The sequence below is a fragment of the Mucilaginibacter terrigena genome, from assembly GCF_004168255.1.
In the GTDB taxonomy this organism is placed as follows: domain Bacteria; phylum Bacteroidota; class Bacteroidia; order Sphingobacteriales; family Sphingobacteriaceae; genus Mucilaginibacter; species Mucilaginibacter terrigena.
The window spans coordinates 288358-346028 of sequence record NZ_SEWG01000002.1 but is presented as its reverse complement, the minus strand read 5'-3'; the positions used below and the strand labels follow the sequence as shown (position 1 = coordinate 346028).

At 42.0% G+C, this 57671-nt stretch carries 59 protein-coding genes and 1 other RNA gene (2 of these 60 only partly in view); 29 read left to right on the top strand and 31 right to left on the bottom strand.

Features of this window, described 5'->3' with window-relative positions; all coding sequences use genetic code 11:
* Positions 1-749 carry the 5' portion of a Kelch repeat-containing protein gene (locus tag EWM62_RS05410; protein WP_129875638.1) on the bottom strand. 1810 nt of this gene lie to the left of the window's left edge, so only the first 749 of its 2559 coding nucleotides appear in the window; the start codon lies at positions 747-749; its stop codon lies off the left edge, out of view.
* A 197-nt stretch (positions 750-946) separates the two neighbouring features.
* Between EWM62_RS05410 and EWM62_RS05405 the strand changes: the two genes are divergently transcribed.
* The gene (locus EWM62_RS05405) at positions 947-1579 is read left to right on the top strand and encodes an HAD family hydrolase (RefSeq protein WP_129875637.1); all 633 of its coding nucleotides are present in this window, start codon (positions 947-949) and stop codon (positions 1577-1579) included.
* Between the two features lie 18 nt (positions 1580-1597).
* Positions 1598-2074, top strand: coding sequence for a DinB family protein (locus EWM62_RS05400; RefSeq protein WP_129875636.1), 477 nt, complete (start codon positions 1598-1600; stop codon positions 2072-2074).
* On the opposite strand, the gene EWM62_RS05395 is transcribed toward EWM62_RS05400, so the two are convergent.
* On the bottom strand, positions 2075-3247 hold the full coding sequence (locus tag EWM62_RS05395) for a proline dehydrogenase family protein (protein ID WP_129875635.1): 1173 nt from the start codon (positions 3245-3247) through the stop codon (positions 2075-2077). It abuts the gene before it with no gap.
* Between the two features lie 142 nt (positions 3248-3389).
* On the opposite strand from EWM62_RS05395, the gene EWM62_RS05390 reads away from it, so the two are divergent.
* Positions 3390-3596, top strand: coding sequence for an RNA-binding S4 domain-containing protein (locus tag EWM62_RS05390; RefSeq protein WP_129875634.1), 207 nt, complete (start codon positions 3390-3392; stop codon positions 3594-3596).
* 1 nt (position 3597) lies between these two features.
* On the top strand, positions 3598-4656 hold the full coding sequence (gene aroB, locus EWM62_RS05385) for a 3-dehydroquinate synthase (RefSeq protein ID WP_129875633.1): 1059 nt from the start codon (positions 3598-3600) through the stop codon (positions 4654-4656).
* A gap of 21 nt (positions 4657-4677) precedes the next feature.
* Here the strand turns inward: aroB and EWM62_RS05380 are convergent, their stop codons facing one another.
* Complete coding sequence (locus EWM62_RS05380) at positions 4678-4881, bottom strand: hypothetical protein (RefSeq protein ID WP_129875632.1); 204 nt, start codon at positions 4879-4881, stop codon at positions 4678-4680.
* Positions 4882-5330: 449 nt separating this feature from the next.
* On the opposite strand from EWM62_RS05380, the gene EWM62_RS05375 reads away from it, so the two are divergent.
* The 6 genes from EWM62_RS05375 (at position 5331) to EWM62_RS05350 (ending at position 12260) form a co-directional block, all read left to right on the top strand.
* A complete protein-coding gene (locus EWM62_RS05375; protein ID WP_129875631.1) occupies positions 5331-6260 on the top strand; it encodes a prephenate dehydratase in 930 nt (309 codons plus the stop codon).
* A gap of 131 nt (positions 6261-6391) precedes the next feature.
* Positions 6392-7519, top strand: a complete 1128-nt coding sequence (locus tag EWM62_RS05370) for a chorismate mutase (RefSeq protein ID WP_129875630.1) — start codon at positions 6392-6394, stop codon at positions 7517-7519.
* A 105-nt stretch (positions 7520-7624) separates the two neighbouring features.
* Positions 7625-8923: a 3-phosphoshikimate 1-carboxyvinyltransferase gene (gene aroA, locus EWM62_RS05365; protein ID WP_129875629.1), complete on the top strand. Its 1299-nt coding sequence runs from the start codon at positions 7625-7627 to the stop codon at positions 8921-8923.
* A 176-nt stretch (positions 8924-9099) separates the two neighbouring features.
* The gene (gene aroC / locus EWM62_RS05360; RefSeq protein WP_129875628.1) at positions 9100-10197 is read left to right on the top strand and encodes a chorismate synthase; all 1098 of its coding nucleotides are present in this window, start codon (positions 9100-9102) and stop codon (positions 10195-10197) included.
* A 170-nt stretch (positions 10198-10367) separates the two neighbouring features.
* Complete coding sequence (locus tag EWM62_RS05355; RefSeq protein ID WP_129875627.1) at positions 10368-11621, top strand: MFS transporter; 1254 nt, start codon at positions 10368-10370, stop codon at positions 11619-11621.
* 9 nt (positions 11622-11630) lie between these two features.
* A complete protein-coding gene (locus tag EWM62_RS05350; RefSeq protein WP_129875626.1) occupies positions 11631-12260 on the top strand; it encodes an HAD family hydrolase in 630 nt (209 codons plus the stop codon).
* 13 nt (positions 12261-12273) lie between these two features.
* Here the strand turns inward: EWM62_RS05350 and EWM62_RS19235 are convergent, their stop codons facing one another.
* The 3 genes from EWM62_RS19235 to EWM62_RS05340 are packed head-to-tail and all read right to left on the bottom strand — an operon-like array spanning position 12274 to position 13513.
* Positions 12274-12594: a hypothetical protein gene (locus tag EWM62_RS19235; protein ID WP_162499784.1), complete on the bottom strand. Its 321-nt coding sequence runs from the start codon at positions 12592-12594 to the stop codon at positions 12274-12276.
* Complete coding sequence (locus tag EWM62_RS05345; RefSeq protein ID WP_129875625.1) at positions 12594-12938, bottom strand: DUF6864 domain-containing function; 345 nt, start codon at positions 12936-12938, stop codon at positions 12594-12596. The genes EWM62_RS19235 and EWM62_RS05345 overlap by 1 nt, the downstream gene beginning before the upstream one ends.
* 56 nt (positions 12939-12994) lie before the next feature.
* Positions 12995-13513, bottom strand: a complete 519-nt coding sequence (locus EWM62_RS05340; protein WP_129875624.1) for a DinB family protein — start codon at positions 13511-13513, stop codon at positions 12995-12997.
* A 117-nt stretch (positions 13514-13630) separates the two neighbouring features.
* Between EWM62_RS05340 and EWM62_RS05335 the strand changes: the two genes are divergently transcribed.
* A complete protein-coding gene (locus tag EWM62_RS05335) occupies positions 13631-15187 on the top strand; it encodes a L,D-transpeptidase scaffold domain-containing protein (protein ID WP_129875623.1) in 1557 nt (518 codons plus the stop codon).
* 157 nt (positions 15188-15344) lie between these two features.
* Here the strand turns inward: EWM62_RS05335 and EWM62_RS05330 are convergent, their stop codons facing one another.
* Both EWM62_RS05330 and EWM62_RS05325 read right to left on the bottom strand, forming a co-directional pair.
* Positions 15345-16136, bottom strand: coding sequence for a murein L,D-transpeptidase catalytic domain family protein (locus EWM62_RS05330; RefSeq protein WP_129875622.1), 792 nt, complete (start codon positions 16134-16136; stop codon positions 15345-15347).
* Positions 16137-16335: 199 nt separating this feature from the next.
* Positions 16336-16914 (bottom strand): nitroreductase family protein, encoded by a 579-nt coding sequence (locus EWM62_RS05325; RefSeq protein WP_129875621.1) that lies wholly within the window; start codon positions 16912-16914, stop codon positions 16336-16338.
* 132 nt (positions 16915-17046) lie between these two features.
* Here EWM62_RS05325 and EWM62_RS05320 point away from each other — a divergent pair, with 132 nt between their 5' ends.
* Positions 17047-18267 carry a dicarboxylate/amino acid:cation symporter gene (locus EWM62_RS05320; RefSeq protein ID WP_129875620.1) on the top strand — a complete coding sequence of 407 codons (1221 nt, stop codon included), beginning with the start codon at positions 17047-17049 and terminating at the stop codon, positions 18265-18267.
* On the opposite strand, the gene EWM62_RS05315 is transcribed toward EWM62_RS05320, so the two are convergent.
* On the bottom strand, positions 18264-18641 hold the full coding sequence (locus EWM62_RS05315; RefSeq protein ID WP_129875619.1) for a putative quinol monooxygenase: 378 nt from the start codon (positions 18639-18641) through the stop codon (positions 18264-18266). The two genes, EWM62_RS05320 and EWM62_RS05315, sit on opposite strands and share 4 nt — an antisense overlap.
* Positions 18642-18723: 82 nt before the next feature.
* Positions 18724-21156 (bottom strand): alpha-ketoacid dehydrogenase subunit alpha/beta, encoded by a 2433-nt coding sequence (locus tag EWM62_RS05310; RefSeq protein WP_129875618.1) that lies wholly within the window; start codon positions 21154-21156, stop codon positions 18724-18726.
* A gap of 137 nt (positions 21157-21293) precedes the next feature.
* On the opposite strand from EWM62_RS05310, the gene EWM62_RS05305 reads away from it, so the two are divergent.
* The 7 genes from EWM62_RS05305 to EWM62_RS05275 all read left to right on the top strand — a co-directional run bounded on the left by EWM62_RS05305 (position 21294) and on the right by EWM62_RS05275 (position 27367).
* A complete protein-coding gene (locus tag EWM62_RS05305; protein ID WP_129875617.1) occupies positions 21294-21695 on the top strand; it encodes a DUF1573 domain-containing protein in 402 nt (133 codons plus the stop codon).
* A 126-nt stretch (positions 21696-21821) separates the two neighbouring features.
* The gene (locus EWM62_RS05300) at positions 21822-23027 is read left to right on the top strand and encodes a pyridoxal phosphate-dependent aminotransferase (protein ID WP_129875616.1); all 1206 of its coding nucleotides are present in this window, start codon (positions 21822-21824) and stop codon (positions 23025-23027) included.
* Between the two features lie 149 nt (positions 23028-23176).
* Positions 23177-23546: a transfer-messenger RNA gene (ssrA, locus tag EWM62_RS05295) on the top strand.
* A gap of 246 nt (positions 23547-23792) precedes the next feature.
* The gene (locus EWM62_RS05290) at positions 23793-25049 is read left to right on the top strand and encodes a site-specific integrase (protein WP_129875615.1); all 1257 of its coding nucleotides are present in this window, start codon (positions 23793-23795) and stop codon (positions 25047-25049) included.
* 392 nt (positions 25050-25441) lie between these two features.
* On the top strand, positions 25442-25732 hold the full coding sequence (locus tag EWM62_RS05285) for a helix-turn-helix domain-containing protein (protein ID WP_129875614.1): 291 nt from the start codon (positions 25442-25444) through the stop codon (positions 25730-25732).
* A gap of 103 nt (positions 25733-25835) precedes the next feature.
* Entirely contained in the window at positions 25836-26171 is a 336-nt protein-coding gene (locus tag EWM62_RS05280; protein WP_162499783.1) for a plasmid mobilization protein, read from the top strand.
* The gene (locus EWM62_RS05275) at positions 26168-27367 is read left to right on the top strand and encodes a relaxase/mobilization nuclease domain-containing protein (protein ID WP_129875612.1); all 1200 of its coding nucleotides are present in this window, start codon (positions 26168-26170) and stop codon (positions 27365-27367) included. Before EWM62_RS05280 ends, EWM62_RS05275 begins: the two co-directional genes overlap by 4 nt.
* 161 nt (positions 27368-27528) lie before the next feature.
* On the opposite strand, the gene EWM62_RS05270 is transcribed toward EWM62_RS05275, so the two are convergent.
* The 5 genes from EWM62_RS05270 to dndC are packed head-to-tail and all read right to left on the bottom strand — an operon-like array spanning position 27529 to position 34347.
* Positions 27529-28932 (bottom strand): DGQHR domain-containing protein, encoded by a 1404-nt coding sequence (locus tag EWM62_RS05270; RefSeq protein WP_129875611.1) that lies wholly within the window; start codon positions 28930-28932, stop codon positions 27529-27531.
* The gene (locus EWM62_RS05265) at positions 28913-29392 is read right to left on the bottom strand and encodes a hypothetical protein (RefSeq protein WP_129875610.1); all 480 of its coding nucleotides are present in this window, start codon (positions 29390-29392) and stop codon (positions 28913-28915) included. The genes EWM62_RS05270 and EWM62_RS05265 overlap by 20 nt, the downstream gene beginning before the upstream one ends.
* A gap of 2 nt (positions 29393-29394) precedes the next feature.
* Entirely contained in the window at positions 29395-30951 is a 1557-nt protein-coding gene (locus EWM62_RS05260) for a DndE family protein (protein ID WP_129875609.1), read from the bottom strand.
* The gene (gene dndD, locus EWM62_RS05255; protein ID WP_129875608.1) at positions 30941-33034 is read right to left on the bottom strand and encodes a DNA sulfur modification protein DndD; all 2094 of its coding nucleotides are present in this window, start codon (positions 33032-33034) and stop codon (positions 30941-30943) included. Before dndD ends, EWM62_RS05260 begins: the two co-directional genes overlap by 11 nt.
* Complete coding sequence (gene dndC / locus EWM62_RS05250; protein ID WP_129875607.1) at positions 33034-34347, bottom strand: DNA phosphorothioation system sulfurtransferase DndC; 1314 nt, start codon at positions 34345-34347, stop codon at positions 33034-33036. Before dndC ends, dndD begins: the two co-directional genes overlap by 1 nt.
* Positions 34348-35549: 1202 nt before the next feature.
* On the opposite strand from dndC, the gene EWM62_RS05245 reads away from it, so the two are divergent.
* Positions 35550-36908: an ATP-binding protein gene (locus EWM62_RS05245; RefSeq protein WP_129875606.1), complete on the top strand. Its 1359-nt coding sequence runs from the start codon at positions 35550-35552 to the stop codon at positions 36906-36908.
* Between the two features lie 117 nt (positions 36909-37025).
* On the opposite strand, the gene EWM62_RS05240 is transcribed toward EWM62_RS05245, so the two are convergent.
* The 4 genes from EWM62_RS05240 to EWM62_RS05225 are packed head-to-tail and all read right to left on the bottom strand — an operon-like array spanning position 37026 to position 39585.
* Positions 37026-37367 (bottom strand): hypothetical protein, encoded by a 342-nt coding sequence (locus EWM62_RS05240; protein ID WP_129875605.1) that lies wholly within the window; start codon positions 37365-37367, stop codon positions 37026-37028.
* Positions 37368-37401: 34 nt separating this feature from the next.
* On the bottom strand, positions 37402-37836 hold the full coding sequence (locus EWM62_RS05235; RefSeq protein ID WP_129875604.1) for a hypothetical protein: 435 nt from the start codon (positions 37834-37836) through the stop codon (positions 37402-37404).
* Positions 37836-38381: a DUF4365 domain-containing protein gene (locus tag EWM62_RS05230; protein ID WP_129875603.1), complete on the bottom strand. Its 546-nt coding sequence runs from the start codon at positions 38379-38381 to the stop codon at positions 37836-37838. The genes EWM62_RS05235 and EWM62_RS05230 overlap by 1 nt, the downstream gene beginning before the upstream one ends.
* Complete coding sequence (locus EWM62_RS05225) at positions 38332-39585, bottom strand: phospholipase D family protein (protein ID WP_129875602.1); 1254 nt, start codon at positions 39583-39585, stop codon at positions 38332-38334. The genes EWM62_RS05230 and EWM62_RS05225 overlap by 50 nt, the downstream gene beginning before the upstream one ends.
* Before the next feature lie 448 nt (positions 39586-40033).
* Between EWM62_RS05225 and EWM62_RS05220 the strand changes: the two genes are divergently transcribed.
* From EWM62_RS05220 to EWM62_RS05210, 3 genes are read left to right on the top strand one after another with little or no spacing between them, the layout of a single operon-like run.
* On the top strand, positions 40034-41020 hold the full coding sequence (locus EWM62_RS05220) for an SPFH domain-containing protein (RefSeq protein WP_129875979.1): 987 nt from the start codon (positions 40034-40036) through the stop codon (positions 41018-41020).
* A gap of 9 nt (positions 41021-41029) precedes the next feature.
* Complete coding sequence (locus EWM62_RS05215; RefSeq protein ID WP_129875601.1) at positions 41030-41488, top strand: tetratricopeptide repeat protein; 459 nt, start codon at positions 41030-41032, stop codon at positions 41486-41488.
* A 3-nt stretch (positions 41489-41491) separates the two neighbouring features.
* Positions 41492-42004 carry a hypothetical protein gene (locus tag EWM62_RS05210; RefSeq protein ID WP_129875600.1) on the top strand — a complete coding sequence of 171 codons (513 nt, stop codon included), beginning with the start codon at positions 41492-41494 and terminating at the stop codon, positions 42002-42004.
* 103 nt (positions 42005-42107) lie between these two features.
* Here the strand turns inward: EWM62_RS05210 and EWM62_RS05205 are convergent, their stop codons facing one another.
* Positions 42108-42371, bottom strand: a complete 264-nt coding sequence (locus EWM62_RS05205; RefSeq protein ID WP_129875599.1) for a hypothetical protein — start codon at positions 42369-42371, stop codon at positions 42108-42110.
* Between the two features lie 4 nt (positions 42372-42375).
* Here EWM62_RS05205 and EWM62_RS05200 point away from each other — a divergent pair, with 4 nt between their 5' ends.
* Positions 42376-42744 carry a hypothetical protein gene (locus EWM62_RS05200; protein ID WP_129875598.1) on the top strand — a complete coding sequence of 123 codons (369 nt, stop codon included), beginning with the start codon at positions 42376-42378 and terminating at the stop codon, positions 42742-42744.
* A 133-nt stretch (positions 42745-42877) separates the two neighbouring features.
* Here EWM62_RS05200 and EWM62_RS05195 read toward each other — a convergent pair whose 3' ends face one another.
* Both EWM62_RS05195 and EWM62_RS05190 read right to left on the bottom strand, forming a co-directional pair.
* Positions 42878-43462, bottom strand: a complete 585-nt coding sequence (locus EWM62_RS05195; protein WP_162499782.1) for a fasciclin domain-containing protein — start codon at positions 43460-43462, stop codon at positions 42878-42880.
* A gap of 218 nt (positions 43463-43680) precedes the next feature.
* Positions 43681-44034, bottom strand: coding sequence for a winged helix-turn-helix transcriptional regulator (locus EWM62_RS05190; RefSeq protein WP_129875596.1), 354 nt, complete (start codon positions 44032-44034; stop codon positions 43681-43683).
* 83 nt (positions 44035-44117) lie between these two features.
* Here EWM62_RS05190 and EWM62_RS05185 point away from each other — a divergent pair, with 83 nt between their 5' ends.
* The gene (locus EWM62_RS05185; RefSeq protein ID WP_129875595.1) at positions 44118-45002 is read left to right on the top strand and encodes an NAD(P)H-binding protein; all 885 of its coding nucleotides are present in this window, start codon (positions 44118-44120) and stop codon (positions 45000-45002) included.
* Positions 45003-45064: 62 nt separating this feature from the next.
* On the opposite strand, the gene msrB is transcribed toward EWM62_RS05185, so the two are convergent.
* The gene (gene msrB / locus EWM62_RS05180) at positions 45065-45580 is read right to left on the bottom strand and encodes a peptide-methionine (R)-S-oxide reductase MsrB (RefSeq protein ID WP_129875594.1); all 516 of its coding nucleotides are present in this window, start codon (positions 45578-45580) and stop codon (positions 45065-45067) included.
* A gap of 3 nt (positions 45581-45583) precedes the next feature.
* Positions 45584-46216: a peptide-methionine (S)-S-oxide reductase MsrA gene (gene msrA / locus EWM62_RS05175; protein ID WP_129875593.1), complete on the bottom strand. Its 633-nt coding sequence runs from the start codon at positions 46214-46216 to the stop codon at positions 45584-45586.
* Positions 46217-46471: 255 nt separating this feature from the next.
* On the opposite strand from msrA, the gene EWM62_RS05170 reads away from it, so the two are divergent.
* From EWM62_RS05170 to EWM62_RS05160, 3 genes are all read left to right on the top strand, one after another.
* Positions 46472-46663: a cold-shock protein gene (locus EWM62_RS05170; protein WP_129875592.1), complete on the top strand. Its 192-nt coding sequence runs from the start codon at positions 46472-46474 to the stop codon at positions 46661-46663.
* 149 nt (positions 46664-46812) lie between these two features.
* Positions 46813-47670: a sigma-70 family RNA polymerase sigma factor gene (locus tag EWM62_RS05165; protein ID WP_129875591.1), complete on the top strand. Its 858-nt coding sequence runs from the start codon at positions 46813-46815 to the stop codon at positions 47668-47670.
* Between the two features lie 267 nt (positions 47671-47937).
* A complete protein-coding gene (locus tag EWM62_RS05160; RefSeq protein WP_129875590.1) occupies positions 47938-49239 on the top strand; it encodes an NAD(P)/FAD-dependent oxidoreductase in 1302 nt (433 codons plus the stop codon).
* 7 nt (positions 49240-49246) lie between these two features.
* Here EWM62_RS05160 and EWM62_RS05155 read toward each other — a convergent pair whose 3' ends face one another.
* The 5 genes from EWM62_RS05155 to EWM62_RS05135 form a co-directional block, all read right to left on the bottom strand.
* Positions 49247-49627, bottom strand: a complete 381-nt coding sequence (locus EWM62_RS05155) for a hypothetical protein (RefSeq protein ID WP_203234992.1) — start codon at positions 49625-49627, stop codon at positions 49247-49249.
* Between the two features lie 61 nt (positions 49628-49688).
* The gene (locus EWM62_RS05150; protein ID WP_129875588.1) at positions 49689-51224 is read right to left on the bottom strand and encodes an FAD-dependent oxidoreductase; all 1536 of its coding nucleotides are present in this window, start codon (positions 51222-51224) and stop codon (positions 49689-49691) included.
* Between the two features lie 7 nt (positions 51225-51231).
* Positions 51232-51618 (bottom strand): hypothetical protein, encoded by a 387-nt coding sequence (locus tag EWM62_RS05145; RefSeq protein ID WP_129875587.1) that lies wholly within the window; start codon positions 51616-51618, stop codon positions 51232-51234.
* A gap of 1 nt (position 51619) precedes the next feature.
* Positions 51620-52543, bottom strand: coding sequence for a ChbG/HpnK family deacetylase (locus EWM62_RS05140; protein ID WP_129875586.1), 924 nt, complete (start codon positions 52541-52543; stop codon positions 51620-51622).
* Between the two features lie 15 nt (positions 52544-52558).
* A complete protein-coding gene (locus EWM62_RS05135) occupies positions 52559-53716 on the bottom strand; it encodes an acyltransferase family protein (RefSeq protein ID WP_129875585.1) in 1158 nt (385 codons plus the stop codon).
* A gap of 314 nt (positions 53717-54030) precedes the next feature.
* Between EWM62_RS05135 and EWM62_RS05130 the strand changes: the two genes are divergently transcribed.
* A complete protein-coding gene (locus EWM62_RS05130) occupies positions 54031-55863 on the top strand; it encodes a tetratricopeptide repeat-containing sensor histidine kinase (RefSeq protein ID WP_162499781.1) in 1833 nt (610 codons plus the stop codon).
* Here EWM62_RS05130 and uxaC read toward each other — a convergent pair.
* Both uxaC and EWM62_RS05120 read right to left on the bottom strand, forming a co-directional pair.
* Positions 55853-57259: a glucuronate isomerase gene (gene uxaC, locus EWM62_RS05125; RefSeq protein WP_129875583.1), complete on the bottom strand. Its 1407-nt coding sequence runs from the start codon at positions 57257-57259 to the stop codon at positions 55853-55855. The two genes, EWM62_RS05130 and uxaC, sit on opposite strands and share 11 nt — an antisense overlap.
* A 92-nt stretch (positions 57260-57351) precedes the next feature.
* Positions 57352-57671 carry the final stretch of a glycoside hydrolase family 130 protein gene (locus EWM62_RS05120; protein WP_129875582.1) on the bottom strand. The gene runs 730 nt beyond the window's last position, so 320 of the gene's 1050 nt are visible here — the last part of the coding sequence; its start codon lies off the right edge, out of view; the stop codon is at positions 57352-57354.

The window sequence follows — 57671 nt, the reverse complement described above, 5'->3', positions numbered from 1 at the left end:
TCAAAGTTAAGGCCCGCTACATCGGTAAACGTTCGTTGAAATTTGGGGGTCCAAAAATACGATTCGTTTATAAGCCAGGCGGGGTGGTCTACAAATCCGGTAGCATCTCCATCATCCGTATGCACATTCTTTCCGTTCCATTCATTTAGCGGGAAATAATAGTTTTTGCTTCCGTCGTTAATGGTAAGTTCTTTAATGGCCATATTAGGCACATCAGAGTAGTGCTTGTTTTTCCCAAAAGTTATTTCGGGGGTCATTTCGCCGTCAAACCCAAAACCCTTGGCCTTGTACCATTTCCCGTTCACCAAAAAGCTTACGGTGCTGGCTTTTAAGTTAATATATGCCCTTACCCGTATCCAGTTTCGCTTTTTTAACTGCGCCAGATTAAGTGGGATCTCAATTTTGTTGCTTTTGCTATCGATATTAAAGTTTAGCGTTGGCGAACCATTATGATTATAGATATACGTGAGGCTATACGAATTGGCCTTTTTATCAGTAATGTTAAATACATAGCCCAAATGGTCGTTATCCCACAGCGAGAGGTCGAACGTAATTGATAAGTTATCATGAAACGTGGGCTTTTCTTCCGCAAAAACAACGTAAGATGTGCGCTTGCTTAACAGGCTATCGTTCGAATTGAACTGCAGGCCCTGGCCGTTGCCTTGCATTGCAGGTAATAAAATAATTATCGTATATATAATTTTATACACCGTTTTTGGCAGCAATAAAATTCTTTTATATACTTTCATTTAACAGGCTGATGATAGTAAGGTAGTATAAACAACGTAGCAAAATTATAGTTTTCGGCGCTAAAAAGTGGTTTTATTTTAATGAGTAAGACAATAATAACACTACCGATCACAGAAAACTGAGGCATAATAATATTTATGCAATTTGTGTGTTTTACTTAAGCCGGTAAACCTATATTTATCATTTTAATTTAAGAATGAAAAATATAAAAAATATCATATTCGATTATGGCAATGTAATATTCAGCATCGATTTCAGGCGGGCACAACAGGCTTTTAAAGAGCTGGGCATCAGCAACGCCGATGAGTTTTTTGGCCACCGGCAGCAGGATGAAATATTTGACAGGTTTGACCGCGGCGAAGTTACAGCCGACGAGTTCAGGGCTTACGTCAAAAGCAAAATTAACAATCCCGCCGTAACCGATCAGCAAATTACGGATGCATGGAACAGCCTTTTATTGGGCATTGCCCCCGGCAACCACGAACTATTGCTGAAGTTTAAAAAGAAATACCGCACCTTTTTATTGAGCAACATCAACGATATCCATTACACCTACATTATGCATTATTTAAAAACCGATTTTGGGTTTGATGATAACGAGCATTTGTTCGAGAAGACGTATTACTCGCACCTGGTGGGCAAGCGTAAACCTCAGATTGATTTTTTTAAACAGGTACTGAGCGAGAATAATTTAAAACCCGAAGAAACATTGTTTATAGATGATAGCCCCCAGCATTTAGAGGCTGCCAAAACCCTGGGTATACAAACCTTTTTAATGACAGCGCCGGATACCCTTGCCGCATTTGCCGAAAGGGAACATTTGGTTTAATTATTGCCGCAACATAATATGTACAAAACCCTGCTTCATCAATATCAGTTAGTTTTATCATCCCGCGAAGCGTTATTTAACTATTGCGAAACGATAAAAATCGGGCACCTGCTTACTCCGCTCCCATCTTTTAATAACGAAAGTATTATCTCGCAGATGATGCATGTAGCTAATTGTTACCTGTTTTGGCTGGCTAAAAGTGTAATGAAACAGCACCGGCCTTATTTTAAGCACGAAGACCACCGCGACCTGGCTACAGTACGTAAAGCTTATAAACAGGTAGATCTGATAATGAACGACTTTTTGCAAAGCTTTAAAGAATCGCTGGAGCAGCAGATGTTTATTACCCGCCCGGATGGAAGCACTCTTACCCGATCACCCTTTGAAATATTTACCCACGCAATTACGCATGAATTTCACCATAAAGGGCAGGTGGTAAATATGAGCAGGCAATTGGGCTACACCCCTGTAGATACAGACGTGATAAGAGAATAATTAAGCGTTCCTTCTCTTCTTCTCCTTTACGATCAAGCTTAACTCGCGGCTCATTTGCCCGGCAATGGCTGTGTTCTCCTGCGCACGGCGGAACAGGTAGGGCAGTACCGCTTTTATGGGCCCATAAGGCACATATTTAGCTACATTATAGTTAGCATTAGCCAGGTTAAAGCTCAGGTTATCGCTCATGCCAAGCAGTTGCGAAAAAAACACATGCGGGTTTTTATGGTCTATCTGTTTTTCGTTGAGCAGGTCGGCAAGCAGTCGGCAACTCTCCTCGTTATGGGTGCCGGCAACAAAAGCAATGCTGGCCACATTATCCGCACAATAAATAAGGGCGTCGTTATAGTCGCGGTCGGTAGATGCCTTATCAGGCTGTATCGGCGATGGGTAGGCTTTTTCTTCGGCACGCTTGCGCTCTTTTTCCATATAAGCGCCGCGTACTATTTTGGCGCCTAAGATAAACCCTTCGCTTTCAGCAATGGTATGGTCGCCCACTAAAGATGCCAGCTTATCGTGGCGGTATAATTGGTAGGTGTTATAAACAATAGCCTTTTCCTTGTTAAAAAAGCGCATCATGTTCAATGCCAGGTTATCAATGGTTTCCTGTATCCAGCTTTCCTCGGCGTCGATCATTACAGGCACACCTTCCGAGTGTGCCATTTCGCAAATGGCCAGCACCCTGTCCTGCACGGTTTGCCATTCTATCTGCTCGTCAACGCTAAGCTTAATGCCTTCATCCAATCGCTCCAGCAAGCCAAAACGGCCCACACCGGTTACTTTAAAAACGGTAAGCGGTATGTTTTTACTTTTTGATGCTGTGATGATGGTGCGGATGATCTCGTCGCGGGTGCTGTCAAAAACTTTCTCGTCATCCTCCCCTTCTATCGAGTAATCCAATATCGTACCCACCTTGCCATCCGCCAGGTTTTTGATGGTTGTGCTGCATTCTTTAATGGTTTCGCCGCCACAAAAGTGCTTAAATATGGTAGCCTTTATCAGCCCTTTAATGGGCAGGCCTATCTTAACGGCAAAGTTGGTTATCGGTGGGCCTATCTTCACTAAAAAATTCACGTTGATAACTTTAAACAGCCAGTAGGCGCGGTTAAGGTCAGTATTGGTTGAATGGCGGAAGGCGATCTCGGTATTCTCGAAGGATAATTTATCGGTCATATATAGCTGTTCATGGTTCATAGTTCATGGATCATAGCCATTTTCACGCACTACCATGAACTATGATCTATTAACTATAAACTCGGTGCAAAATTATAAAATGATAACTCATTATTCCACGAATAGTTTATTTTTGCCACACATGATAGAATTTAAGGTAGAGGGCGACTATATCCCAATGATACAATTACTTAAAGCAACAGGTTTGGTAGCAACAGGCGGCGAAGCGCAGATTGTTGTGGAGCACGGCGAAGTAATATACAATGGCGAGGTAGACTACCGCAAACGGCTTAAAGTAAAACAAGGCGACATTGTTGAATTCAGGGGCCAACAGATCAAGGCAGTATAACATGCAAACCATCCAAAGCGACAGCTATCCTATATTTTTTGATAACAGCATAACCCAACTGGTAAGCTTTGTAAAACAGGGGAATTACTCAAGGGTTTTTATCCTTACAGATGAAAATACCGGCGAGCATTGCCTGCCTATTGTAAAGGGACAACTGGATGTTTTAGATAACTTTGATATTATTGAAGTAAACGCAGGCGAAGAAAGCAAGACCATTGATTTTTGCATCGGCATTTGGAAAATGCTGATAGATTTTGGCGCCGACCGCAAAGCCCTGATGATAAACCTGGGTGGCGGCGTAATTACCGATATGGGCGGCTTTGTGGCCTCAACCTATAAACGGGGGATAGATTTTGTACAGGTACCTACTACCCTGCTCTCGCAGGTTGATGCATCGGTTGGCGGTAAAACCGGTGTAGATGTGGATGGTATAAAAAATATCATCGGCACATTTACGCAGCCTAAAGCGGTGTTCATGCATGGCGATTTCCTGAAAACCCTGCCGGCCCGCCAGATACTATCGGGCCTGGCCGAAATGCTAAAACATGGACTTATTGTTGATACCGCTTACTGGGACAAACTAAAAACCAGCGACCTGAGCCTACCTTCTATTGAGCTTGTTCACCGCTCGGTTGAGATCAAGAACGAGGTGGTAACTGAAGATCCGCATGAAAAAGGCATCCGCAAGGCGTTGAACTTTGGGCATACCATTGGCCATGCGGTTGAAACTTATTCGCTGATGAATGATGAAGATTCGCTCTCACACGGCGAAGCCATCGCCATCGGCATGATCTGTGAGGCCTGGCTCTCAAACAAAAAGATCGGATTGCCTGACAGCGAACTTGCAGAAATATCACAAGTATTAAATGGTTTGTATCCCCATTATAAAATAAAAGAGAGCACCTTCCCTACTTTACTTGAGCACATGCTTAAGGATAAGAAGAACCAGAACGGTAAAATAAACTGCACTTTATTAAAGCACATTGGCCAATACAGCATCGATAACAACTGCACCGATGATGAACTTTGCGATAGTTTGAGGTATTACGCCGGGTTGTAAAATTCTTATTAGTTTAAATAATCAGTTATTAGCTTTAACCCGCTTGATCAGCATATACATAGCTATTACCAAGCCTATAGGCACAAATATCACTAAAGCGGTGATCAGCTGTTGGTTTTCCCTAAACGGCATATTACTAACAAGGGCAAATACAATTATCACCGATATTATATAGGTGACAAATAACACACCTTTTGTGGTGGTTTCTGTCTTAATGAACAACATGGCGATTAGCATTAAAACTGATCCGATAGCGGGTATTAATAATACATATATTACTTCCTCCCCGTGGGCAAAAGTAAATAATGGCTAAGCCATTAACACGGCAAGTAAAGATGGTTTCAGATTTTTCATCAATCTAATATAATTATTAATTTGAACAGGCGATTATATCAGCCTGTCATTAACTGATGAATAACCAAACCTTATGTTTTACCCAATAAAATTCTGTTCGTCTTAAATATTTTACAAAAAATAAAATTATCTATTGATAAAATGATTTTTACTTGTACATTTACGCCAACAACGAAAAAATGAAATTACAAGCTACATATTTTTATGGTTACTACTTTTACTTTACCAGTAAGAGCCGGGACTGATATGTACTAACAAAACATACAAAACACTGAAAAGTCCCGGCCCTAAAAGCCGGGATTTTTTGCTTTATAACATTTATGAAAACCGAGAAACCAAGAGTTGCTATACAGGGGATCCGCGCCTCCTTCCACGAAGAGGCCGCATTTAAATTTTTTGGCGAAAAAATTGAAACTATAGAGTGCAACTCTTTTAAGCAAACGTTTGAGGCTTTGCAAAACGATGAGGCCGATTACGTGGTAATGGCCATAGAAAACAGCATAGCAGGCAGCATATTGCCCAACTACTCGCTGATGATGAGCTACAGTTTCCCGGTGGTGGGCGAGGTTTACGTGCCTATCCAGCTTCACCTGATGGCTTTGCCCGGTGTAAAGTTCGAGCAAATAAAATATGTTACCTCGCACCCCATCGCCATCCGCCAGTGTATCGATTTTTTTGACGAATACCCGCACCTTAAAATTGTAGAAAGCACCGATACCGCAGCCTGTGCCAAACGCATCCGCGATGAGCAGCTAACCGATACCGTTGCCATTGCCAATACCCTTGCCGCGCAGCTTTACGGACTGGATGTTTTGGAGCGCCGCATCGAATCGAATAAACTGAATTTCACCCGGTTTTTGATCCTTACCACGCATGAAAATGCCAGGAAAAAAGGAACGCCAAATAAAGCGTCGCTTTGTTTCCAGGTAAGCAACCAGGTGGGCGCATTGGCCAAGGTACTCAACATCTTCGCGCAGGAAGAGGTTAACATGAGCAAAATTCAGAGCATGCCTGTTTTAGGCAAGCGTAATGAATATAATTTTTACGTAGACATAGAGTGGAATGAAAGCAAACAATATGATAACGCTATACGGCAAATACTGAAGTACACCCACAACTTTAACATACTGGGCGAGTATCAACGCTATCAAAATGACTCTCCCAAACCCTTAAAAGCCGAAAAAACGAAGCGATATATCAACATGAAGAAAGCCGGAAGTCCGCAGTCGGCAAGTACGAAGAAAGAGTAGAAGTCGAAAGTCGGGAAAGCCCGAAAGTCGAAAAGAAATAGAAACACAATATTAACATAACAAATAAGTAAAATTTTAAAAGCATCTTCCGGACTTTCGGGCATACCGACTTCCGGACAACAAAAAAAGATATGAAACATAATTTAGACATACAGCCCCTTAATTCCTGGATCAATAAATCCGGTAAAGAACCTCTTGTAATTGCCGGCCCATGCAGCGCCGAAACCGAGGACCAGTTAGTGGCCACCGCCCACCTGTTAGCAAAAACAGGCAAAATAAGCGCTCTGCGTGCAGGTATCTGGAAACCACGTACCCGCCCCGGCGAGTTTGAAGGTATAGGCAGTATTGGTTTAGAGTGGTTAAAACGCGCTAAAGAAGAAACCGGCTTACCAACCGCTGTTGAAGTAGCTACCGCCAAACACGTAGAAGAAGCTTTAAAAGCCGGTGTGGATATCCTTTGGGTTGGTGCACGCAGCACAGTTAACCCATTCACCGTACAGGAAATTGCCGATGCTTTGCGCGGTGTTGATGTACCGGTAATGGTTAAAAACCCTGTTAACCCCGATCTTTCGTTATGGGTTGGTGCCTTAGAGCGTATCAACAATGCAGGTATCACCAAGCTTGCTGCTATTCACCGCGGGTTCTCGTCATACGAAAAATCGGCTTTCCGTAACGAACCGATGTGGGATATCGCTATCGCTTTAAAAACGCTTGCGCCTAACCTGCCTATCATCAACGACCCAAGCCACATTACCGGCAACCGCGATTTGATAGGTTACATCTCGCAAAAAGCGTTAGACCTTGATATGCAGGGCCTGATGATAGAATCGCATATTGACCCAACTGTTGCCTGGACGGATGCCGCTCAACAGGTTACCCCTGCTGCCTTAGCCGAAATTATTGAGCACCTTGCTTTACGTAAACCGGAAGTGCGCGGTGCCGAACTGAACGATAAACTGAGCGAACTGCGTAACCAGATAGATAAAATTGACGACCTGGTGATCCAGAAAATGGCCGAGCGCATGAAAATTGTAGAGAAGATTGGTAACTACAAAAAAGATAACAACATAACCATTTTACAGGTAAACCGCTGGGACGAGATCTTACAGAAACGTACCGGTTACGCCAAAGCTTTAAAGCTAAGTACCGAATTTACCGAGAAATTGCTGGAACTGATGCACAGCGAATCTATCCGTAAACAAACCGAGATCATGAACAGCGAAGCAGGCCAGGCAACAGAAAAATTAACACACGCGTAAAAAGCCTCTCCCCAACCCCTCTCTGAAGGAGAGGGGCTATGAGAAACTTTATTTCTGAAAGTCTCCCCCTATCGGGGGAGATTTAGAGGGGGCTTAACTATTATTATGGCAAAACATAACATCATACTTACCAAACAAGGCAAAACGGTACATGGTACGGTACAGCTCACCGGTTCAAAAAGTGAGTGTAACCGTGCGCTGATTATCGAAGCGCTGAGCGATGGTAAAGTAATAGTCGAAAATATTTCTGATGCTGCAGATGCGGTGACTTTGGCAAGAATTTTAAGAGAGAGCCAGCTTTATGGAGCGGAGAGCGACCAAGGCGTTTATGAAAATCCGCACCTCGCCACCCACACCCCGCACCTCATTAACATTGGCCCCGCAGGAACAGCTATGCGTTTTTTAACGGCATATTATGCCATAGGTAACCAGGAAGTGATTTTAACAGGCAGTGAGCGGATGAAGCAAAGGCCGATAGGGATATTGGTTGATGCGTTGCGCGGTTTGGGTGCCCATATCAGTTACGAAGAAAACGAGGGGTATCCCCCTATTAAACTTAAAGGCAGTTTTGAGCAGCAAACTCGTAAGATCAGTATTAAAGGTAATATCAGCAGTCAGTACATTACTGCGCTGTTACTCATAGCCGCCAAACTGCCTTTAGGTTTAGAGATACATATCGAGGGCGATCTTACTTCGCGCCCGTATGTGGAAATGACCCTGGCCATGCTTAGGCAGGCAGGCATCCAGCATAGCTGGGCAGATAATGTTATCGCTATTGAAAAACAGGATTATGCCGAAACATCTTTGCATGTAGAGCCGGATTGGAGCGCGGCATCATATTGGTACGCCATTGCCGCTTTAAGCGACGAGGCGGAGCTTTTCCTGCCGGGATTAACTTCATACAGCCTGCAGGGCGATAGCGTGATCACCGAGCTGATGGCCAACTTTGGTATCACATCGCAGTTTAAGGATGGCGGCGTATTTTTAACTAAAGAGCCGAAGCCCATCTTCCGTAAGATCTTTGATTTGAAGGAATGTCCCGACCTGGCCCAAACCATTATTGTGGTGTGCGCGGCTTTAGACCACGAGGCAAGCTTTACCGGGCTGGAAACTTTAAAAATTAAAGAAACCGACCGTATATTAGCCCTGCAAACCGAGCTGGCAAAAATTGGTGTTAAGCTGATTGAAAAAGGGCAGGTTTATAAACTGGATTGCAGCGAAAAGCAAATCCCGCAGCGTATGTTTGTAAACACGTACGACGATCACCGTATGGCAATGGCCTTCGCGCCGCTGGCCACGCTGATCCCCGAACTCGAAATTGAAGATGCCGACGTAGTAGAAAAATCGTACCCGGCATTTTGGACAGATCTGGTAAAGGTTGGGTTTGAAGTGAAAAAAGCTTAAAGTTAAATAAACCAATATGTCATTGCGAGCGTAGCGTGGCAATCTCAAAGGACAGGCGGATATGCTGAGATTGCCACGTCGCTGTCGCTCCTCGCAATAACATATATAAACAAACCGTAATTGCGAACTATAAAAGAATCAGTGTAAATCATCTAATCGGTGAAATCAATATAAAAATGGCAGGTAATTCATTCGGTCAATTATTCAGAATAACAACATTTGGCGAATCGCATGGCGAGGCTATTGGCGTAATTATCGACGGCTGCCCTGCCGGGCTTGATGTTGACCTGAATTATATTCAGGGCGAACTGGATAAACGCAAACCGGGGCAATCAAAAATTACGACGCAGCGTAAGGAAAGCGATATCGTAAAAATACTATCCGGTATGTTTGAGGGTAAAACCACCGGCACCCCTATCGCCATGATCATCCCTAACGAAGATCAGCGCTCAAAAGATTACGGGCACAACGTGGATGTTTTTCGCCCCTCGCATGCAGATTATACCTACGCTACCAAATACGGCATCCGCGATCATCGTGGCGGCGGCCGTTCGTCGGCGCGCGAAACTGCAGCGCGTGTAGCTGCAGGCGCTTTAGCCAAGCTGTTATTAAAGACACAAGGCATAGAAATATTCGCGCATGTGAGTAGCGTAGGAAAAATAAATTCTCCTGAAATTGATATCAATCTCAGTCATATTAACGCTTTAATTAATCATAGGGAATTGAATATAGTACGGTGTGCTGATCTTGATACCGCCGATAAAATGATAGAATTTATCGACAGCATCCGCAAGCAAGGCGATACCGTTGGCGGCAAGGTTAGTTGCCATATCATTGGCGCACCTGTTGGCCTGGGCGATCCGGTTTTCGATAAACTTCACGCCGATTTGGGCAAAGCCATGCTGAGCATTAACGCTGTGCACGGTTTTGAATTTGGTTCGGGCTTTAGCGGCAGCGAAATGCGCGGATCAGAGCATAATGATATTTTCATCAAAAACGCCGACGGCAGTGTTGGTACACGCACCAATTTTTCGGGTGGGATACAGGGCGGCATCAGTAACGGGATGCCTATCGAGTTTAAGGTTGCCTTTAAACCGGTTGCCACCATCATGCATAACCAGCAAACTATTGATGGCGAAGGTAACGTCGCCGAGATCACCGGTAAAGGCCGTCACGACCCCTGTGTAGTGCCACGCGCTGTACCTATTGTGGAAGCTATGGCCGCGCTGGTATTAGCCGATCATTGGCTGAGGAACCGGAATTCAAAATTGTAAATGTACAGGTTTCAAATGTGCGGATGTGTAGATAATTAAAAATCAACATAGCCATACATTTATTGATTTTTTGCACATCTGTATCATTACCTAACATCTGTGCGTCTCTTAATTTGCACATCTGCATATTTGCACATGTGCTCATCTAAAAAATCTGCACATCACTAACAATGCCTAACATTATCCACTTATATAAAAAAGCTTACAGCGGATTATCGCCAAACAGCTGGTATTTAAGCGCGGCGATGTTTGTTAATCGCAGTGGTACCATGGTGGTGCCTTTCCTCAGCATTTATTGTATCAATCAGCTTGGCTTTAATGTGGTGCAGGCGGGGTATATTATGGCCCTGTTTGGTATTGGCGCAATATTAGGTGCATTTATAGGCGGCAAGCTAACAGATAAGATAGGCTTTTACGATCTGCAATTTGTCACACTTTTGAGTGGGGGCATACTGTTTATTATATTGGGCTATCAACGTACTTTTTTATCATTAGCCATTGGCACGTTTGTATTAAGTTTTTGCAGCGAAGCTTTTCGCCCGGCTAACTCAACGGCCATAGCACATTACAGTTCGCCCGAAAATAAGACCCGCTCATACTCGCTAAACCGGTTGGCAGTAAACCTGGGCTGGGCATTTGGCGGCGGTTTAGGTGGCTATCTGGCATCTATCAATTACCATTTACTTTTTTGGGTTGATGGCTGCACCAATATCCTCGCCGCGCTGCTGTTGCTTAAGCTGATGCCACGGGGCGCCATTAAAAAATCGGAGGTAAAACCGGTAGCAAGCGGCCCGGTTTCATCGGCGTATAAGGATACTACTTACCTGTGGTTCATTTTCCTGTCTACCATATTCGGTTTATGCTTTTTCCAGTTCTTTATCATGGAGCCGGTATTTTATAAGATCAGCTGGCATTTAGATGAACGCCTGATAGGTGCGTTGCTGGCGCTTAATGGCATTTTGATAGTAATTGTCGAAATGGTGCTTATCAATTACCTGGAAGGTAAGCGGCATGCCCTTATTTTTATTGTATGGGGAGTTTTGATAACGGGCCTGGGCTTTGTACTGCTTAATATCTTACCCGCAGGCCTGGCAACTGCTACCCTTGTGGTGGTGCTGGTAACTTTGGGCGAGATCATGAGCATGCCGTTCATGAACTCCTTTTGGATAACCCGTACCAATAATTACAACCGCGGCGAATACGCTGCGCTTTACACCATGTCGTGGTCGGCGGCACAGGTATTTGCGCCGGCTTTGGGCAGCCAGGTAATCAACTATGGCGGCTTTGATTCGTTATGGTGGCTACTTGGCATATTATCGCTCCTTACCGCCGGTGGGTATTATTTACTTTATAAAAGCAACAATAATATTATTGAAATTGTTGATGCCGAAGACATTGCGGCTTTGCCCCAACAATTACCATAAATTGCATCCATGAAACGTGTTTTAATACTTGATCTTGATAATACCATCTACCCCGTTAGTTCTATTGCCCACCACCTGTTTGGTAAGCTGTTTAAGCTGATTGATGAGAACCTGGGCGAAGAAGACAGGCAGGCCGCCAATAGGGCTAAAGAAGAGCTTACACGCCGCCCTTACCAGCATGTGGCCGATGAGTTTGGCTTTAGCGCCCAACTAAAAGAGCAAGGGATGGCAATGTTGCGTAACATCCGGTTTGAAGAACCGATGTTCCCTTACCCTGAATATAGCCTGCTTCGCCAGATCCCTATTGATAAATTTTTGGTGACCACAGGCTTTACCAAACTGCAAATGAGTAAGGTAGAGATGCTGAACATCACCGCGGATTTTAAACAGGTATATGTAGTAGACCCTGAGCAAAGCACCCAAACCAAGAAAGATATTTTCCAAAAAATAATGAAGGAGAATGGGTACGCGGTAAACGATGTTTTGGTTATTGGCGACGATCCACAATCGGAGATCAAGGCGGCGATTGAGCTGGACATCGATACCTTCCTTTTTGACCCGATGGATAAGTACACCAATGCCGGTGTCACCTACCATGCCCGCGATTACAGGGATGTAGCGGAAATAGTGATGAAATAGAAAATTGGACTATTTATTTTTTCCTTTGATACCAAAAAGATAACCAACTGTCAACGTTATTATTGGCACCATTATCGCCCAAAAATCTTTTATTGAAATGCCAAGTTTGTCGTTTGGTGTATTTAATGCGCAAAAAGTATAGATCATCCCTAAAAAAAAAAGCAGCAGAAGCAATTAATGCGGCCACATTATTAGGAATGCTTGTAGCACTCCCCCAAAACTGACCGAGCCATCCTCTTTCAGCCTTTGCTTTCGCTAAATCTGTTTCATGATCTAAAGCCTTTACAGCCAAATCATCTCGTTGTAAAATGTTTGGGTCAATATTTAGTGCCATTATTGTTCCTTGTAAAAAGTGTATTCAACTTTTTTATTTACTTGTTCATTAAATAATCTGGTAACCCATATTGATAAATAGATATCAGAGCCATTAAAGGTTCCTAATTTTAGTGGTTCAGAGAAACCAGAACCATATAAGTTGTTGAAATTTTTGAAAGTCCAAAGTCCAGAATTATTGTCTATTTTTTTAAAATCATGCGTTGATTCCTTAGCATTACTATCATCTATAAATTTCAGAGTTAATTTTAACTCGAAGCCCAAATCAAATGTTAAAGTATTATTGCCTTGAGTGAAAAGTATCCCACTTTCCATCAATTCTAATGTACCGGTTGTGATTTTCATATATTAAATATGTTCCTAATTTACACTTATAAATCTAATTAACAGAAACCGTTAACTTAAAACAACTCTTTCAACACCCCCACCGTTACTATCAATTGCCCCAAATGGCGCATAGTATGTTCGGCGCTATGCGTGTAAAGCCCGATAATTGTGGATGGCAATTGCGCCCGGCCAACACCTCTAAAGTCGGTAAGGTTTGCCTCGCTGGCTGTACCCAATTGCTGGATGGCTTCGTTAACCTCGTAGTTAAAATTTTCAACTAATTCGGTAACGGTGTATATTTTATTGGTCGGTTTGCCCTCGGTTGCCAGATAGTTTAACTGCTCTTCGCTCAATGCCTCGCCGCGGGCATAAGTAAATAAGCGGTTAAGCACACCTGTTAAATGCTGCAGGTGAAAGCCCGGCGATGCCATCCCTGCCACTTTATTCCACAACAATTCATTCGGGAAATCTGCCATTAATTCATTCAATTCTTCGCGCGCCTGTAATAATGCATGCGCAACCGGTTGTAACAGAGGGTGTAGTTGCGGCAACGGCCCGCGCAGCCAAACTTCCGGGAGGTTTGTATTCGCCATAAACCAAATATAATGTAAACGCCGTGGCTCAGCATCAGCCCAAAGTAAATCTGTAAATAAATGTTGGCACAGCTTTGTGGTATAGCTATTGCATAACAGCAAATAAACAATCATAAAATGATAAATTCTACTATAAAAAAGTCGGCCCTGCAGGTGTTAGTTATGCTGATTTGTGTACTTAGCCTAACCTTTCAAAGCTGTAAAAAAAGCCGCTCTGACCTGGGTAAGGTACTGTACGAAAAAACAAAGAACAAAGTATTTAAAGATGCCACGCCCGAAGGCCTTGCCGAGGTGTTTAAACAGGTACTTGCCGATAACAAAAGCAAGATGGATAACCCTAACCTGATTACCAGCTTTTACGAGAAAAATGATTACGACCCCGTTTTTGTAATGGACCATATATTTAATGGCGATGCGGACCTTACCGCGAATTATTTTGAAAAAGCCGGACAGCACGGCCTTGACCCAAAAATGTTTAAGGCCGACCAGATAAAACAACTGGTTGCCAAATTTAAAGACAAAAAGGGTATTAAAACTTTAGACGAAGCGTATCATGATATTGCTGACCTGGAGATATTAACCGCCAATTCGCTTATCAATTATTCCAGCGCTTTGCAGTTTGGGATGGTAAGCCCGCGTAAAATATATGCCCGTTATTTTACCGCCACCAAACGCCCCGACAGCACATCGATGATGCAGGCGTTAACCGCCACCAACCTGAAGACTTACCTGGATAGCATCCAGCCTAAAGACCCACAATATCTGATGCTGCAAAAAGCATTGATAGCCGGCGGTACCGCACAGGGCATGACCAAGGAAGAAACTACCCGCTATTTGGTAGTAAACATGGAACGTTTAAGATGGAAGAACAAGCCGAGCCAGCCAAAATATGTTATCGTTAACATTCCCGATTACCGTTTGGATGTAATGGATAACGGCCAATCTATCCTGAACATGAAGGTAGTTGTGGGAGAAGGCCGCAATACAGACAATACCAACACTTTAGTTGATTACGACGAAAGCGATAAAAAAGACCGCCCCTTTAGCCGCGAAACACCGCAATTGAACAGCCTGATCCACAGCGTACAGGTTAACCCGGTTTGGAACATTCCGCAGAGTATAGCCAGTAAAGAGATAATGGTTGAAGCTGCGCAGGACCCTTATTACCTGTCTAACAAAGGCATCGACGTATACGAAAACGGCAAAAAGGTAGAAGACCCCGAAACGATTAACTGGAGCAGCGCGCCAAAAGATAAGTATGAGTTTAAACAGCGCCCGAGTGATGATAATTCTTTGGGCAAAATAAAGTTCTTGTTTAATAATAACAGCAGTGTTTACCTGCACGATACGCCTGCTAAAAGTGGCTTTACACAAACTATGCGTGCCCTGAGCCATGGCTGTGTTCGCCTTGGCGACCCGCAGGCTTTAGCTAAAGTGGTATTTGGCGAAGGTGCTACTTACAATAAAATTGCAAAAGCTATGAGCGAGGATAACCCCGAGCCTACAACCATTGCCGTTCCTGATAAAATGCCGGTTTATATAACTTATGTAACCTGCTGGGCAGATAGCAATGGCACCCTGCAGTACCGCCCGGATGTTTATGGGCTGGATATTGTATTGTACGGACATCTGCAAAAGTTCCTGGCCAACAATGACCAGATAGCAGCTTTGTAGAGATTGAAATGCTACGCTTTAGAGATTAGAGAGTGGTGATTAGAGATTAGTGTTAATCGATGAAACCGGATCATGATCAATAAAACCCCAACACAATAATAAAGCCCGTCTGCATTGCTGCAGACGGGCTTCTTATTTATAATTTGTTAGCTTGGTTTTAAAGTTTTGCCATTGTAGCAGCGCCTGTAGTATCAGGAGCAATAAAGTTGGCAGGTGCTGTTTCATCTAATAGTTTAGATGTGTAGTTGCTATCGTTACCGTTGATGTACATTACAGAGCCACCTTTGATGGTATTGATAACCTGATCAGATACTTCGGGCGATACGGCCGGGCAACCAAAGCTGCGGCCCAAACGGCCTATCTGGTTAATGGTATTCTGGCATACATAATCGGCAGCATGTACAACAATACCTCGTGCACGCGCAGCGCTATTAATGCCTGCATCCAAACCATCCAGTTTTAACGAGCGGCCGTGTTTACCAAAATAAACCTCGCTTGCCAAATAAAAACCTAAGCTGCTTTGGTGCGACTCGTTATTATTTGAGAAACGGCTGGCCATATCATCGCCACTACCCTGCCCGTGGGCAACCCATGTATTTAACACCAACGATTTATTCAATACGTCAATTATCCACATACGTTTTTCACGGCTCGATTTTGTAAAATCGATAACGGTGATAATATTGCTGTTATTAGATAGCTTATTGGCAAGCTTAAGGTTTAAATAACCTGTAACCGCTTTTTGCAATACCGCTACATCCATACCTGTTTGCGCCAGGTTTGCAGTGTTGTATATATCAGAAACGTATTGTGCAAAAAGTTCTTTAGCACCTAACGTTTTTGTATCCGTAATTTTGTTTGTTTTGATCGCGCTTGTCGGTTTCCAACTGATAACCGTAATAGAAAATAACAATAAAGCGCCAATGATCCACCAAATGTGTTTCCTCATAATAATTGGGTTTAATCTGTTAAATTAATTGGTAACAAATCTGCTAATGATGTATTATTAGTTGAAATTGTTAAGACAAATATACGTAAAAAACCTAAAATTATTGTCACAGCAGTCTAATCATCCACTTCAAAGAAAAATTATTGCTAAAAAGTTAATGCCAGCTCAATAAAAGAAAGTAAAAATAAACCTGTAATTATTACTTATTCCAGGTGATCTTTTCTTCTATCGGGGTTTTTCTTTTGCCTTCGGGCTGGTTATCGGTGTAGCCCATAAACAATACTCCAAGCACGCTATCTTCGGCCCCTAAACCAAAATGTTCGGCATAAGCAGGTTTTAACACCATACCACCGGTGCTCCAAAAGGCACCTATGTTTAATGCCGTTGCACCCAATAAAAGGTTTTGCACCGCGCATGCAGTAGCTATCACTTCCTCAAACTGCGGGATCTTTGGCAGATCGCCACGTTTTTGATAAGCGATTATAACATGCGATGCGGCATTAGCCTGGTTTTGAAAGTTGGTGTAAGCAGTAGGATTAAAGCTTTCGCCGGGGTTGGCAGCTTTGTACAATTCGGCATGTTGTTCACAATAAATTTTAGGGTCTTCAAATACAATAAAACGCCATGGCTCGGTATTACCGTGGTTCGGTGCCCAGTCGGCCAGTTCTAATATAGATGCGATGTGGCCGTTCGGGATCTTGTTACCGTTCATGGTCGACGGTTTGATGGTGCGGCGGGCCTTAATGTTATTTGCGATTGCTGAAAATGTAGTATCCATAGTTGTAAAAGTATATAGCCTGATTTAGACATGCGCAAAAATAGAGAAATAAGTTACATGATAGGATAATTTAAGGAGGATAATATTTACCTTTCAAAGCGTTTAATTTACAGCAATACAGCAGGCAAATAAATGAGTAACTGGATAAAAAATTATAGCGGGATGATATGGCTGATAGCCGGTATTATTGCAGGTAGCGTGGCTGGTATTGTACTTGGTGAACGGGCCGAAGTACTAAAACCTATTGGCGATATATTCCTGAACCTGCTGTTTGTAGCCGTGATACCTTTGGTATTTTTTGCCATTTCCTCGGCCATTGCCAATTTAGAGGGTTCGCAAAAATTAGGGCGCATTATGGGTGTTATGTCGGCAGTGTTTTTGGGTACGCTCATTATGGCGGCGCTGCTTAGTATTATTGCTTTATGGCTGTTTCCCATTGGGAAAACATCGTTTGCGGCGGCTGGCGCTGTGCCCGCTGTAACAGGCAAAAACCTATCCGGCGACCAGATAACTCAGCTTTTTACCACCAGCGAATTTTTCAACCTGCTATCGCGTAAGAATATGCTGGCCATGATCATATTTGCCCTGCTGGTTGGTTTTGGCGCGCGCAGCGCGGCAGAAAAAGGCAAACCGTTTGTACAGTTTTTAAACGCAGGCAACGAGGTTTTTAAGCAGGTATTCGGTATTATTATGAAAGCCGGCCCAATTGGTTTAGGCGCTTATTTTGCTTACCAGGTGGCCGTGTTTGGCCCATCGTTATTTGGTACTTATGCCCATGTACTGGGCATTGGTTATGGTGTAAGCTTATTTTACTACGCTGTGTTTTACAGCCTATATGCCTTTATTGCGGGTGGTGTAAAAGGCATTAAAAGGTATTGGGAAAATAACATTATCCCATCGGCTACGGCGGTGGGTACCTGCAGCAGTATTGCCACCATACCTGCCAATTTAGTTGCTGCCAAAAAAATGGGAATCACAGATGCGATATCCGGGATAACTATCCCACTGTTGGGTACTCTGCATAAAGATGGCTCCAGCATTTCTTCCATCCTGAAAATGTCGGTGGTGTTTGCCATGTTCGGGCGGGGCTTTGACAGCGCCGGGGTGATCGTCCTGGCGCTGGGTATGACGGTATTGGTAAGCATTGTTGAAGGCGGCATCCCCAACGGGGGTTACATAGGCGAACTGCTGTTTATTTCGGCTTACGGTTTTCCACCCGAGGCCCTTCCGCCTGCAATTATCATCGGCACATTAATTGACCCGATAGCCACACTTTTGAATGCCACAGGCGATACAGCGGCCGCGATGGTAATTAATAGATTTGCGGGGGAGAAGCAGGTACAGCATACTTAATTAGGTTTTACAGCTTTTCCAATAAGATCAACATCAACCAACTCCAGCGATTTAACCATGTTTTGTACTGTATCTTTGTATTTTTTAAAGTGCGGGGTTTCTATGTGTGCTTTATAGGCGTCTACATCAGCATATATTTCCAGGATAGTGATATGCGACGCATCCTTTTTATCGGCCACGGCATAGTAGGTCAGCACGCCCGGTTCAAGCGCGACAGCTGTTGTCATTTGCAGTTTAAGTGCCGCGTTATATTGTTCCAATTGCGCTGTGTCTACCTGAATTTTTGCAAGCCTTACCATTTGTTCCTTTTGTTGTGCCATAACGCTTGCTGAACACGAAATTATTATAGCTATACTTAATAGTAGTTTTTTCATTTATGAAGATAGTGAATTAGATAGTTTAAAAACAAAAAAGGCCCGATGAATATCAGGCCTTTAAATGCTTGGCTTTCACCCCTTAATATATCGCCGGATACTTACCCGGGTTAGCCTCGTTCATCATTTTGTAAACGGCTTCTATAACATCATCATTTGATGGCTTGCTGAAGTAGTCGCCATCTGAACCGTATGGCGGCCTGTGTTCGGCGGCGCAGAGGGTTTTGGGTTGCGAATCCAGCGAGTAATAGCCGTTCTGCGCTTCTATTACCTTTTGCAGGATATAGGCGGAACCACCGCCCGGCAGGTCCTCGTCAATTACCAATAGCTTATTGGTTTTTTGCAGGGATGTACCGCACAGGTTATCGGTATCAAACGGATATAAGGTTTGCGGGTCTATCACTTCGATATTGATGCCCATCTTCTCCAGTTCTTCGGCTGCTTCCATTACAATGCGCAGGGTTGAGCCATAGGTAACTACGGTAACATCGGTGCCTTGTTTTATAATTTCGGCCTTGCCCAATGGCACGGTAAATTCGCCAACGTTGGCAGGTAACCTTTCTTTTAAACGGTATCCGTTAAGGCATTCAATAACCAGCGCGGGTTCGTCACCACGCAGCAGGGTGTTATACATACCTGCAGCCTGTGTCATATCGCGCGGAACGCAGATGTGCATACCACGCATAGCGCTCAATATTAACCCAAGCGGCGAACCTGAATGCCAGATGCCCTCTAAACGATGGCCGCGGGTACGTACTATAAGCGGCGCGCGCTGTCCTCCACGGGTACGGTAGCTTAAGCTTGCCAGGTCATCGCTCAAAACGGTGATGGAGTACAGCAGGTAATCAAGATATTGGATCTCGGCTATTGGCTTTAGGCCACGCATGGCCAAGCCCATACCCTGCCCTATTATGGTCGCTTCGCGGATGCCGGTATCGGTAATGCGCAGATCTGTGTATTTGTTTTGCAACCCGGCAAATCCCTGGTTTACATCGCCAATAGAACCAACATCTTCGCCGAAAGCCACAATAGCTTTATCGCGCTCAAAGTTAGCGTCGAAGCAGGCGTTTAGCACCTCGCGGCCGTCCATCAAACGGGCATCGCTATCGTACTGCGGTGCCACAACCGGCACATACAACGGCGACTTTGGCGTATCTGTAAACAGTTTTGAATTAAAGCGCTCTACATTTTTCTCTGTTTCGCCACTTAGCCAGCTAATAAGAGTTTGCCTTGCATCGTTGTTTTCTTTAACAGTTAAGCGCAAAACTTTACGCACGCAGGCAATGGTATCCCTGCGGCCCGGATCGATACAGGTTTGCAGCGAGGACATCAGGCCAAGCAACTCATCGCGATGGGTGGATGATTGCGCTATTCGATCTATCAGTTCAACAGACTGCGCCATTTCTGCTTTTATCTCGTCCTCCAGTTCGCCCCATGCTTCGCGCTGGCAATTACGTACATGCTTCTTAGCTTCTGCCTCTAAAGCATCAACTTCTTCGGCAGAAATAATGGCCGACTGGATCATCCATTTGCGCATTTGCAAAAGGCAATCGTGCTCCTCTTCCCAGCTTAGCCTGTCTTTTGATTTATACCGCTCGTGGCTGCCCGATGTAGAGTGGCCCTGCGGCTGTGTCATCTCGATAACGTGGATCAAAACCGGCACATGTTCTTCGCGGCAAACTTTTATGGCGCGCTCGTAAGTTTCGCAAAGGGCAACATAATCCCATCCGCGTACTTTAAATATCTCGTATCCGTTGGCGTTACTATCGCGCTGGAAACCTTTTAATATCTCTGATATATCTTCTTTTGTAGTTTGTAACCTTGCAGGCACAGATATCGCATATGCATCATCCCAAATAGAGATAGCCATAGGCACTTGCAGAACCCCGGCCGCGTTAAATGCCTCAAAAAACAACCCTTCGGATGTGGAGCCATTGCCTATGGTGCCAAAGGCAACCTCGTTACCGTTAACCGAAAACTGTTTAAGGTATTCCAGCTCTTTATTTTGGCGATATAATTTTGATGCATATGCCAAACCCAGTAAACGGGGCATATGGCCGCCTGTGGTTGATATATCGGCGGCACAGTTCATGGTTTCGGCCTGGTTTGTCCAGCTGCCGTCTGCATTTACATAACGTGTTGCGTAGTGGCAGTTCATTTGCCGGCCGGCCGATGCGGGGTCCTTTTCAATATCAGGGTTGGCATATAGCTGGGCAAAAAACTCCTTAAGGTTGCTCATGCCGGTGGCAAACATAAAAGTTTGGTCGCGGTAGTAACCTGCACGCCAGTCGCCCTTACGGAAAACCTTGGCCATAGCAAGCTGGGCAACCTCTTTACCGTCGCCAAAAATACCAAACTTAGCCTTGCCGGTTAAAACCTCGCGCCTGCCAATAATACTGGCCTGGCGGCTCTCGAAGCCAACACGGTAATCATCAATTACAATTTTTCTAAAATCGTCAAAACTGAGTTCGGCAGTGTTTGTACTATTGCCTGTGTGTATTCCAGTTTCGGGCATATAAAATTTTGTTTAGGCGGTAAAATTAGGAAATTCTATTCTGTTATTTGTATTGGTTAGTGTAAAACATATAGTTTTTACAATAGTTTTGTATTTAGGTTAAACCTTTTATATTTGTAATAATCAAACATGCAACCATGAAAAAACTACTATTAATATGCGCAGTTGTTTTAGGCTTCGCCTTTAACGCATCTGCCCAAACCGACACACAAGCCGAATTTAAATTTAACGAGGAAAAACACGATTTTGGTAAAATTCCACAAGGCACCCCTGTTACTACTGTGTTTGAATTTACCAACGTTGGCAAATCGCCGTTAATATTAACCGAGGTTAAGCCAACCTGCGGCTGTACAGTTGCAGATTATACCAAAACGCCTGTAGCGCCAAATGGTAAAGGATCTATCAAGATAACTTACAACGCGGCGGCAGCTTCGGCATTTAATAAAACCATTGTAGTAACATCAAACGCTAAAACACCTACCAAGTATTTAAATATTGTAGGCGAGGTTGTTGCGAAGCCCGCGGTAAGCAGCAGGTAAAAAACCCTTATGCAAATAAAAATTTAAGGCATCCTTAACGGATGCCTTTTTTTATGCCCTTAAATATTATTATGTATGCATAGATTTTACAAAAGGTGTATTACATCTTTTTACTAATTTTGCAGTATGCCAAAAATTTCGCAAAAAGGGCAGCGCATGCCCGCATCGCCTATACGTAAATTAACGCCGTTTGCTGATAAAGCCAAGCTTGAAGGTAAAAAAGTGTACCATCTTAACATTGGCCAGCCGGATATTGAAACACCTGAAGGAATGCTTAATGCCATTAAAAATATCGACTTTAAGGTATGGGCCTATACTCCTTCTGAGGGCACGTTGAGCTATCGTAAAAAGCTTACCGAATACTACAATAAGCTGGGTTATAACATTACGCCCGAAAATATAATTGTTACCACGGGCGGTTCTGAAGCCATCACAATTGGTATGATGGCCTGCCTTGACCCGGGCGATGAGGTGATCATCCCCGAGCCTTTTTATGCTAACTATAACGGCTTTGCCAACCAAAGCGATGTGGTGGTAAAACCTATCCTGTCTTATATTGACAATGGTTTCGCCCTGCCCCCTATCAGCGAATTTGAGAAACTGATAACCGATAAAACAAAAGCTATCATCATTTGCAACCCTAATAACCCTACAGGTTATTTGTATTCGCAAGAAGAACTGGATGCCTTGAAAGAACTTGCTTTAAAGTATGACCTGTATTTATTTAGCGACGAGGCATACCGCGAGTTTTGTTATGATGGCCGCCAGTTTATATCGCCCATGCACCTGAGTGGTTTGGACGAGAATGTAATTGTGATGGATACTGTGAGCAAGCGTTACAGCGCATGCGGGGCACGCCTGGGGTGCCTGATAACCAAGAACAAAGCAGTATTAGCAGCCGGGTTAAAATTTGCACAGGCAAGGCTTTCGGCCGGCATGGTAGAGCAAATTGCCGGCGAAGCCGCTGTTGACACACCTGATGAATATTTCGCTGCAGTAAATAAAGAATATACCAAACGCCGCGATACCCTGGTAACCGCCCTTAATAAAATTGAAGGTGTGTACTGCCCAAACCCGGGCGGCGCATTTTACGTAGTAGCTAAGTTCCCGATTGATAACGCCGATAAGTTTTGCCAGTGGATGCTGGAAAGCTTTAGCTACGAAAACCAAACTGTAATGATGGCTCCTGCTACAGGCTTTTACAGCACACCGGGCGCCGGATCAAACGAAGTGAGAATGGCATACGTGCTTAACAACGATGATCTTAATAAGGCTATGCTTTGTTTGGCAGAAGCGTTAAAAGTATATCCGGGACGCGCGGCTGACATTTAATAGTTTGCAGTTGGTAGTATTCTTTTTGCAGTCAGAAAACAATAGTTTGACATTTTGCAAATGTTTAAACAGCCCACTGTAAACTTATTTGAGTATATTTGTAGTTGAAATATCTGCAAACTGGCAACTAACAACTGCTAACCAAAAATGGGGTCGACCGGAATTGACAGGATGGAGATAACTAAGTAAGCATGTAGCGCGTTGTGTGAATTAGCGCTTAAATCTGAACGCTCAAACTTACAAATGGCGAAAATAACTACGCCTTAGCTGCCTAATTTAGAATTAGCATAGCTTTTGTCCCGCCGGTTTTCCTTCTCATTGGATCGGCAATTGGGGCATCGAAAAATGAGAATAGCCTGCTTAAGGTGTGGTAAGCAAGCGAAACAAAGCACCTAAGGATTAAGGTACAGGTAAGCGGTTAACCTTCCATAGTCCCTACAATTAAATAACAGCTAAACATGTAGAAAGCTTTACTTATACCATGTTTGGACGAGGGTTCGAATCCCTCCGGCTCCACTCTTACAGGTCTAAAGAAGATCAAAACGCTATAAAACCCGGTTTTATAGCGTTTTTTTATGAATTCGAACTCAAAAGATGTCAAAATAGCTCAACGTTCTGGAGACCTATTCGGAGACCTCAACAAGTTTCTTACCTTAGGTCTCTGGAAACGATGGAAGATACTGTATTTCAATTTGTTATCCAAAATCAACTCATTGAAATCTGCTGTGTAAAGGACTAATTTTTTAACCCTTTAGAGACCTGAAAATGACAAAATCTTTTGCCCTTTTGTTTCAGATGAAACGAACCAAGGCGTTACCCAATGGCAACGCCCCTATTTATCTACGGATAACTATTGACAGTGAGCGAGTTGAGATCGCAACTAAGCGAAATGCCCCTCCTGATAAATGGAATACTATCGCCCAAAAAGTGATGGGTAACACTGATGAAGCCAAATCCGTCAACAACCATTTAAAAACGGTTGAACAAAAAGCCTACGAGGTTTACCGGGAAATGATCGAACGGAATATCCCCATTACAGCGCAAACCTTTAAAGACCGCATGAATGGCATTGAAGAGGAAGTTGTCTGCCGGATGTTGATCCCAATCTTTGAAGATCATAACAGGCAGGTTGAAGCGCTGATTGGGAAAGAATATGCACCCGCTACTGCCATTCGCTATCAGACCACAATTAAACACGTAAAAAACTTCTTAAAGTGGAAGTATAAAGTCTCTGATATCAATATTCAAGATTTGGATCATGAGTTTGTGACATCGCTTGAATTTTATCTTAGAACGGTAAGGCATTGCAATAACAACTCAGCCGTTAAGTACATTAAGAACCTAAAAAAGATTATTCATATCTGCGTGGCTAATAATTGGCTTGTACGTAGCCCTTTTATTAATTATAAAACTAAGATCAAGGAGGTAATCAGAGATTTCTTATCAAGCGACGAGCTGGATTCGATTAGTGAAAAGCGCTTTGTTTCAGAAAGACTTAACCAAGTTCGTGATGTATTTTTGTTTAGTTGTTATACAGGCTTGGCCTACGCCGATGTGAACAAATTGAAACGTTCTGAGATAAGCACAGGCATTGATAGCCAAAAGTGGATATTTACAACAAGGCAAAAAACTGAGACTGCTTCCCGCATCCCTTTGCTGCCCGTCGCCCTTGACCTATTGAAAAAGTATGAGGATTATCCGGCATGTATTAATGAAGGGAAATTGCTGCCAGTTTTAAGTAATCAAAAAATGAATGCCTATTTAAAAGAGATAGCTGACGTATGCGGGATTGAAAAAGAATTGACGTTTCATATCGCCAGGCACACGTTCGCCACTACGGTTACGCTTGCCAACGGGGTATCTATAGAAAGCGTTTCAAAAATGTTGGGACATAAGAATATTCGCACTACCCAGCATTATGCAAAAATTTTAGATAGTACAGTTAGCCGGGATATGGATATGCTTAGAGGTAAGATGGAAGCCAAAAAATCTGCCGTCCTTAAGAAAGTCACCAATCAGTAATGGTTATTAAATTCAACAACTTGATGTTCCAATTTGGAACATCAAGTTGTTTTAGAATGGACAAGCTCAATCTAGCTTTTTTAAAAAAGTTAAGTCCGACTCGGATAACCTCGGAGTAATTTCCGATTCACTTCACTCATTTTTGTAAAAAAACACCTACCTCATACATGAGGTGTGAAGTTTTTTCAAGCCTTACTTTCACTTTTGTGCTGAAGCTTGAAGTGATGGTAAATTATTTTGGAAAAAAAAACACATCAGTTAGGTACAGGTGGTGAATTTTATTCAAACAAAGGGTCCAACTTTGCGCCATGGGTACAGCCGAAAGTTGGACTTGTCCAATACCTTATATCACAACAGGTTTAAGTTTTAACTAATAAAAACGAATATTTATTATGGCAGCAGAAATTATCACCAGAGAGGATTTGCAGGAGTTCGGAGAACGATTGTTAAATCAAATGAAAGCTTTGTTGGGCGGCGGCTCAACAGAGGAACAGAAAAAGTTTTTAAAGAGTTACCAGGTTAAGAATCTTCTGAAAATTTCCGACAACACCCTGCAAAACTTGCGGCAGAATGGAACTATACCATTCACTAAAATAGGTGGAATCCTTTATTACAATTATGAGGATATTATGAAAGTTTTGAGAGGGGAAGTAAAAAGCAAACGTATTAGCTTCAGTAAATAAATGTGTGTTCATCTGTTAGGAGCAAGCCATGTTTTCGCTACGCTTAAACGGCTTGCTCCTTCGGAGTAAAATTGATTTTGCACTTCGTTTAAAATCTAAGATCATGGGAAGGCCAACATTGCAAGAGGAAGAAAAAAGAATCATACAAGTGAATCTCCGCCTGACAAAAGATGAAAATGATACTGTCTTAAATTATGCCGAAGCATCGGGAATGACACCGGCAAACTGGATCAGGCAGAAAGCATTTACGGGAAGATTTCCTACCATAAAGTTATCGCCAGTAAATGCCTCGCTTTACCGTGAACTGCACAAGGTTGGCGTAAATCTAAATCAAGCCGTAAAGCAATTACACGCTGGCAAATTATCACCGGCATATCTATCTATCCTTTTAGGATTAATAAAAACGCAAAAGGATATTTTAAACTGTTTGCTGAAATGACAGCGGATCAGGTCAAAGGGAAGGGGTTTAGGGGAGCACTTAATTATAACCTTGAAAAAGTGAACAAGGGTGTAGCAAAGTGGCTTGATACTTCATTTGCTCAACACTACGAGCGGACCATTATGGATGAAGTAAAAATGATCCGGGTGTTGAGGCCCAACCTGGCTAAATACTTTTATCACACCTCGGTTAACTTCCCACCGCATGAAAATTTGAAGGATGAGCAAATGGTAACAATTGCCAAAGATTATCTGGAAGCAATGGGATTTAATCAACACCAATATGCAATCTTCCGTCACTTTGATGCAGACCATCCCCACATGCACATTTTGGTTAACCGCATTGGTTATGATGGTACAGTCCTTTCCGATAGTAACGACTATCAGCGAAGCGAACAAATACTTCGGAAGTTGGAAAAGCACTACGGCTTAACCGAGGTAATTTCCAGTCGCCAGGCAAAGGAAAGAGCCATGACTAAGAATGAGTTGGAAATGATGAAGCGCACGGACGAGCCATCCGTAAAAATGAAGTTGCAGGTTACTATAAAAAACATACTGAATCAAAAGCCAACCGCAGAGCAATTTGTCACGCACTTAGAAGCACAGGGTATTAATGTTTTATTTAACCAGGCCAGCACAGGTTTCGTAAGTGGTGTTTCTTACGGTTACGATGGGATGCAGTTTAAAGGCGCTCATTTAGGAAACGCTTACAAATGGCAGGCTGTTAAAAATGCTATCAATTATGAACAAGAAAGAGATCGCACAACAATATACCAGGCTAATATTAGGACAAGAGCCAACCAGCCTGAACGAACCGGAGAATCTACCGGAGCAACAAAGCGAGCTATCGCAGATACAAAAGTTACTGCCGGAAATAGAAATGATGTACAGCAGGGCGCTGGAAAATTACAGGATCAAATCGGAAAAGCAAATAGAAACAACAGCAAGGCGGCTCAATCAGTTGGAGAGCACGGCGGCAAACCTATCCTTTCAAATAAAAAGTATAGTGGCGAGCGCGGAGCAGATCTATCAATCCAACAATCGGGTCGGCAGCAGATGGGTAATTCGGCTATACGCGGTGGCAATCTTATCGGGGGTTTGCTCGGCGTTAATAACAATGCTAATAATATGGATCAAAATGCGCTGAATCAGTTTGAACGGAGTAGGAAGAAGAAACGAGGACAAAGTTTAAAGTAATATAATTCGTTACTTCCAATGTAACGATAAGACTCAATTTTTAGGTCTTATCGTTACATTAGATGATAATCCATACCAATATAGCTGCGGCAAGCCCTGCTAATAGAAATGAATTTGATATCGTCACAGAGACACCTACTTTTTAGCTGACTATATGAATGCTATATAGGGGTTTTCAATAGTTCAGACAATTTGCCAAATCTTTCGTCATTCTGAGAAATAGGAGGCCATATAAGTAAAGAGATATCGTAATATAAAATATTTTTTGATCGACTGGTAAATTGATACCTTGAAGAATCGAGAATATTAATTCCTTTTGCCTTGTTCAAAAAGTTTTCAAAGACCGTGGTGTTTAAACTGAATTGGTTTAAGTTACTTCTTTCACTACAATCCTTTAAAATGTCAACCATAATTGAAAGTAATGCAAGATATCCAACAGTAGTTTGTAGGATATTTTTAGGCTTGAATCCAATTTGAGGGTCAAATTCCCATAATGATTTAGCGTTCCTATCTAAAAAGACTTTCTTCACCGCTGTAAAAAAATAGTAAATAGCATCCGAGATCTTTGTGTCAGAATCATTTGCATACCACAATCTAAATGGAAGAAACTTTTGTGAACCTAAATTTCTTTTTAGAAGTTCTTTTCTGTTCTTGAATCGGTCTCTTTCTGCTTCTCGAAGGTTTTCACATATTAAATCTACAATTGATTTAATCATGGTAGCTTGAGAAAGCGGAGGACTCTCATTACGAGGATAATCACCACCATATAAATTTATTCTGTTATAGAATGGAGATTGCTCATGGCTATTTAAAGACAGCACTACTTGAAGAGCCGTTTTTTGGGGGGAATCATTAGTTGTCAACCCAAAAAGACTTGCGACTAAACTTTCTGAAACTCTTTTTTGCGTTCTATTAATAGTCGAAAATATCATCGCTTGATACTCTAACGACTTGTCTATAAAAAAAGAAACGACAAGTTGTATTTTCAATAGACTGTCTAATCTCTTTTGAAAATAATTTAATCTTGCATTTAAAGTTTCATTTGTATTGTTTTTATATAAAGCTTTATGTAATAAATCAATGTCCAGCACCAGTCTTTCTATCGCGACCTCTATACCTCTGATACGATGCTGGCCATCAATAATTGTGATGTAAATATTCCCGGTATTTTCCTTTTCTTTTTCCTTTTTTACCTCTTCAAAGACCTCCTCTTTAAGAAATAATTCCAGGTAACCATTTGATACTAACTGCTCCTCAATTACTTGTTGAGGAATATGAAGTACTAAATTAGTCGGAAATGTAGCTTCCGGATCATCTATTAAAAAATCTGCGATCTTTTCAACCCGGCCTTTTTCTACCTCTCTTTGTATTTCTTCATTATAAATTGGCTTGTTATCTTCATCGTAACTTACTATAAATCGGTTAGTGAATTTTGTGAATTTTAAAATCTGGCTAATAGAAAAAACACTTACAATAAATTCCTGCTGATTTTGTAAGACTGGTAACCCAAGAATTCGACCATCTTTAATTGTCGTAGAATTTGCCTTATCCCCAATTGTTTCCATGACCCTCCTCCTTTCCTCTCATTTTTTGAAAAAAAGCACTATCATTTAAGCGTTCATTGTCAGCGTTGGCTAAGACCCAAATAGATATCGCCAGTAAAACGCCAAAAAAGGCTGGTAAAATACTTAACCAGCCATTTAAATTGTATGATAGATAAAATAGCAACGCAGATATTAAAACGGCTCCTGTACTATTTATTTGCCAACTTGGGACATTTTTAATATTGTACGATAAATTGAGATCTACAATACTACTTCCAATTACAGCAACAAAATACGTTGCCATGCTTTTACTGATAATTTCAGGTTTATCCCAATTGCCATGATAACATTCAGTTATAGAAATTATAACCCCGAATCCTCCGGCTAACAATACTAAGAGTATGAAATACGAAATAAAAGCAGATTGACTCCAGGGTTGTTTAAATCTTGTATATAATTCTTGTAAAAATGAAGTTTCCATTATTATAATTTAGTTGTAAACAAATCTGCAACCCTATGCTCTTTAATATTGGAAACAACTTGGTATTTCTGAATCTTTTCCATGCTATTTTTAAGTTTCTGAATATCTTTTTCGCCAACCCCCATAAACTTTGCCATCATCTTTAAATTTGTTTTGTCTTTAATATCAAACAAAAAGGCATTTTCACACATACTTGAAAAATCAAATGATGGCTGATTAAATTCTTCAATACCCTGCGATAAAAGCACTACTGATACCCCTTTGGATCTAATCTCTCTAAGTATCTTCTCTAACAAATCTTGCGACTTTTTATCTTTAAATATGACATGTGCTTCATCAATTAAAAGTACATAACGCATCGATTGGATATTATTTTCAATCGGCGCGTTCTCCATATTCATAAAAATATTATAAATATAATTAATAACGAGAAATACAGACGTAAACCTAACTGCCTTATTTAAATCTCCTGAAAGCGATAAGTAATAATTGCTATTTAAAAAACTTTTATTAGGATCAACAGTGGTTTCAAATATGTCATAATCGCTTAAACTTTCTAAAATTTCTCTAAGAGTACTCGGCTTATCGCCTTCTTTTTCAATTACATTTTCGTAAATTTCTTTCATTGACGGGTATTCGCCGTGTTTTTTTCCAAAAAACACTTCTTTAGCGGCATCTTTTAATGTTTGTTGTTGATTTTTGCCAATGCCTGAATAACTGGTTATTATATCAACAAACTTACTAATACCCATTAGTTTGTTTTTTTCGTTTATATTATCAATGAAAGAAAGCGGATTTAATGGAAAAGGCTTATGTGGCGCATCTATATAGGTGGTGTTCGTTTCGGTAAAAAAAGGTCTTAAACTTTCCTCATCCTCCTTTTTTAAGCCTTTAAAATCCAAATAAATAAAATTGACTTGACCTTGTGATGATGCTACAAATTGTTTGAGAAAGTTAAGCGCAAAATATGTTTTGCCAGTACCTGAATTACCTGCTACTGCAACGTGAGCGTTATTGTGTACACTCAGATCGTTCGATTGGAAATAAATAGGCTCATTTGTTGTAAGGTCTTTCCCTACTAAAATCTTAATTAAACCATTGTATGAACTTTTTTTAACTCGCTGATTAAAGTTCTTTACTGCTTCTGGGCTGATTTCTACATCTTCCAAAGCGCTAATTCCTTTCTCGATATTTTCTATTAAGAAGTCAATGCTTGTGTAATTTTTATTTAGTTCAAAAATCCTATTGATCGACTCTAATCCGTGATCAATATGCATTTTAATATACTTAGGTATATCCTTGTCCGTTTTATATAAATTGTATTGCTGGCATATCATAGCGATATAAAAATCTACATGCTTGCCAAATAGGATTTCTTCTTTATATTCCTTTCCCTTGCTATCTTTAACGTCGGTTTCGAGATTTAACAATTGGCGCCTTGCCAAGGAATATGCAAATGCTATACGAGCAATGTAGTTCTCAGATCCTAAACTGAGCTTGTTAGTAAGCTCAGTTACAATTCTCTTATTTTCTTCTGAGGTCTTTATATTAATTAGCATTATATTTTAAATTGTAATTTTCAATAAAGTCAGTCGGATTTAGTTCTATGAATTGAGATTGATCTTGATTTATGTTTTCTATCAAGTATGCTCTTGCAATGTTTGGTTTTAACAACTCATATTCTTTGGCACTTAATTCTTTATTTATTAACGGGAAAATAACTACTTGATCTGAAACGCTTGGATAAAAATATTTTACTATATTTTCAGAGTGCTGTTCGTCAAACTTTTGCATAGGGCTGTCGATGAAGACAGGAAAATCAATATCGGATTCTTCTACTAAGCCTCTTAATAATGCTGTAGCGTACATTTGCTGTTCACCTTTGGAAAGACTACCAGTTTTGATTTCTTGCTTCCTGCCATTATATAATTTTATATCAATAATGTCGTTAATAATTTCAACTTCAACATCAGTTATAAAATCTTTCTTGTGCATCAACATATGTAACCCACTCAAAATTGCCTCTTCGAGAGATTTCTTTTTCTCTTCCTTAAATGTGGCAATGAAGTTTTTTAGGTAAAGTATCAAATCGCTTGCCTTTTGATCTTTGTCCTTATTCTGTTCGGAAACCCTTAATTTCTTAGTTATTTCTTGGATTTGCTGACCTTTACCGTGAATTTCTTTCTCTATGGTAACGTTTTGGTTTTCCAGATCGAACTTCTTTCGCAAATTGTTTTCAACCTCGCTTTCTAAATTTTCTTTTTGTGATTTTAAAACCGCGATCAAAGGATCTTCTTGATTAGCCTCGGCATCCCTTAATTTTTTTCTAATAGCTGTTAGTTCATTTTTAACTTGAACGTTGTCTCCACTTATCCTTTTAAAAGATTCTTTAAAAGAGTTTTTTATATTGCTTACTAAAGCGTTAAACTCCTTTCGTTCCGGTTCTGAAAAGTCATGCAATGATTTATAATTATCCGGCATATCTGGAACTTCGGAAAAAAAATGTTTTTTTATTAATACCCTTAGTGTGTCTGCGTAAAACTCTTTTACTTTGAACGGAATTACTAATGATGTATCTGGATCAGTATCTAATAATTCGTTTATAACACTTTCCGTCTTTTGAATAACTGTCTCAGTTTGAAATTCAGCCAATTTAATGCTAGCTTCTTGTTCAAGTTTTATATGGACGTATAGCATAGAACTGCCAGCTATTGCAAAAGGAACTAAATCAAAAGATTCTTTTAATTCGTCCGAAAGTTGTTCAGCCCTTTTGGTTAATTCCTCATCTCGGTACCTTAATTCATTTAGTTCTTCAACTGTAATAGAACTCCCAGCCTTAATTAATTTTTCTTGAATGAGATTTAACTCTTGTTTCTTTGAGTTTATGGATTCGGTAATTGTATAAAGTTCTTTAGTGTTTTCTTCGATTAGGTTTTCATTTTTCTTTATGTCAGCTTCAAACTGTATTAATTCTTGCCGTTCTTTGAAATTTGCTGAATCTTTTCGAAGTTTATATTGGAGTTCTTCCAATTCCTTTTTTAAATCCTCATATTTTTTTATGCCCAATACCTCGGAATAAGCCAAGCTTAGTTGTTTGCGTTGTTCTAAGGTGTTAACTTCGGCAAGGTTTACAATCTTCTCTGCATCAAAAAAGAAAAATTTGGCTATTTCTTTAGGTAAGATAAAGTCACGAATAAAAGTCTCAGGCCCTACTTCTTTGGTTAGTTCGTTAGGGTAACCATCAATTAAAATTTCAATTGCGTCATTGGCACCAGTTAATTTGTTGTACGTGCGTATTACCTTAATTTCCCGACAAGGTAACTCGGGTATAGTAAGGTCGGTAAAGGTTATGGCAACATGAAATGTGTAATCACCTTCAACCTCTGCCAATCGGTTTAATGCATTGTTAATGTATTTTGAATACCCTCCTTGCTCTATTATTTCTTTGCGATAAAGATCATCAACATCTTCCATTTGGCGACCGTATAAACACCAAACAAGGGACATTAGGAAAGTAGTTTTTCCAAACCCATTTCTCCCAGATACAATAAAGATATTTTTATCAGAATCTTTAGAAAGATCAATGACATTTAAACCATGATATATTCTAAAATTATTAAGCTCTATGGTTTTAATGATCATTATTTAGCTTGCTTTTTTTCAGTACCTAAATAATCTTGAATTCGTTTTTCGATATCGTCCTGTAAACCCCGTTTTCGTACCATTAAAGATTTTGATTTTTGCAGAGCTAATAACTCTTGAACTAAATCGAAGTCATTGTTACTATCATTACATGATTTTTTTAGTAATTCCTCTTCTTTGCGGAATTTTTCATCGTGTTTACTCATAACCATTTCAGATTTGTAGACTTTATTATAGATATCAGATACTTTATATTTAAACAAAGAATCTCGGTACCAAGTAATTTGAATGGCAACTAATTCTTGATGTGTAATTAACTGAACATCGGGTTCAACTTGATTTATTGACTTTTGCGCTTCAAGTAATTTTTCCAAATATAACGCCCTTGCATATTCATTATAAGGCCCCGGACCTTCTGCGCCATTTTTTCTAATACCCTGCCTGAAATCCGGATTATCACGTGTTTCAACCAATGTATCTCTAAAATCAACCAATGGTTCCATCCAATCTTCGCCAGTTTCAATTAATCCTGCCATTGATTTGTCTTGCTTGACAACGGTACAGACCCAACAGCCAAATCTACTTGTACCACAAGAGGGGGTAGTTACGTCGATTACTAATGGGCAATCACCACCACTGGCATTACGATAAAGTGTAACCAAATCTCTATTTGTCCCCCCCCAGGGTGGGTTTACTTGTAGTAAATATTGCCATACCTCATCGGTAATCACGTCTTTTATTGGCGCGTAAACAAAAGCATTAGCCAAGATATGTTTCCGTAACCGCTGACCATAAATCTCGTGTTTTTTCATTGACCGCGAACGGGTAGCGCTTTCATCAGATCTTGTTCCTAAAAGAATAATCGCCTCACCTTTTTCGCTTACCTTATCTAATATAAATCTCGTGGTCGGCGTAATTTTTAAACGTTCTGTACACCACCGAAATAAATTATTAGGCGCTGGATAACCTTTTCCTATCAAATTGACCCAAAAAGTATCTTCTAACCTGGGAGTAGTTTGATGTACTTGAATAGGCATCCCTTGAACAGTGGCTTCCCTTTGTATGCTTTTGAGCGTTTGATTAATAAACTGAACAATTTTAGGGTTTTCAACTAAGGTATCATTGCAAACCACAAATACATCTCTATTTCTAAGTTCGGACGGTATCTTTTTTATAGCAGACCAAACTAATTGAAGTAACATTGTTGAATCTTTACCGCCACTAAACCCTATAATCCACGGCCTTGTAGTGTTTTCATCATACAAATACTGATCAATTATTTCATCCTCTAAAAATTTTATATTTAAAGACATTAATTATATATATATCTGGTGAAGTTACATAATTTGTTAAAACTACCTATTTGCAAGTGTCTAAAATTTTTAATTTATTAATGAATATAGTTATAATTTCAAATAAAGATAACTTGAGCGGTCTGTATTACGAAAGAAGTTTTTTGCTCTTTTAAATGAGAATCTTCATTTGTGTCCTTGACTTCAATTCCATAATCCCAATCTTACCCAAATAGGCCATTTCCGCGAAGTGCGTAGTTTTTTGTTGTATACTATTTCGTCCGCAATGCGGACGATTTTACAGTTAGAAATTGATAGTTTTATGAGTTTGTGTTACAATGGTATCTGTTATTGGTGGAATTATAGGTCCGCTATACTCATTTCACCAAGCCGCTTCGGCAGGCGCCTACATTACACCACGCGTACTATCGCGGCGGGTTTCTTTTCGCCTTCAGCCTCGTTGCCACACAATCAGGAATGAAATTCGCTGTCGCTCCTAACATACCTGATTCAGCCACTCTGATGCCAGAAAAATATATTTTCTCTGATAAAACAAACTCCTACTAATCGCGAGGAATTTTAACTAAAGTACAATTCACTAAAATTAAAATACAAATAAAAAATATCTGAGAGCAATTCTCCACGCAATGCGTGGAAAATTGAGTTGGATGCATTATGGTTTTCTGATACCGATATTAAACTAATTGCAATAAGACAATACTTATTTCCAAATGGAAACAACTGACGATGACAATAAAAAGTATAGTGGATAAATATTATTGAACTACTCGAATTGTTCGAGCAGTTCAATTCCAATATATAACAAACTGAAAAGTTAACATAAATAAAGCTTTTCAATGTCATATTCACCACACTCGCGAAGATAGTCGACCGCCGGGGTAAAAAGTAAAGGCCATGCAGAGCGGGCTAAGGTGTTTTGTTTAGCGGTAGCCCGGCCTTGACTATTTACCCGGCTCGCGCTTTTGGTTGCTCAAGCGTTAAATATGACGAGGTCTGTTCAGTAGGCTTGGCTGGTCTGAAATGTAAGTTGAAATGAAGCCTTTAAATTTGTGACGCACTGAGTCACAACTAAAGGAATATAATTAACTGATATCGAAATTATTATGTCAATAGTGAATTTACCCTAATTCTGCGCCATTAATCGTCAATAATTACCCTAATTTTGTGCCAAAATATAGAAATATTTACCCTAATTTTGTAACATGTTTAAGCGGACTATAATTGTAGAATTGGAAAAATGGTTGACTAAAAATGACCGTAAACCTTTGGTAATTAGAGGTGCAAGGCAAGTTGGAAAGACAACAATAATCAACCAATTCGCAAAGCAGTTTGAGCAATACATTTATCTGAACTTGGAATTGGCAAACGATAGATTACCTTTTGAGCAGTTCAGTAACATTGAGGTATTAGTACAAACCTTATTTTTTATAAAAGACAAAGCCCTATCAAAAAAGGGAAAAACCCTTATCTTCATTGATGAAATACAAGAGGTGCCGGAGGCATTGAATATTTTACGCTATTTCTATGAGTCGGAATCTGATATAGCTATAGTTGCAGCGGGTAGTATGCTCGAAACTTTATTTAACAAAAACCTAAGTTTTCCAGTTGGCAGGGTAGAATATAAAGTCTTGCGACCCGCATCATTCCCGGAATTTTTGGATGCCGTTGGCGAAAGTGCTGCGTTAGACTATTTAAAAAATACCCCAGCCCCGCAGTTTACACATACTAAGTTATTGCAACTCTTTCATACTTATGCATTAATCGGTGGAATGCCCGAAATAGTAAATAGTTACAGCATAAGCAAGGATCTAACTGCATTGCAGACTATTTACGAATCTCTCATTGTAGCTTATATAGACGATGTGGAGAAGTATGCCGCAACAAGTTCGCAGGTACAATATATCAGACATGCTATAAGAGCATCGTTTTCACAGGCAGGAAAAAGAATAAAGTTTGAAGGTTTTGGTAACTCATCATACCGCTCTAGGGATATGAGCGAAGCATTGCGTACTTTAGAGAATGCTTTGCTTATACAACTGCTATACCCATCTACAGATACAAAGCTACCATTGCTACCAGACCATAAGAAATCACCACGATTACAAATTCTGGATACCGGTATGCTTAATTACTTTGCGGGTATTCAAAAAGAAATATTAGGCACGGCTGATTTAAATAAAGTATATCAGGGCACAATGATCGAACATCTGGTTGGACAAGAGCTGCTGGCTTCCCAATATAACGCTTTGAGTAGTCTTAACTTTTGGGTTAGGGAAAAAACAACATCTTCGGCCGAAGTGGATTTTGTTTGGCCCTTTGAGGGAAAACTCATTCCAATAGAAGTGAAATCGGGAACAGAAGGGAAACTCAAATCTTTACATTTATACATGGATTTAGTTTCTCATCAAATGGCTATACGCTTTTATGCCGGGGAAATTGCTATTACAGAAGCGGTAACCCCCGAAGGAAAAAAATACCACTTACTTAATTTGCCTTATTACTTGGCATCTCAAACAGACCATTATTTAGAGTGGTTTCAAAACCAAATTGAGAAAAGTTAAAGCATAGCGTTATTTGGTTTTTTGTATTGAGTGACCTGTGAAATAGCGACGGTGTAAAACACTATATAAAGGAAAATCTAACAAAAGAAAGCGTCCTAAGCGATCAAATGGCACCAATCATTGTCCGGCTGCGTCGATTCGGTCAAGTGCCTCTCTAAGCACAGTGGCGACTTTATTGTTGCCACTAAGCAAACTTGATAAAAAAACCTCAGGCATAATAAACCAAGTTGGGTAACCTCTTGAATTGGGTTCGCCGATACATCTGACAGTATTTGACGCTTTTGCAGGATCGGCCCACTCTCGTTGGTTCACATTCCAACGAATGCCGATTCGTTCCTGGCCTTCCCAGGTAACAATTGCCAGCGAATAAACATCGGTCAGGCCGCCATCGTAAAGCAACTGTACATTATCGATGCAATCTCGGGGACTCCATACAGTTGCCGGATCATGGTATATCATTATTTTACGTATTTAAGGCTTTATTGAAAGATCATTAATTTGTCAATTGCAAATACCATTCTTTGATTTCCTCGATTTTTAGCGAAAGATTAGCTTGGTCAAGTTTAATAAAATCAAAGTCTTCCTTAATCATCAGATAGTTCTTTCCATACACGGGTTCTACCAAATATGCTATTTCACCCGTTTCTTTCACCTCATCAATGCGAAAAAGCAACACAGGAATATTAATCATACCATTATTCTGGTATATTTTTATGGATGGTAACTGTTCCCGCATCTTAGGCACAAAGCCATCCCTTGTCTTTACTTCGACAGCAAAACGGATTAATTCGTTTTTACGCAGCTGTACAAAATAATCGAATAATTTTGTTGAAAAACGCTCTACGGCTAAACCATATTCAGATTTTAGTAGGAATATTTTCGCGATCTCCTCAGCGCGCCATTCCTTTATTTTGGTTTTACTTTCCATCAGATGCTATGTGTAAATGAATTTTTATAGGCTTTAATTCCTGATCCCTTCCAAAAAGTTTCTACATCCTTGTATAGTTTTTGCCTGTTAGCCGCATCAAGTTTAAATGTCGTAGGAAACTTACTGATGCGCGCGCTCACAGTGCCGTTAACTGCCACCATGTAAACCTCTTCTTTGTTTATATCAACGGCTGCAACATAGGTAGGGCAACAATATTTATTTAATTCCCGAAGCTTTGGTAATGTTGCTTGTGCAGGTAAAAAGCCATATTTATCAACTCCCTGAATAGTAGATTTAACCTGTACTATAAAAAACATAGTATCCGTTCCATCGCGTAGCTCCACATAAAAATCGGATGAAGGCCATTTCTCGCCGAGCATTACCGGATAAAATATGTAATCCCTGGATATTGCAACCTGAAAGATCGATTCTCCAAGTTCGCCTATTTCGTTTTGTGTTGGCACGGCATTAAGTTTATACCAAAGTTGGTCATAATTATTGATATGGTGCCTTGAAAAAATTGTATATCGGATATAGTTTTTCAAATCCACTCAATACCAGCACTACGATATGGTCATCGCGTAAACGATCATCCTGCGGATTTACATCCATGCCAACAATAAAATATTGGTCAAGATGATAATAATCCTGGTTAACGATATCGAATAAATCCTTAGCTGTTTTGATTTCACTAATACGATAAAAAGGTCTAATTCCCGCAACATCAATAAAATATTCATCACCAAGGCTCTTTACTAAGTTAAAGAACACATGTTGCATTGTTGGATACTGAATCTTTTCGTGAAAAGCCAGTCGATCAATGCGGCTGCCTCCTCCTTTACCTACTGCACACCATACACCCACTGATGACTGGCGAATGATTAGTTGGAGCCTGACATGGTTATTCATGCTTTTTTCCTCGTCGCTTTTCCCGCCTTGTGCGGCTTCTAACGGTGACTTTCCATAATATAACCACATCCCATTAAGTAAAGCGCTGACACGCGCGTTGTGGGCATAGTGAGATACAATATTGCTATCGCGCTTGTGATGGTGCAAATTCCAACCTCTCATCAATACCTCTGGAAAAATGCGATCATGCAGCGCTTTTAGCTTGCGATTAACTAACTGCCTTGCCCGTTTGGCGATGGGATTATCCAGTGCTGCCCGCTCTTCTGAAAACGCATCAAAGTCTTCCTGGCGAAAATAAAAGTCATGATCGTGCTCATAAGGACGTTTAAAATCAGCAAGTCTCTTTTGGTGGGCTTGACTGGCGGCTTCGGAGGGCTTAAATACCCTGCTCTCATAATCAGCGATAAACTTTTCGTCTATGGTTAATGCCATAATCATGTGCTTCTCAAACCAGGCGATCAGCGAAAGGCAATCGGCGTTTTTATCAATTTCCCAAAATAACTCTATGTTGTCATTCCAACCACCATTGGTCAAATTACCTGATCCAATGTAAGCCTTATATTGTCCACCGCGCCGCCATATATAAACCTTAGGGTGAAAGAAAACTTTCTCTATTGAAAATACCTTAAATTCTATTTTACCCGCTTCAGACCAAGCCAGTAGTTGACGTAAAATATTGGGTGGAGTTGGTAGGTCGATACCCGCCATCAAATGGATGGAAGATTTTAAATCTCGAATAAAAGGCAAACCTGATTGGGTGACTAAGCCTGCCGCCAGCCAGATTTCATCCGCCAATAAAAGTTCAGCTCCGATAGTATCAGCTAGAACACTAATATACATATTGTGATAATTCAGGGTCTATGATACAGTTTATTTGAGCGCAATGCAATTTTTTGTTCAATATTTACTCAACAATACAATGGCATAACAAATATAAAATGTTGTTAAACTGTTACATGACAAAAAGCTGCCAATCTTACAGGCGGCTTAAAATGTATAAGCCTTTTTTAAATCGTGACGCAGTGCGTCACAAAATTCCTTATATTTGTGATATAAAGCATAGCGTTTTTGGCTTCTTTCTTATTGAGAGACCTATTCAGAGACCTGTAAAATATCGTTAGTGTAACACACTATATATCAAGCTGTTTCGAGTTAAAAAAAACTCCCTCCGGCTCCACTGAAACAATAAAACCGCCTGTTCAATATACTTGAACAGGCGGTTTTATTTTTATATCAACCAAACTTAAAAAAGTCTATATTAGCTATAATCTTAAACTTTGTTACAAATATGCCCCAATTAACTGATGTACTTGAGTTCTTAGACAACACCGGTAGTGTAATGGTAAAGCGTATTCCGGAATTTGGCCCTGCCGAAATTAAGTGGGGTAGCCAATTAACCGTACGGGAGAGCCAGGAGGTGCTTTTTTTTAAAGATGGCCAGGTAGTAGATGTGTTTACATCTGGTAGATACATGCTCGAAACCCGCAATTTCCCGGTAATTACCAAATGGGTAACCAGTTTTGCCTACGGTCCCGATTCGCCGTTTCGTGCAGAGGTTTATTTCATTAATAAAAAACTTTTTACAAATTTAAAATGGGGTACGCAGGAGCCCATTTTATTTTCTGACCGTGATCTCAAAATGATCCGTTTACGTGCCTTTGGCAACTTTACTATTCAAATAACCGATTCCAGAGCATTTGTTAACCAAATAGTTGGAACCATGGGCATATTCAGCGATAATGACATTGCCGACTATTTAAAAACCGTTATAGTATCAAAACTTGCAGGCGTGATAGGGCGCGAGGCCAAATCTGTTATGGATTTGCCCGCCGTTTACGATACCATGAGTAACGACGTTAAAATCGCATTACAAACCGACTTTCAAAACCTGGGGCTGTCCCTCCACAACCTTTATATTGCTTCCATTTCAGTACCCGAAGAAGTGCAGCAAATGATCGATCAGCGATCAGGCATGTCCGCGTTGGGCAATATGGATGAGTTTATGAAATATAAAATGGCTATGTCTATACAGGATGTTGCCAAAAACCCTAATGGCCAGGCCGGCGAAATTGTTAGCGCCGGTGTTGGGTTGGGCATGGGTTTTATGATGCCAAAAATGGTACAGCAGGCATTTAACTCTACTATTGCGCCAATCTCTGCTGAACAACAATCGCCTATGGATAAGTTAAAAGATTTGAAAAGCCTGTTAGACCTTGGTATAATAAATCAGGCTGAGTTCGATCAAAAAAAAGCGCAACTACTTACTTTAATTTAAATTTGTATTATGAATGCAGAAGACCCTGCTTTGTCGCTTTTTATCGACGCCGTAAAAATGGCTGAAATGAACCGATTTATAGACGCCATCAATAAATTCACTGAAATTACGCATCAGTATCCCGATAATCATTTGGCAGATGATGCCATGTTTAACGCAGGGCTATGCCATTTCCATATAAATTCATTTAATGTAGCCATAAACATGTTCCGGGCGGTAATTGCCAATTACCCCGAAGCTACAGTGTACACATATGGTAATAATAAAGAATTTGGCAAAACCGCTGCAAAATGCCATTATGCAATTATCAACTGCTACCTTGGGCTGGCCCAGCCCGAGAATGCGGCTGATGAGTTGCAAAAATTAAGTAACTATACAGATTCGTACATCGAATCGCCAATTGGCGAAAAAATTGCTTTTTTTGACCTTGCAAAAACGGCTATCGATACGTTTTCAAATTTGCGATAAAAGATGGAAAGCGTTAAATTAAACAAGTGCAGGAATTGCGGTGCCGAATTGCAGCCGGCAAAAGGCACAACATTAGATTGTAATTACTGCGGAAGTACTTATAATATTGATATTGTAAACAATAGTGAAGCTAAAACAACTACCGAAGGTACAGATAACGAACACCGGAATACTGAAGAAAAAGTAATATCAGCCCCAATAACACTACCTAATTACCATGCACCGGTTGATGAAGCATATGACAATAATTATTGGACGTTACCGCCACCCACCCCGGCAAAAATAAAATTTAAACTGTATAAGAAAGCTGTCTTAATCTTCTTTTTACTATGGGTAGGGCTATACTTTTGCCGTATAAATATGCCTGACGGAAAAACTAATCTTAGCCAACATCACAATTTGATATTTAGCCCGATAGGTGGAGATTACTGGTGGGTGAGGTGCGTACTATTATTGGGCGTGCTGCCGTATATAACCGCCTTGTTATTTTATCAGGCCAGGCATAAAACAAAGTAATTTAGTGCCCTGGGTTACTTTAAGTAAAAATAATGCAATTTAAAAAATGCCCCAATTGCGGCGCCGTACCGGAACCCGGACCTGCTTTAGCGGCCAAATGCCTTTACTGCGGTAGTGTTTTCGCACCCACGGCCGACCCACCGCAACCCGGACAGCCAAAACAAAATAACGTAAACGACAGCTCACCGGCAAATGCCCCGACAACACCTGAGCCGGGCGTAAGTGCGGGAAAAGGCTGCGCCTTCATTTTTTTAATAGGTGTAATAATACTGGTAATAATGGCCGAGATACATAAAGAAACCGGCTGGCTTCCATTTAGGCCTAACGCTGCGGATAGCGATAGTATTTCTGTCGACTCTACTTCCATATCTATGCTCGCAGATGCTACCCCGATCCTGAAACAAAAACATATAAAAAGGAAAAATCCGGATAAAGAAGTAGTAATTAGGCAAAGCCGGGTTCGTACTACAAAAAATTTAACCATAATATCTCTAACCGTCCAAAATAAAACTATTACTAAAAATTACATAGCCCATATCTATTTTAGCTTTCGCTTATACGATAAAAATGGAAAGGTGCTAAAAACAGGAGATTCTAACTTAAGAGAAACCGATGCCGGAATAGCCGGAGGAGAAACCAAAACCTGGGAATGGGGTTTAGCGAACCGCTTGCCAAGGGCAAAAAAAATCAAGATTAAATTTAAGAAAGTTGAGTTTGGCGATACTGTTTGGGATTACTAATCCATGTTGAAGTGCGACTACAAATTATGTTTATACGATAGTTCATCCATCCTACAACCGACGGTTAACAGGCTTATAAATAACAAAAGCCCGGCTTAGCCAGGCTTTTGTTGTTTGTTTATTTAGCTAAATGTTACTTTACCGGCGCTAAAACACCGTTAAGCCCATTTACAATTCCGTTGGCGCCAATAAGGTCATATAAAATTACCTGGGCGGTATTACCTGCGGCGTTGGCCAGTTGCAGCTTTTTATCAGCCGTTACCGATAAGGTAAGCGTTTGCCCGTCTAAAGTAGTTAATGTGGCTTTACCTTTACCTGCGTTTAAGGCTTTAATTATATCGGCTTTGCCATATTTACCGGTAACTACATGGCCCTTTAATATTGTGGCCAGTTTAGCCGGGTCTTTCATTAAACTATCCAGCTTTGCAGGGGGCAGGTTACTAAAAGCAACATTGTTAGGTGCAAAAATAGTATATGGGCCACCTGTTTTCAAGGTAGAATCGAGTCCTGCGGCTTTTACTGCGCTTAAGGCAGTGCTATAATCTGCATTGCTGGATAAAGCGCCTACTACATCACTCGCCCCTTCGGTTGTTGTGGTAGTAGTAGTGGTGGTAGTTGTTTTTTGGGCTGTGTCTTTAGTTGTTACTTGTGCGAATACGCGGCTGGCAGTAAAGTTTAAAAAGACAAAAGCGCCAACCATTAAAAGGGATTTTTTCATGCTAATCATGTTTGTAATTCAATTTATTATTTGGTTAAATGCGTAATTGTCTGTCTATAGCGTATTGGTTTGTAAGTGATCAGCTGCCAATTATAACGTCAAAAAAAGAAAAATTGTTTAAAAAGCAAAAAAACGTTGTACACAGTAATGTTATATTCCTGTGCAAATAGTTAATAATTAAACATTTGCATGATTTAAACCCGAAAGTATTTTTTTTGTTACCTGCCGGTTTGCGCGAAACCCCAATTGGCAATAGCTTCCATTACCGGTGTAAGGCTTTCGCCAACACTGCTTAGCGCGTATGTTACAAAAGGCGGCACTACCGGTTCGGCCGTGCGAGTCACCAGATCGTCTGCCTGCAACTGTTTCAGGTGTTGTATCAGCATTTTTTCGGTAATGGTTGGGATGGCCCTTCTTAATTCGTTATAGCGTTTTGGGCCGCTCATTAGCTGGTACAGGATAATGGGTTTCCAATGCCCGCCTATTTTATTCATTACATAACTAACAGGGCATGCGTTGATAGACATTTCCTTGTTTTCGTTCCGTGTCGAACTTTCTTTGATGGCAGTCATGGATACATACTTTAGGGTAAGTACTTGTATAAAAGTAAGTACAAATATACCTTTGTCATCTACAAAAACAAAAAATAATTATCATGAAAATTACATTAACAGGCTCATTGGGCAACATAAGCAAACCGCTGACAACTAAATTAGTACAAGCCGGACATACCGTAACCTTAATTAGCAGTAGCGCGGATAAAACCGCAGATATCGAAAAACTTGGCGCTATCCCGGCAATCGGTTCGGTTGATGATGTCGATTTCCTCACCAACACCTTTAAAAGTGCCGATGCCATCTATACCATGGTACCCAACAATTTTGGCGCAGAAAATTACCGGGAGTACATTGGCGGTATTGGTAAAAACTATGCCGAGGCTATAAAAGCGTCCGGCGTAACAAAAGTGGTGAACCTAAGCAGCATCGGCGCGCACATTGATGGCGATACCGGCCCTATTTCGGGCATCCACGATGTAGAAAAAGCTTACGAAACGCTAAATGGTGTTGCCATTAAACACCTGCGCCCGGCATTTTTTTACACCAATTTATTAGCCAATATTGATATGATAAAGCACCTGGGCTTCATTGGCGCTAATTATGGCGAGGATGCACGGCTGGTTTTGGTACACCCCAACGATATAGCCGATGTGGCCGCCGAAGAATTGCAAAGCGATTTTACAGGCGCCAGCGTACGGTACATTTCATCAGACGACCGCACCACTAACGAGGTAGCATCTGTTTTGGGCAATGCTATTGGTAAGCCCGACCTGAAATGGGTAGACTTTACCGACGAACAAGCCTTGCAGGGCATGCTACAGGCAGGCCTGCCGCCAGAGATAGCCCGCAACTATGTAGAAATGGGCTCGGCAGTACGCAAGGGGATCTTGTTTGAAGATTACGATCAGCACAAACCTTCCTTTGCTGGAAAAACAAAGCTTGAAGACTTTGCGGTTGATTTTGCAAAAGCGTTTAACGCATAATGTTTACGGGTACAAAAAAGCCCCGACCTGTTTGCAGGCCGGGGCTTTTTATATTATTGTAGTTACAACTTACTATCCGGTTGAAAATCTAACGAAACCGAGTTCATGCAAAACCTTTTGTAGGTTGGCGCAGGGCCATCATCAAATATATGCCCCAGGTGCGATTGGCAACGCGCGCAGATCACCTCGGTGCGCTCCATTCCCAAAGAGTTATCAACTTTATATATCACACTATTTTTGCGCACAGGCTGGTAAAAGCTTGGCCAGCCGCAATCGCTGGCAAATTTAGCGTCAGACTGAAACAACTTGTTGCCGCAAACAGCACAATAATAAGTACCCTTGGCGCTTTTATTCCAAAACTGGCCGGTAAAAGGGCGCTCGGTTGCCTGTTCGCGGGCTGTGGCGTACAAATCGGCCGGTAATATCTTCTTCCACTGTGCATCGGTTACCTTTAACGGGGTGGTATCGGTATTTGAATAATATGGATTATTCTGGTGTCTCCTTGCCCCTTTTAAATGCTGTGCAAACGTGCAGGTGCAGCATAAAAATAATATGGCGGTTATATAAATGGCTTTCATTTTTTAGTTCTTCAGTTTGTTTTTAAATACTTTTCTAAACTTCTCTAATTCGGGCTGTATCACATACCTGCAATACTGGTTGTTGCTTTTATTAAGGTTATAAAAATTCTGGTGGTAATTTTCGGCCTTGTAAAAAGCAGTATACGGGGCTACCTGGGTAACAATTTTACTTTTGTAGGCCTTCTCGGCATTCAGTTTACCAATGTAATATTGCGCTTTTTGCTTTTGGGCCGCGTTATGGTAAAATATAGCAGAGCGATACTGCGTGCCTATATCATTACCCTGGCGATTAAGCTGTGTAGGGTCGTGCGCTACAAAAAATGCAGCCAGCAGTTCGTCGTAGCTTATCTGCGCGGGGTCGTAAACAATGTTACAAGCTTCGGCATGGCCGGTGTTACCGGTGCAAACTTCCTCGTAGGTAGGGTTGGCAACCTTGCCCCCGCTAAAGCCCGAAACCACGTTTACAACACCTTTAAGCTGCTGAAACTTTGCTTCGGTACACCAGAAACAACCGGTGGCAAAGGTAGCGGTATCCAATTTAGCTTTGTTAGCGGTCGGGTTATTATTGGCCGATGCTGTAAAAGAGGCAAAACCTGTTGCCAGCAATAAAATTATTTGGAACGTTATTTTTTTCATATTCAGTTTAAACAGCATTTATGTGCTTGCTATATATAAACGTAAAAACTTGCGGCGTGTATTTTTAAATCGGCACAAAATACACAATGTGATGCGTGGCTGACAAACAGCCGCAAACTTACATCCGCTAAAAACAATTCATTGTCATTTTATGTATAAATAGTACGTTAAACGTAACTAAAAGCGTATCAATTAATTAATAATGCCATTTAATCAATAATTAAAGGTACATTTGTCACTATTTAAATCAATATAATGCAACAAGGAACAGTAAAATTTTTTAACGAAGAAAAGGGTTTTGGATTCATCACCCCAAGTAACGGTGGCAAAGAAGTGTTTGTTCACTCATCAGGTTTAGTTGATCGCATCCGCGAAAACGATACTGTACAGTATGAAGTAGAAGAAGGCAAAAAAGGCCCTAACGCGGTAAAAGTTAAAGTAGCTTAATACACTATAATTAATGATCGTGAAGCATCCGTTAACCACACGGATGCTTTTATTTTTTTTCCGGGCCATTCAAAACGCCCGTCCCCCGCTCTTTTAAAGTTTAGTAAATTGTTTAATTGCCGGCATTGCAGCCGCATTATTCCCATTAAATGAGACAACTTAAAATAAGTCAATCCATTACCAACCGCGAGACCCAATCGCTTGATAAATACTTAACAGAGATCGGTAAAGTAGACCTCATCACCGCCCAGGAAGAAGTTATCCTGGCACAAAAAATACGCGAAGGCGACCAGGCAGCATTAGAGCGCCTTACAAAGGCCAACCTTCGTTTTGTAGTATCTGTAGCAAAACAATATCAAAACCAGGGTATTACCCTTGGCGACTTAATTAACGAAGGCAATTTAGGCCTGATTAAAGCCGCCCGCCGTTTTGACGAAACCAAAGGTTTTAAATTTATATCATACGCCGTTTGGTGGATCCGCCAGTCTATCATATCTGCCATATCAGACCAATCGCGTTCGGTACGTTTGCCATTGAACCAAATAGGCACACTAAGCAAGATCCGCAAAACACAATCGAAGCTTGAGCAGGAATTTGAGCGCGAAGCTACCCCCGAAGAACTGGCCGAGTGCCTGGAAACTACGGTTGAAAAGATCGCCGACTCGTTACGTAACTCGGGCCGCCAGGTATCTATCGATGCGCCTTTTCAACAGGGCGAAGAAGGTACCCTGCTGGATGTAATGCACAACGACGACCCTACTACCGACAGCATGCTGATCCACGATTCGCTTGCTACCGAGCTTAACCGTTCGCTATCCAAATTAGGCGAGCGCGACCGCGAAGTACTTGTATTATTTTACGGCCTGGGCAACAACAACACCCACACCTTAGAAGAAATAGGCGAAAAATTTGTACTAACCCGCGAAAGGGTGCGCCAGATAAAAGACAAAGCGCTGCAACGTATAAAACAATCATCGCGTAGCGGTGCCCTGCAATCCTATTTGTAGTAGCATTGCTCCGGCATCAATATTAAAACCGCTTTTAACATGTTTAAAGCGGTTTTTTTGTGGAGCCCCACCCAAACCCTCCCCGAAGGAGAGGGGTTAAAAACAATATTCATATTAAGTGATTAAAGTCTCCCCTACCGGGGGAGATTTAGAGGGGGGCTTGCTCATCAGCGCTATGTAAAATTCAATATTTTCAATAGTGTATAATGTACACTTTACGTACATTTACATCGTCATTTATAACGGTGACGAAAAAAACATACAGAAATGAGCGATCTTTCTAACCCGGCCCCTACCGACCTTCGGCCTGTAGGGACTAAAAAAATTGTGGTTATAGGGGGAGGTTTTGCCGGTGTAAACTTTGCACAAAACGTGGCAAAAAACAAAAATTACCAGGTTACCCTGGTCGATAAAAACAACTACAATTATTTCCCTCCACTGCTTTACCAGGTATCAACCAGTTTCCTGGAACCATCAAGCATCAGTTATCCTTTCCGCAAATTGTTTCGTAAGGATAATATCCGCTTTAGGATGGGCGAACCCGTAAAAGTTGATCCTGGCACCCAAACCGTTTATTTAAAAGATGGCGAGCTGAATTACGATTACCTGGTGTTTGCATCAGGTGCCAAAACAAACTTTTTTGGCAACAAAAACATCGAACAAAACGCCATCCCGATGAAAACGATTGACGATGGCCTGCGTATGCGTAACGCCATGCTGCAAACGCTTGAGCGCGCAACCATCACCAAAGACCCTGCCGAGCGCAAAAAACTTTTAACCATAGTAGTTGCCGGTGGCGGCCCAACAGGTGTTGAAGTATCGGGCATGTTGGCCGAGATGAAGAACTACATCTTTAAAAAAGATTATCCCGAACTGGCTAAGCAGCCCGGCGCTATTTATATTATAGATGGCAGCCCTAACCTGCTGGGCGCCATGAGCGAAAAAACGCACAAAGAAGCCTACAAGGTGCTCACTAAACTTGGCGTAAAAATAAAGCTGAACCTGCACGTGAACGATTTTGCAGACGGCAGGGTAACCTTATCAAATGATGAAGTTATTGAAGCCGGAACGCTGATATGGGCGGCAGGCATTACTGCCAATACCTTTGAAGGCATCCCTGTAACCAGCCTGGGCGTTGGCCGCCGTATGATAACCGACGGGCATAACAAAGTGCAGGGCATGGATAATATTTATGCTATAGGCGATGCCAGTATCCAGACGACAGACGAAGCTTACCCAAAAGGCCACCCGCAGATAGCACAGGTTGCCATACAACAGGGACGTACCCTGGCAAGCAACTTTATCGCCATGGCTAAAGGCGAACCTTTAAAAGCCTTTAAATATTTTGATAAGGGGGATATGGCCATCATAGGCCGTAACAGCGCCGTGGTTGACCTGTTTAAGCATAAGGTACACTTTGGCGGTATCATCGCGCTGTTTATGTGGTTATTTATCCACCTGATATCGCTGGTTAATTACCGTAACAAACTGCGCACGCTTTATAACTGGGCTGTTGCCTACTTAAGCCGCGACCAATCTTTCAGGATGATATTTAAATCGGGCGAGTAAGATAATATCAATCAGCCTTAACCCGGTTTATACCGTTATTTATACCGGCTTTTATCATATCGCCGTAGCCATCGGCAGGTAAAAACGGCGCGAAATTAAGCGCCATCAGGTAGTTATCGTGTGCTTTGGGATGATCCTCCAGATCTTCGTAGCATTTGGCCACATTAAGGTAAAGCGAAGGGTAGATGCTTTTTATTTCATCAGTAGCTATGTTTAGCGCTAAGTTCAACGCTGTCTCGTCCCACATCAGTTTATCGGCAATGGTTGGCTGATGCCGGGCAATGTAGTGCGCGGCAGTAAACTTTTCTGTATCGTTTGCGGCCGCATCCCATGCTTGTTTAAACGATGCCAATGCTTCGGCAGGTTTGCCCTCGCCTTCTAACATCATGCCCTCGGCACATAATTTATTGACCTGATTTTCCGGATCGAATTGCATATTGCTAAGCTTATTAAACGGCCGATTTTACTTTTTGCTTCAAATGATCTGCCAGCCTGATGGTAAGCGCCACCAATGTCAGCGTTGGGTTTGGCGCTGCCGCCGTAGCATAGCACGATGCGCCGGCCATATACAAGTTGCTTATTCCGTGCACTTTGCAGTTGGCATCAACCACCCCATTTTTAGGGTTGGCTGCCATGCGGGTTGTGCCCATGTGGTGCCAGCCGCCACCGGTAAATGCAGGCCAGGTGTTATCGCTTTCGTCCTGCAGATAGTCTAACAGCCGCACCCTGCCTTCGGCGCTGATACCAACCTGTTCGCCAATAATTTTGTAGATACCGCGCAGGCTGTGTTTCTCCAGCGGTGTAAGTTCCCAGTGCAGTATAGCGCGTGGTACACCCAGGGCATCCTTGTCGGTATCTAAAGTAACACGGCTATTTGGGTTTGGCGCCTGTTCTACCCGCGTAAATAGCTGGAAAGCTTTGTATCCCTCCTTCTTTTTACCATCCTGCCCCAACTGGTCAAATTTGGCCATGTTCTTTTTGGTTTGGGCGGTATCGGCCGTCCAGATATCGATAAAGGCAGGCTGCTTGCGGGCTATATCCAATGGCGTAAATGATGCCGTTCCGTTCAATATCTTATGTTTGCGTTGCATTTCCTCACTGATGGCCAACTCTGCCCGGGCTTTGGTAATCTCCCATTCCCAGTGGTAAAGCTTCAGCGCATCAGGCTTGGTGAGCCAGATCTCGGCCGATTTTATTTCCAGGTGCTCCATAAAGTAGCGGCCCACGTTATCGTTCTGGTTACCCAGGCCTTTAGGGGCTTGCTTGTTGGAGGCCAGCAGCAAACGGGCGTTCTGGATAGAGCAGCAGGCAATAATGAACTGCTTTGCCCTAACGGTATGCTGTTTACCCGCAAGGTTCTTCACGGTTACCTCTTTAATGGCCGACGCATTCTCGTTCGCCGTAATATCGGTTACGTTGGCATAAGTATACAGGTGGATATTGGGGGCTTTTACAATGGTATCGCGGTATTTGGTGCCGAAGCGCGTTGGCGGACTAAACTGCCACATTTTATTGTAAACAGTTTTTTCATCAAGGGTTAATCCTTTCAAGTCCGGGTTTTTATCCTGCCAGTATTTGGCGCTGTACTCGTAAGGGCCAAGGTCCAGGTTTTTGTGGGCGCGGGCATAGTATTCGTCAAGGTCTTCGCGCTTTATGGGCCATCCGCTGTGCGGCACCCAATCGCGCTCCTCGAAATCTATCGGGTCGAACGTAGAGCAAAAGCCCGACCAGTGCCCGGTTGTACCACCAAAGTAATGCAGCCGTGCCGATTCCAGCGGGTAGTACCGCTGCCCGGTGGTTTTGCCCTTGTACAGGTCCTGCATCTGCGCTTCGTACTCAAAGCCGCCGCCTTCCAGTAAAATAACCTTGTAGGGCGTGTTCAGCCACTCCAGCGCCATGCTAATGCCTGCGGCGCCTGATCCTACAATGCATATATCGCCTTCTATCAGGCTATTGTTCTCAATATTTCTCGCGTCGGTATGCATGGGCCGGTTATGGTTTAATGATTGAAAAAAGAGCGCATTGGCGGGCTTCGGTCACTGCCATTACCCAGCCTTTTACCACTACGGTATTACCGGCCTTAAAATCGGCGGTTACCTGCTTATCCAGCCGGGCCTGGATCTCGTCGATGCTCAGCGAGGCCTTATCCGCATCGCTTAAAAGCAGCACCGATAGTTTTTGCTGATCGTCTTCGGCCTTGTGTGTTTTGCGATAATCCACCCCTGCTTCGCGGATACCTTTTACATCAGCCAAATGCGAAAACAATAAAGGTTGCGCAATGGCTTTTTCCTTCGGGTTGGTGCTGCAGCTTTCGGCAAAGGGCAGGGAAAGCGCCAATGCGGTAAAGGCAGATAACTTAACAAACGACCTTCTTTCCATATCAGTTTTTTACGGTTTCCAGTTTCATGGCACTTAATCCCTTTTCTTTTACCAGTTCGGTATAATTAGTGAGGCTGAATTTTTTATTTACCAAAGCTTTAAACTCGGGCGATAGCAGCATATTCAGCTCTGTTTGGCGGTGCAGGCTGGTTAGCGGTTTGCCTGCTTTGGTATTCATCATGCTGCTATTCATATCAAAAAGGGCATTCATTTCGGGATTCATCAGGGCAACGTGTATTACCACCAGGTTTGGCCTTGCCGGGTTCAGCTTATTGGTAACGTACGACAGGAAGGCCGCCTTTTTTGTAGCCACAGGCTCGCCCCACATTTCTTTATAAGTTTCGCCCAGGTAAACAACCTCGCTCAGGGTTGATATGGCCAGTTTATATTTATGGGCAAGTTTCTCCGTCAAAGCGCGCAAAGCTGGTGTCGACAAGGCAATGCCCATGTGCGGATCTATGTAGGTGATTTTTAAGCCCGATGCCAGTGCCCGTTCTATTTGGGCGGATAACTCTTTCTCCACTTCTTCTATCTTATACCCGCTTTTTGCGAATGCCCCGGTAGACTGCGGAAAATAACCCACGCCATCAACCAGACTTGGTACAGCTTCGCGACCGGTTACAGGTCCCCAGCGGTAGTTTTTCCATTCGGATGTTAGGGTTAGATGCACACCCACGCTTACCTGCGGGTTTTTCTTCAGTATCTCTACCGCCTCCTGGTACCAGGGGCAGGCAAACTGCACCGAAGCCGAAAAAGGCATGCCTGTATTGGCCATTTTTTGCATAGCCATATTTACAGAATGGTTCATGCCTATATCGTCAAGCCGCAGCATCAGCTTTGGCAGTTGTTTGGTTTGCTGCGCGGATGCCGTTTGTAACAAAACAAGGCTTGTTATAAGGCAGAATAGTAATTTTATATTTTTCATATATATGTTAATCTGTTATACTTTAAGGAAGGCTTTTTTCCTGTACATAAAATAAAGGAACATCCATTTAACCATGATAAAGCAAATAGCCATTACCACTATATTGTATGGCTGGCCAACCCATTCTCCCAGCCAGCCAAAAAAACCGTTGGTGGCAAAGTTCCAGCTGATGAATTTGCCCGAGATGTATATCAGGATGGAGTTCATACCTATCACCTTAAAAAAGAATGCCCACGATTTGTAGCCGAGCACATCTATCACGTAATAGAACAGCGCCAGCAGCAGCAGGCTTAAGCCGCCTACTTCCATCACAAACGAGCTTGTCCACAGGTTTTTATTGATCGGAAAATCGAGGTTCCAAACCTGGGCTATTATTAAAAACACTACGCCAACTATGGCCAGCAGCGCGGCTTTGCGCCCCTTATGCTGATGCCCGGTCTTAAGTAATGTACCTGCCAATATGCCCAGTAAACCAGTGCTAATAGCGGGGATGGTAGAAAATAACCCTTCGGGATCGTGGATGCCTAAATACAGTTTGCCGGGTAGTATCAGCCTGTCCATATACGATGCAAAGTTGCCTTCCATCGTAAGGTTGCCGGCGGCAAATCCCGGTGCCGCTGTGAATTTAAGCAGCAGCCAATAACCGATGATAAATGCCCAAAACCAGGCTATTTGCCATTTGCGGTTGGCGTATAGGTAAATAATATTGGCAAACATATAAGCGATACCAATGCGCCCCAGTACCGATGCAAAGCGGATCTCGTCGAATGATTTCAAAGTTTTTAAACCATTGTTCACCAACAGGCCCAACAATACCAAAATGGCGGCGCGCTTAATAACACGTAGCACCAGTTGCGGCCGGGTAGCACCCTTTTCCAGTTCGCGGCCTATAGAGTATGGGGTGGCCACACCTGCCAGGAACAGGAATAGTGGGAAAATCAGGTCATATAAATGAAATCCGTTCCAATCGGGATGGGTAAACTGGTTTGCTATTGTTCCCCAAAACGGTGAGCCTGTGGCTTTAGCCAGCGTATGAAAGATCTCTTCGCCCCCCAATATCCAAAACATATCAAAACCCCGCAGGGCATCTAACGAGTAAAGGCGTTCGTAGGTAAAAGGCGATGTGTTAACATCAGTAGCATCGGCAGTGCCGGCGGCTTTTTTTGCTGTCATGATGATGATAATAAAGGTTTAAAAAACCGGTACTGGCCACCGGTAATGGTTTCAGGAAATTTCCATTTAAATATAGAATACTTTTTAAATAATTTGAAGAAGTATTATTCAACATCAACCTATTGTATTAAGTATGTTACCAAAACGTTTATAAATAATCTTTCTACTTACCCAAACAGCGGTACATAAAAATGCGGGATTTACGGTATATGGATTAAACACCCCTTTTGTCACTTTTAATATATCATTTGCAATGTACCACTTTGGCTTCCCCCCGGTTTTGGCGCATGCATTTGACACCTATCCCTATTGATATGTATAAAAGTAAAAACCAGTTTACAATGCGGGCCCTGTGCAGGTTTTTGATTGTTTTGTTATTGCTATCCCCCATCAGGATATTGGCGCAATCGCCGCATATCGACAGCCTGAACGCCGAGCTTAAAAAATATCCCGACAATTTGATGCTGCGCCTGAAACTGGCCAAGGCACAATTAGATGGCGGCAATATAGATACCGCCCAGTTATTATATGCCGAGGTAGCCGCCGCTGCTGATAAACAAAACAATGCCGTTGATTTTATTGAGGCACACATTAATATAGGCCGGATATATGCCGATAAGGGCGAAAACGTAAAAGCATTTGGCAGTTATGAGCTGGCGTTGAAAAAAGCCGATAAAACAAACGATAAAGACCTTACCGCGCATATATATAAGCACATTGGCGCCCTTTACATCAGCTGGAAAAAATTTAACGAAGCGCTTGGCTATTATGATAAAGCTGAAGCACTTGCACGCCAGGTGAACAATGAAGAACTGGTTGCCGACTGCCAAAACAACAAGGGGACCGTTTACGAACAGCAGCTTAAATACGATAAGGCCATTAGCGCCTACAAAAGCGCGTTGGCGGTTTATACCAAACAGCATAATACGGCCAAGATCTCGATGGCGTTAAGTAACGTGGCTATCGTATATAAGTTCCAAAAAAACTACGGCTCATCGCTTGAGTATAATTTAAAGGCGTTGGCCTTATCAGAAAAAACAGGCGATAAATGGATGATGGCCGCTACCTATAACAATATTGGCAACCTGTACGGCGAAATGGGCGAGTACAAGAACGCGCTTGCCTATTGCAACAAAAGCATCGCGATAGCAAAAAAAATAAACGCCATTGAAATTGTAGAAGCTGCCTACGAAAGCATGGCCGATGCCGCCGCCAAAGCCGGGGATTATAAAGATGCCTTTAATTACCATAAACTGTATGCTACCACAAAAGATAAATTCATTAATGTGGAAAGCACCAAACAGCTGTCGGAACTGAACGTGAAATTTGAGACCGAACGCAGGCAAAAACTGATACAGCAGCAGCAATTTGAAATTAGCAGGCGCAACACTACCATCATTGTTATCGCGGCTTTATTTGCGGGTGTTATTATTATCGGGCTGCAATCGTACCGCAGTTACCGGTTAAAACAAAGGCATGTGTTACAGGCAGCGATATTAAACCAGCAGGATATAGCTACTAAAGGCATTATACAGGCCGAAGAAAAAGAGCGCAAACGCATAGCGGCCGACCTGCACGATGGCGTAGGCCAGCTGTTTTCGGCGGTGCGTATGAACCTGAGCAGCCTGATGGAACGCGTGGTTTTAACCAATACTGACGAGCAGGCGCTGGCCGAAAAAACCCTTGCCATGGTTGACGAAAGCTGCAAGGAGGTACGTACCATAGCGCACCAGATGATGCCGAACATTTTGCTGAAGATAGGCCTGGCATCGGCAATAAAAGATTTTGTGAATAAGATAGATTCGCACCACCTGAAGGTAAACCTTGAAGCCTACGGACTTGATGAGCGTTTAGACAATAACGTGGAGATTGTGCTTTACCGCGTGGTGCAGGAATGCGTTAACAACGTAATAAAACACTCCAGGGCAAGCCGCCTGGATATAAACCTTACGCGCGAAACCGACAATATATCAGTCACCATCGAAGACAACGGCATCGGCTTTAACACCGCCGATAAAATGAAGTTCGAGGGTATAGGCCTGAAGAATATCATTACCCGCGTTGCCTATTTAAAAGGCACGGTAGATATCTCGTCCGACCAGAACAAGGGTACGCTGGTTGCCATTTATATCCCGCTTACTGCTTAAATTTAAAATAGCTTTTGGCGTTGTAATAGCAGATATCCTGGATGATCTTGCCTGTCCATTCTATATCGTTTGGCAACTCGCCGTTTTCAATATCCTGGGCAAACAGGTTGCAAAGGATGCGCCTGAAATACTCGTGGCGGGGGAACGACAGGAAACTGCGCGAATCGGTAAGCATACCGATGAAACGACTAAGCAGGCCCATGTTCGATAGGGCGTTCAGCTGTTTGGTCATGCCGTCCTTTTGATCCAGGAACCACCAGGCCGAGCCAAACTGCACCTTGCCCGCTACCGAGCCGTCGTTAAAATTACCTACCATTGCTGCCATCATTTCGTTATCGGCCGGGTTTAAGTTGTAAACGATGGTTTTGGCAAGGCGGTCGTCCTTATCCAGCTTGTTTAAAAACTTAGAGAGCGGCCTGGCCTGGCTAAAATCGCCGATGGAATCAAAGCCTGTATCGGGACCAAGCTGGCTGAGCAGGCGGCTATTGTTATTGCGTATAGCGCCCAAATGAAATTGCTGCACCCAATCCTTCTCCTGGTTCCAAACCGCGAAGTTATACAGCATAGCCGATTTAAATTTTATCTTTTCGGTATTGGTCACCTTTTTCTCCGCGCGTACTTTATCGAAGATCTCGCGGATCTCTTCATCGGTATATTCTTCGGCGTAAACGTGTTCAAGGCCGTGGTCGGCTACGGTACAGCCATTGGCGGCAAAGTAATGATGGCGGTTTTTAAGCGCGTACAAATAATCGTCAAACTTATTGATGCCGGTGTTCGATACCTCTTCCAGTTTAGTGATATATGCATTTAAGCCTGCAATATCCTCTATGTGCATGGCCTTATCAGGCCTGAACGCCGGAAACATTTTCACCGGGCCGCCATCCTTTTTATATTGCTCGTGGTGGCTAAGGTCATCCAGCGGGTCGTCGGTAGTGCATATTACCTCTACATTCATTTTTTCGAGAAGGCCGTGTACCGAGTATGCGGGGCTTTGCAGTTTTTCGGTGCAATCGTCATAAATAAAATCGGCCGTGCCGGGCATCAGGCGCGATGTAATGCCAAAATAACGCTGAAGCTCCAGGTGTGTCCAATGGTACAGCGGGTTGCGTAAGGTATAAGGCACAGTTGCAGCCCATTGCTCAAACTTCTCGTTATCGGGTTTATTGCCGGTTATGTAGGCCTCGTTTACGCCATTTGCCCGCATAGCGCGCCATTTATAGTGGTCGCCGTTGAGCCAGGCGTGTGTTAGGTTGTTAAAATTGATATTGCCCGCAATTTGCCCGGGCGGTAAATGGCAGTGGTAATCTATAATGGGGAGATTCTTCGCATGATCGTGATACAATTCGCGGGCGGTATCAGAATGCAGCAAAAAATCCTCATCTAAAAAGCTTTTCATAACAGGTTATTAGAAAAGGCAATGTATTAAACATTTTTGATACATGTTAAGCACAATTGCGCAAACGTTTTAGTTGTTAAAAGTACTTCTACCTAAATTTCCAACGCTTCAAATATCTCTGCTATCGAAAATTTAGCGCCGCATACATACTCGTCGGCAGCGCCATAGTATATGGTAATGGTATCGCCATCAACTACATGGCCGTTGGTGAAAACCACGTGGCCAAAAAAGCCGGTGGTTTCATAAGCCTCGGTAGGTTCCATAATGGGTTCGGTGGTGCGGGCCAGCACGATGGAAGGGTCGTTAAGATCCAGCAAAACCGCGCCTAAACAGTAACGGTGCTCTTTGGTGGCGCCGTGGTAAATTTCCAGCCAGCCTTTTTCGGTTTTTATGGGTGCCGCGCCTGCGCCAA

Coding starts and splice junctions, on each gene's coding strand:
- EWM62_RS05380 (WP_129875632.1), bottom strand. CDS start 4,881: ATGTTGTTCATTAAGACAGAAACCACCACAAAAGGTGTGTTATTTGTC.
- EWM62_RS05345 (WP_129875625.1), bottom strand. CDS start 12,938: ATGAAAATCACAACCGGTACATTAGAATTGATGGAAAGTGGGATACTT.
- EWM62_RS05300 (WP_129875616.1), top strand. CDS start 21,822: ATGCCAAAAATTTCGCAAAAAGGGCAGCGCATGCCCGCATCGCCTATA.
- EWM62_RS05140 (WP_129875586.1), bottom strand. CDS start 52,543: ATGAAAAATATAAAATTACTATTCTGCCTTATAACAAGCCTTGTTTTG.
- EWM62_RS05240 (WP_129875605.1), bottom strand. CDS start 37,367: ATGATATACCATGATCCGGCAACTGTATGGAGTCCCCGAGATTGCATC.
- EWM62_RS05215 (WP_129875601.1), top strand. CDS start 41,030: ATGAATGCAGAAGACCCTGCTTTGTCGCTTTTTATCGACGCCGTAAAA.
- EWM62_RS05160 (WP_129875590.1), top strand. CDS start 47,938: ATGAGCGATCTTTCTAACCCGGCCCCTACCGACCTTCGGCCTGTAGGG.
- EWM62_RS05205 (WP_129875599.1), bottom strand. CDS start 42,371: ATGGAAGTAGAGTCGACAGAAATACTATCGCTATCCGCAGCGTTAGGC.
- EWM62_RS05225 (WP_129875602.1), bottom strand. CDS start 39,585: ATGTATATTAGTGTTCTAGCTGATACTATCGGAGCTGAACTTTTATTG.
- EWM62_RS05200 (WP_129875598.1), top strand. CDS start 42,376: ATGCTCGCAGATGCTACCCCGATCCTGAAACAAAAACATATAAAAAGG.
- EWM62_RS05130 (WP_162499781.1), top strand. CDS start 54,031: ATGTATAAAAGTAAAAACCAGTTTACAATGCGGGCCCTGTGCAGGTTT.
- EWM62_RS05390 (WP_129875634.1), top strand. CDS start 3,390: ATGATAGAATTTAAGGTAGAGGGCGACTATATCCCAATGATACAATTA.
- EWM62_RS05395 (WP_129875635.1), bottom strand. CDS start 3,247: ATGACCGATAAATTATCCTTCGAGAATACCGAGATCGCCTTCCGCCAT.
- aroC (WP_129875628.1), top strand. CDS start 9,100: ATGGCAGGTAATTCATTCGGTCAATTATTCAGAATAACAACATTTGGC.
- EWM62_RS05340 (WP_129875624.1), bottom strand. CDS start 13,513: ATGGCGAATACAAACCTCCCGGAAGTTTGGCTGCGCGGGCCGTTGCCG.
- EWM62_RS05350 (WP_129875626.1), top strand. CDS start 11,631: ATGAAACGTGTTTTAATACTTGATCTTGATAATACCATCTACCCCGTT.
- EWM62_RS05260 (WP_129875609.1), bottom strand. CDS start 30,951: ATGCTAATTAATATAAAGACCTCAGAAGAAAATAAGAGAATTGTAACT.
- EWM62_RS05280 (WP_162499783.1), top strand. CDS start 25,836: ATGGGAAGGCCAACATTGCAAGAGGAAGAAAAAAGAATCATACAAGTG.
- EWM62_RS05310 (WP_129875618.1), bottom strand. CDS start 21,156: ATGCCCGAAACTGGAATACACACAGGCAATAGTACAAACACTGCCGAA.
- EWM62_RS05370 (WP_129875630.1), top strand. CDS start 6,392: ATGAAACATAATTTAGACATACAGCCCCTTAATTCCTGGATCAATAAA.
- EWM62_RS05265 (WP_129875610.1), bottom strand. CDS start 29,392: ATGGAAACTTCATTTTTACAAGAATTATATACAAGATTTAAACAACCC.
- EWM62_RS05305 (WP_129875617.1), top strand. CDS start 21,294: ATGAAAAAACTACTATTAATATGCGCAGTTGTTTTAGGCTTCGCCTTT.
- EWM62_RS05355 (WP_129875627.1), top strand. CDS start 10,368: ATGCCTAACATTATCCACTTATATAAAAAAGCTTACAGCGGATTATCG.
- EWM62_RS05335 (WP_129875623.1), top strand. CDS start 13,631: ATGATAAATTCTACTATAAAAAAGTCGGCCCTGCAGGTGTTAGTTATG.
- EWM62_RS05270 (WP_129875611.1), bottom strand. CDS start 28,932: ATGGAAACAATTGGGGATAAGGCAAATTCTACGACAATTAAAGATGGT.
- EWM62_RS05315 (WP_129875619.1), bottom strand. CDS start 18,641: ATGAAAAAACTACTATTAAGTATAGCTATAATAATTTCGTGTTCAGCA.
- EWM62_RS05150 (WP_129875588.1), bottom strand. CDS start 51,224: ATGCATACCGACGCGAGAAATATTGAGAACAATAGCCTGATAGAAGGC.
- EWM62_RS05325 (WP_129875621.1), bottom strand. CDS start 16,914: ATGGATACTACATTTTCAGCAATCGCAAATAACATTAAGGCCCGCCGC.
- EWM62_RS05290 (WP_129875615.1), top strand. CDS start 23,793: ATGACAAAATCTTTTGCCCTTTTGTTTCAGATGAAACGAACCAAGGCG.
- EWM62_RS05400 (WP_129875636.1), top strand. CDS start 1,598: ATGTACAAAACCCTGCTTCATCAATATCAGTTAGTTTTATCATCCCGC.
- EWM62_RS05185 (WP_129875595.1), top strand. CDS start 44,118: ATGAAAATTACATTAACAGGCTCATTGGGCAACATAAGCAAACCGCTG.
- EWM62_RS05220 (WP_129875979.1), top strand. CDS start 40,034: ATGCCCCAATTAACTGATGTACTTGAGTTCTTAGACAACACCGGTAGT.
- EWM62_RS05320 (WP_129875620.1), top strand. CDS start 17,047: ATGAGTAACTGGATAAAAAATTATAGCGGGATGATATGGCTGATAGCC.
- EWM62_RS05145 (WP_129875587.1), bottom strand. CDS start 51,618: ATGGAAAGAAGGTCGTTTGTTAAGTTATCTGCCTTTACCGCATTGGCG.
- EWM62_RS05170 (WP_129875592.1), top strand. CDS start 46,472: ATGCAACAAGGAACAGTAAAATTTTTTAACGAAGAAAAGGGTTTTGGA.
- EWM62_RS05405 (WP_129875637.1), top strand. CDS start 947: ATGAAAAATATAAAAAATATCATATTCGATTATGGCAATGTAATATTC.
- uxaC (WP_129875583.1), bottom strand. CDS start 57,259: ATGAAAAGCTTTTTAGATGAGGATTTTTTGCTGCATTCTGATACCGCC.
- EWM62_RS05285 (WP_129875614.1), top strand. CDS start 25,442: ATGGCAGCAGAAATTATCACCAGAGAGGATTTGCAGGAGTTCGGAGAA.
- dndC (WP_129875607.1), bottom strand. CDS start 34,347: ATGTCTTTAAATATAAAATTTTTAGAGGATGAAATAATTGATCAGTAT.
- EWM62_RS05375 (WP_129875631.1), top strand. CDS start 5,331: ATGAAAACCGAGAAACCAAGAGTTGCTATACAGGGGATCCGCGCCTCC.
- EWM62_RS05195 (WP_162499782.1), bottom strand. CDS start 43,462: ATGAAAAAATCCCTTTTAATGGTTGGCGCTTTTGTCTTTTTAAACTTT.
- msrA (WP_129875593.1), bottom strand. CDS start 46,216: ATGAAAAAAATAACGTTCCAAATAATTTTATTGCTGGCAACAGGTTTT.
- EWM62_RS05235 (WP_129875604.1), bottom strand. CDS start 37,836: ATGGAAAGTAAAACCAAAATAAAGGAATGGCGCGCTGAGGAGATCGCG.
- aroA (WP_129875629.1), top strand. CDS start 7,625: ATGGCAAAACATAACATCATACTTACCAAACAAGGCAAAACGGTACAT.
- dndD (WP_129875608.1), bottom strand. CDS start 33,034: ATGATCATTAAAACCATAGAGCTTAATAATTTTAGAATATATCATGGT.
- EWM62_RS05330 (WP_129875622.1), bottom strand. CDS start 16,136: ATGAGGAAACACATTTGGTGGATCATTGGCGCTTTATTGTTATTTTCT.
- EWM62_RS05155 (WP_203234992.1), bottom strand. CDS start 49,627: ATGATGTTAGAAGGCGAGGGCAAACCTGCCGAAGCATTGGCATCGTTT.
- msrB (WP_129875594.1), bottom strand. CDS start 45,580: ATGAAAGCCATTTATATAACCGCCATATTATTTTTATGCTGCACCTGC.
- EWM62_RS05165 (WP_129875591.1), top strand. CDS start 46,813: ATGAGACAACTTAAAATAAGTCAATCCATTACCAACCGCGAGACCCAA.
- EWM62_RS05190 (WP_129875596.1), bottom strand. CDS start 44,034: ATGACTGCCATCAAAGAAAGTTCGACACGGAACGAAAACAAGGAAATG.
- EWM62_RS05135 (WP_129875585.1), bottom strand. CDS start 53,716: ATGACAGCAAAAAAAGCCGCCGGCACTGCCGATGCTACTGATGTTAAC.
- EWM62_RS19235 (WP_162499784.1), bottom strand. CDS start 12,594: ATGGCACTAAATATTGACCCAAACATTTTACAACGAGATGATTTGGCT.
- EWM62_RS05210 (WP_129875600.1), top strand. CDS start 41,492: ATGGAAAGCGTTAAATTAAACAAGTGCAGGAATTGCGGTGCCGAATTG.
- EWM62_RS05275 (WP_129875612.1), top strand. CDS start 26,168: ATGACAGCGGATCAGGTCAAAGGGAAGGGGTTTAGGGGAGCACTTAAT.
- aroB (WP_129875633.1), top strand. CDS start 3,598: ATGCAAACCATCCAAAGCGACAGCTATCCTATATTTTTTGATAACAGC.
- EWM62_RS05245 (WP_129875606.1), top strand. CDS start 35,550: ATGTTTAAGCGGACTATAATTGTAGAATTGGAAAAATGGTTGACTAAA.